The sequence below is a fragment of the Cupriavidus sp. U2 genome (genome assembly GCF_009663685.2).
GTDB classification, from domain to species: Bacteria; Pseudomonadota; Gammaproteobacteria; order Burkholderiales; family Burkholderiaceae; genus Cupriavidus; species Cupriavidus necator_C.
In genome coordinates, this window is sequence record NZ_RCOG02000012.1 from 170,188 (window position 1) to 226,684 (window position 56,497).

The 56,497-nt window shown below is 67.4% G+C and carries 50 protein-coding genes (2 of these 50 running past the window's edge); 23 read left to right on the forward strand and 27 right to left on the reverse strand.

The window, feature by feature from the left end:
- Positions 1–117, forward strand: partial view of a PglL family O-oligosaccharyltransferase gene (locus D9X30_RS11000; protein ID WP_153946609.1) — the 3' portion only. The gene continues 1,722 nt to the left of window position 1, outside the view; only the last 117 of its 1,839 coding nucleotides appear in the window; its start codon lies beyond the left edge, outside the window; it ends in the stop codon at positions 115–117.
- Between the two features lie 8 nt (positions 118–125).
- On the opposite strand, the gene D9X30_RS11005 is transcribed toward D9X30_RS11000, so the two are convergent.
- The 3 genes from D9X30_RS11005 to moaC all read right to left on the reverse strand — a co-directional run bounded on the left by D9X30_RS11005 (position 126) and on the right by moaC (position 1,800).
- Entirely contained in the window at positions 126–650 is a 525-nt protein-coding gene (locus tag D9X30_RS11005; RefSeq protein ID WP_153946610.1) for a glycine zipper family protein, read from the reverse strand.
- Positions 647–1,111, reverse strand: coding sequence for a hypothetical protein (locus D9X30_RS11010; RefSeq protein WP_153946611.1), 465 nt, complete (start codon positions 1,109–1,111; stop codon positions 647–649). The genes D9X30_RS11005 and D9X30_RS11010 overlap by 4 nt, the downstream gene beginning before the upstream one ends.
- A 212-nt stretch (positions 1,112–1,323) precedes the next feature.
- The gene (moaC, locus tag D9X30_RS11015; protein ID WP_153946612.1) at positions 1,324–1,800 is read right to left on the reverse strand and encodes a cyclic pyranopterin monophosphate synthase MoaC; all 477 of its coding nucleotides are present in this window, start codon (positions 1,798–1,800) and stop codon (positions 1,324–1,326) included.
- Positions 1,801–1,901: 101 nt separating this feature from the next.
- On the opposite strand from moaC, the gene D9X30_RS11020 reads away from it, so the two are divergent.
- The gene (locus D9X30_RS11020) at positions 1,902–3,812 is read left to right on the forward strand and encodes a beta-barrel assembly-enhancing protease (protein WP_153946613.1); all 1,911 of its coding nucleotides are present in this window, start codon (positions 1,902–1,904) and stop codon (positions 3,810–3,812) included.
- 57 nt (positions 3,813–3,869) lie between these two features.
- Here the strand turns inward: D9X30_RS11020 and D9X30_RS11025 are convergent, their stop codons facing one another.
- The 5 genes from D9X30_RS11025 to D9X30_RS11045 all read right to left on the reverse strand — a co-directional run bounded on the left by D9X30_RS11025 (position 3,870) and on the right by D9X30_RS11045 (position 7,279).
- Positions 3,870–4,439 carry a DUF2946 family protein gene (locus D9X30_RS11025; RefSeq protein ID WP_153946614.1) on the reverse strand — a complete coding sequence of 190 codons (570 nt, stop codon included), beginning with the start codon at positions 4,437–4,439 and terminating at the stop codon, positions 3,870–3,872.
- A gap of 10 nt (positions 4,440–4,449) precedes the next feature.
- Positions 4,450–5,466, reverse strand: a complete 1,017-nt coding sequence (locus D9X30_RS11030; protein ID WP_153946615.1) for a YheT family hydrolase — start codon at positions 5,464–5,466, stop codon at positions 4,450–4,452.
- A gap of 14 nt (positions 5,467–5,480) precedes the next feature.
- Positions 5,481–5,921 (reverse strand): YybH family protein, encoded by a 441-nt coding sequence (locus D9X30_RS11035; RefSeq protein ID WP_153946616.1) that lies wholly within the window; start codon positions 5,919–5,921, stop codon positions 5,481–5,483.
- A gap of 10 nt (positions 5,922–5,931) precedes the next feature.
- Positions 5,932–6,954: a lipopolysaccharide heptosyltransferase II gene (gene waaF, locus D9X30_RS11040; RefSeq protein WP_153946617.1), complete on the reverse strand. Its 1,023-nt coding sequence runs from the start codon at positions 6,952–6,954 to the stop codon at positions 5,932–5,934.
- Between the two features lie 130 nt (positions 6,955–7,084).
- Positions 7,085–7,279 carry a zinc-finger domain-containing protein gene (locus D9X30_RS11045; RefSeq protein WP_029051276.1) on the reverse strand — a complete coding sequence of 65 codons (195 nt, stop codon included), beginning with the start codon at positions 7,277–7,279 and terminating at the stop codon, positions 7,085–7,087.
- A 242-nt stretch (positions 7,280–7,521) separates the two neighbouring features.
- Here D9X30_RS11045 and D9X30_RS11050 point away from each other — a divergent pair, with 242 nt between their 5' ends.
- From D9X30_RS11050 to D9X30_RS11070, 5 genes are all read left to right on the forward strand, one after another.
- Positions 7,522–10,452: a DEAD/DEAH box helicase gene (locus tag D9X30_RS11050; RefSeq protein ID WP_249640940.1), complete on the forward strand. Its 2,931-nt coding sequence runs from the start codon at positions 7,522–7,524 to the stop codon at positions 10,450–10,452.
- Between the two features lie 403 nt (positions 10,453–10,855).
- Positions 10,856–12,343 carry an amidase gene (locus D9X30_RS11055; RefSeq protein WP_153946812.1) on the forward strand — a complete coding sequence of 496 codons (1,488 nt, stop codon included), beginning with the start codon at positions 10,856–10,858 and terminating at the stop codon, positions 12,341–12,343.
- A 58-nt stretch (positions 12,344–12,401) separates the two neighbouring features.
- Complete coding sequence (locus D9X30_RS11060) at positions 12,402–13,733, forward strand: MFS transporter (RefSeq protein WP_153946619.1); 1,332 nt, start codon at positions 12,402–12,404, stop codon at positions 13,731–13,733.
- 241 nt (positions 13,734–13,974) lie between these two features.
- Complete coding sequence (locus D9X30_RS11065) at positions 13,975–14,772, forward strand: AzlC family ABC transporter permease (RefSeq protein WP_153946620.1); 798 nt, start codon at positions 13,975–13,977, stop codon at positions 14,770–14,772.
- Positions 14,769–15,092 carry an AzlD domain-containing protein gene (locus D9X30_RS11070; RefSeq protein WP_092595218.1) on the forward strand — a complete coding sequence of 108 codons (324 nt, stop codon included), beginning with the start codon at positions 14,769–14,771 and terminating at the stop codon, positions 15,090–15,092. The genes D9X30_RS11065 and D9X30_RS11070 overlap by 4 nt, the downstream gene beginning before the upstream one ends.
- On the opposite strand, the gene D9X30_RS11075 is transcribed toward D9X30_RS11070, so the two are convergent.
- Together D9X30_RS11075 and D9X30_RS11080 are read right to left on the reverse strand one after the other, a co-directional pair.
- Positions 15,089–16,246, reverse strand: coding sequence for a helix-turn-helix transcriptional regulator (locus D9X30_RS11075; protein WP_153946621.1), 1,158 nt, complete (start codon positions 16,244–16,246; stop codon positions 15,089–15,091). The two genes, D9X30_RS11070 and D9X30_RS11075, sit on opposite strands and share 4 nt — an antisense overlap.
- A gap of 142 nt (positions 16,247–16,388) precedes the next feature.
- Positions 16,389–17,498, reverse strand: coding sequence for a helix-turn-helix transcriptional regulator (locus D9X30_RS11080; protein WP_153946622.1), 1,110 nt, complete (start codon positions 17,496–17,498; stop codon positions 16,389–16,391).
- A 370-nt stretch (positions 17,499–17,868) separates the two neighbouring features.
- Here D9X30_RS11080 and D9X30_RS11085 point away from each other — a divergent pair, with 370 nt between their 5' ends.
- The 7 genes from D9X30_RS11085 (at position 17,869) to D9X30_RS11115 (ending at position 25,594) form a co-directional block, all read left to right on the forward strand.
- Positions 17,869–19,065, forward strand: coding sequence for a phosphoglycerate kinase (locus D9X30_RS11085; RefSeq protein ID WP_153946623.1), 1,197 nt, complete (start codon positions 17,869–17,871; stop codon positions 19,063–19,065).
- A gap of 103 nt (positions 19,066–19,168) precedes the next feature.
- Positions 19,169–20,614, forward strand: coding sequence for a pyruvate kinase (gene pyk / locus D9X30_RS11090; protein ID WP_153946624.1), 1,446 nt, complete (start codon positions 19,169–19,171; stop codon positions 20,612–20,614).
- 112 nt (positions 20,615–20,726) lie between these two features.
- Positions 20,727–21,791 carry a class II fructose-bisphosphate aldolase gene (gene fba, locus D9X30_RS11095; protein ID WP_153946625.1) on the forward strand — a complete coding sequence of 355 codons (1,065 nt, stop codon included), beginning with the start codon at positions 20,727–20,729 and terminating at the stop codon, positions 21,789–21,791.
- Between the two features lie 107 nt (positions 21,792–21,898).
- Positions 21,899–22,807 carry a phosphoribosylaminoimidazolesuccinocarboxamide synthase gene (locus tag D9X30_RS11100; RefSeq protein ID WP_153946626.1) on the forward strand — a complete coding sequence of 303 codons (909 nt, stop codon included), beginning with the start codon at positions 21,899–21,901 and terminating at the stop codon, positions 22,805–22,807.
- Between the two features lie 18 nt (positions 22,808–22,825).
- Entirely contained in the window at positions 22,826–23,323 is a 498-nt protein-coding gene (purE, locus tag D9X30_RS11105; RefSeq protein WP_153946627.1) for a 5-(carboxyamino)imidazole ribonucleotide mutase, read from the forward strand.
- 27 nt (positions 23,324–23,350) lie between these two features.
- Positions 23,351–24,595 (forward strand): 5-(carboxyamino)imidazole ribonucleotide synthase, encoded by a 1,245-nt coding sequence (locus D9X30_RS11110; RefSeq protein ID WP_153946628.1) that lies wholly within the window; start codon positions 23,351–23,353, stop codon positions 24,593–24,595.
- A gap of 6 nt (positions 24,596–24,601) precedes the next feature.
- Positions 24,602–25,594 carry an L-threonylcarbamoyladenylate synthase gene (locus D9X30_RS11115; RefSeq protein ID WP_153946629.1) on the forward strand — a complete coding sequence of 331 codons (993 nt, stop codon included), beginning with the start codon at positions 24,602–24,604 and terminating at the stop codon, positions 25,592–25,594.
- Positions 25,595–25,798: 204 nt separating this feature from the next.
- Here the strand turns inward: D9X30_RS11115 and dacB are convergent, their stop codons facing one another.
- Positions 25,799–27,388, reverse strand: coding sequence for a D-alanyl-D-alanine carboxypeptidase/D-alanyl-D-alanine endopeptidase (gene dacB / locus D9X30_RS11120; protein ID WP_153946630.1), 1,590 nt, complete (start codon positions 27,386–27,388; stop codon positions 25,799–25,801).
- Between the two features lie 93 nt (positions 27,389–27,481).
- Positions 27,482–27,931, reverse strand: a complete 450-nt coding sequence (locus D9X30_RS11125) for a PACE efflux transporter (RefSeq protein ID WP_153946631.1) — start codon at positions 27,929–27,931, stop codon at positions 27,482–27,484.
- Between the two features lie 121 nt (positions 27,932–28,052).
- Between D9X30_RS11125 and D9X30_RS11130 the strand changes: the two genes are divergently transcribed.
- Complete coding sequence (locus D9X30_RS11130; RefSeq protein WP_153946632.1) at positions 28,053–28,952, forward strand: LysR family transcriptional regulator; 900 nt, start codon at positions 28,053–28,055, stop codon at positions 28,950–28,952.
- Positions 28,953–29,089: 137 nt separating this feature from the next.
- Positions 29,090–30,247 (forward strand): hypothetical protein, encoded by a 1,158-nt coding sequence (locus D9X30_RS11135; protein WP_153946633.1) that lies wholly within the window; start codon positions 29,090–29,092, stop codon positions 30,245–30,247.
- Positions 30,248–30,719: 472 nt separating this feature from the next.
- On the opposite strand, the gene D9X30_RS11140 is transcribed toward D9X30_RS11135, so the two are convergent.
- The 4 genes from D9X30_RS11140 to D9X30_RS11155 are packed head-to-tail and all read right to left on the reverse strand — an operon-like array spanning position 30,720 to position 40,245.
- A complete protein-coding gene (locus tag D9X30_RS11140) occupies positions 30,720–32,204 on the reverse strand; it encodes an efflux transporter outer membrane subunit (protein ID WP_153946634.1) in 1,485 nt (494 codons plus the stop codon).
- Between the two features lie 14 nt (positions 32,205–32,218).
- Positions 32,219–35,515 carry an efflux RND transporter permease subunit gene (locus D9X30_RS11145; RefSeq protein ID WP_153946635.1) on the reverse strand — a complete coding sequence of 1,099 codons (3,297 nt, stop codon included), beginning with the start codon at positions 35,513–35,515 and terminating at the stop codon, positions 32,219–32,221.
- Positions 35,515–38,694 (reverse strand): MdtB/MuxB family multidrug efflux RND transporter permease subunit, encoded by a 3,180-nt coding sequence (locus D9X30_RS11150; protein ID WP_153946636.1) that lies wholly within the window; start codon positions 38,692–38,694, stop codon positions 35,515–35,517. Before D9X30_RS11150 ends, D9X30_RS11145 begins: the two co-directional genes overlap by 1 nt.
- 21 nt (positions 38,695–38,715) lie before the next feature.
- Positions 38,716–40,245, reverse strand: coding sequence for an MdtA/MuxA family multidrug efflux RND transporter periplasmic adaptor subunit (locus D9X30_RS11155; RefSeq protein ID WP_153946637.1), 1,530 nt, complete (start codon positions 40,243–40,245; stop codon positions 38,716–38,718).
- 308 nt (positions 40,246–40,553) lie between these two features.
- Between D9X30_RS11155 and D9X30_RS11160 the strand changes: the two genes are divergently transcribed.
- A complete protein-coding gene (locus tag D9X30_RS11160) occupies positions 40,554–41,288 on the forward strand; it encodes a response regulator (protein WP_066739401.1) in 735 nt (244 codons plus the stop codon).
- 36 nt (positions 41,289–41,324) lie between these two features.
- Entirely contained in the window at positions 41,325–42,608 is a 1,284-nt protein-coding gene (locus D9X30_RS11165; RefSeq protein ID WP_153946638.1) for an ATP-binding protein, read from the forward strand.
- A gap of 6 nt (positions 42,609–42,614) precedes the next feature.
- On the opposite strand, the gene plsY is transcribed toward D9X30_RS11165, so the two are convergent.
- From plsY to D9X30_RS11195, 6 genes are all read right to left on the reverse strand, one after another.
- Entirely contained in the window at positions 42,615–43,223 is a 609-nt protein-coding gene (gene plsY, locus D9X30_RS11170; RefSeq protein ID WP_153946639.1) for a glycerol-3-phosphate 1-O-acyltransferase PlsY, read from the reverse strand.
- Between the two features lie 115 nt (positions 43,224–43,338).
- Complete coding sequence (locus D9X30_RS11175) at positions 43,339–43,830, reverse strand: aminoacyl-tRNA deacylase (RefSeq protein ID WP_153946640.1); 492 nt, start codon at positions 43,828–43,830, stop codon at positions 43,339–43,341.
- A gap of 22 nt (positions 43,831–43,852) precedes the next feature.
- The gene (gene xerD / locus D9X30_RS11180; RefSeq protein WP_153946641.1) at positions 43,853–44,761 is read right to left on the reverse strand and encodes a site-specific tyrosine recombinase XerD; all 909 of its coding nucleotides are present in this window, start codon (positions 44,759–44,761) and stop codon (positions 43,853–43,855) included.
- On the reverse strand, positions 44,758–45,237 hold the full coding sequence (locus D9X30_RS11185) for a methylated-DNA--[protein]-cysteine S-methyltransferase (protein ID WP_153946642.1): 480 nt from the start codon (positions 45,235–45,237) through the stop codon (positions 44,758–44,760). The genes xerD and D9X30_RS11185 overlap by 4 nt, the downstream gene beginning before the upstream one ends.
- Before the next feature lie 268 nt (positions 45,238–45,505).
- Entirely contained in the window at positions 45,506–46,495 is a 990-nt protein-coding gene (locus D9X30_RS11190) for a tripartite tricarboxylate transporter substrate binding protein BugE (protein ID WP_153946643.1), read from the reverse strand.
- A 105-nt stretch (positions 46,496–46,600) separates the two neighbouring features.
- A complete protein-coding gene (locus D9X30_RS11195) occupies positions 46,601–47,218 on the reverse strand; it encodes a chalcone isomerase family protein (protein WP_153946644.1) in 618 nt (205 codons plus the stop codon).
- Between the two features lie 153 nt (positions 47,219–47,371).
- On the opposite strand from D9X30_RS11195, the gene D9X30_RS11200 reads away from it, so the two are divergent.
- Entirely contained in the window at positions 47,372–48,265 is an 894-nt protein-coding gene (locus tag D9X30_RS11200; protein ID WP_153946645.1) for an AEC family transporter, read from the forward strand.
- Positions 48,266–48,311: 46 nt separating this feature from the next.
- Here the strand turns inward: D9X30_RS11200 and queG are convergent, their stop codons facing one another.
- Positions 48,312–49,505, reverse strand: a complete 1,194-nt coding sequence (queG, locus tag D9X30_RS11205) for a tRNA epoxyqueuosine(34) reductase QueG (protein WP_502799627.1) — start codon at positions 49,503–49,505, stop codon at positions 48,312–48,314.
- 16 nt (positions 49,506–49,521) lie between these two features.
- On the opposite strand from queG, the gene tsaE reads away from it, so the two are divergent.
- A complete protein-coding gene (gene tsaE / locus D9X30_RS11210) occupies positions 49,522–50,055 on the forward strand; it encodes a tRNA (adenosine(37)-N6)-threonylcarbamoyltransferase complex ATPase subunit type 1 TsaE (RefSeq protein ID WP_153946646.1) in 534 nt (177 codons plus the stop codon).
- Positions 50,049–51,560, forward strand: a complete 1,512-nt coding sequence (locus tag D9X30_RS11215) for an N-acetylmuramoyl-L-alanine amidase (RefSeq protein ID WP_153946647.1) — start codon at positions 50,049–50,051, stop codon at positions 51,558–51,560. Before tsaE ends, D9X30_RS11215 begins: the two co-directional genes overlap by 7 nt.
- 67 nt (positions 51,561–51,627) lie before the next feature.
- Here D9X30_RS11215 and D9X30_RS11220 read toward each other — a convergent pair whose 3' ends face one another.
- Positions 51,628–52,653 (reverse strand): bile acid:sodium symporter family protein, encoded by a 1,026-nt coding sequence (locus tag D9X30_RS11220; RefSeq protein ID WP_153946648.1) that lies wholly within the window; start codon positions 52,651–52,653, stop codon positions 51,628–51,630.
- A 94-nt stretch (positions 52,654–52,747) separates the two neighbouring features.
- Between D9X30_RS11220 and D9X30_RS11225 the strand changes: the two genes are divergently transcribed.
- The gene (locus tag D9X30_RS11225; RefSeq protein WP_153946649.1) at positions 52,748–53,653 is read left to right on the forward strand and encodes a LysR family transcriptional regulator; all 906 of its coding nucleotides are present in this window, start codon (positions 52,748–52,750) and stop codon (positions 53,651–53,653) included.
- Between the two features lie 36 nt (positions 53,654–53,689).
- On the opposite strand, the gene D9X30_RS11230 is transcribed toward D9X30_RS11225, so the two are convergent.
- Positions 53,690–54,460, reverse strand: a complete 771-nt coding sequence (locus D9X30_RS11230; protein ID WP_153946650.1) for a class I SAM-dependent methyltransferase — start codon at positions 54,458–54,460, stop codon at positions 53,690–53,692.
- Positions 54,461–54,592: 132 nt separating this feature from the next.
- On the opposite strand from D9X30_RS11230, the gene D9X30_RS11235 reads away from it, so the two are divergent.
- Positions 54,593–55,387 (forward strand): helix-turn-helix transcriptional regulator, encoded by a 795-nt coding sequence (locus D9X30_RS11235; RefSeq protein WP_153946651.1) that lies wholly within the window; start codon positions 54,593–54,595, stop codon positions 55,385–55,387.
- 12 nt (positions 55,388–55,399) lie between these two features.
- Here D9X30_RS11235 and D9X30_RS11240 read toward each other — a convergent pair whose 3' ends face one another.
- Positions 55,400–56,158 carry a 3-hydroxyacyl-CoA dehydrogenase gene (locus tag D9X30_RS11240; protein WP_153946652.1) on the reverse strand — a complete coding sequence of 253 codons (759 nt, stop codon included), beginning with the start codon at positions 56,156–56,158 and terminating at the stop codon, positions 55,400–55,402.
- 190 nt (positions 56,159–56,348) lie between these two features.
- Positions 56,349–56,497, reverse strand: partial view of an adenylate kinase gene (adk, locus tag D9X30_RS11245; protein WP_153946653.1) — the 3' portion only. It continues 517 nt past the right edge of the window; the window shows 149 of its 666 coding nt (coding positions 518–666); the start codon falls outside the window, past its right edge; the stop codon is at positions 56,349–56,351.

Genomic DNA, 56,497 nt, shown 5'->3' on the forward strand with positions numbered 1-56,497 from the left:
GCACTGGGCGCCGATCGCCGGCCGCGCGAATTCTGCGCGTGGGTCCGCCTGCGTGCCCAGCGCGGTCAGCACCGGGCGACGCAGGACAAGACACAGGACACGAAACAGGACAACTAAGGCAGGAATCAGCGTACGTAGCCCGGCGGAGGCGGGGGCGGATAGTACGGCTGGTAGTTGGACGGCGGCATCGCGGCGCGCGCCGGCGGCTGTGCCGTCACCATTTGTCCATAGACCGGCACGCGATTGCCGCTGGCGTACATGCACTGGACATAGGCAGCGTCATAGGCGCGCTGCGAGCCGTATCCGGCGTTGTACGAATTGCCGGCCCCCACTGCGGAGCCGGTCAGCAAGCCGACACCGGCACCCACGGCGGCGCCCTCGCCGCCACCAAACGCCGCACCTGCCGCCGCGCCCAGCGCCGTGCCCACCACGGCGCTGCCCACGGCGGCTGTGTTGGCGTTCTGCTGCGGCGTGGTGCCGCCCACCTGCCCGAAAGCGAACTGCCGGCAGTTGTAGTCGTCGCCGCGGAACTGGTCGAACGTCTTGTTGGTGCCCGGCAGCGCCATCACGCTCGGGCCTGACGGCATCACCGCGCAGGCGCCGAGGCCCAGCGACGCGGCCATCAGCAGACTTAGCGAACGCAATCTCATGAGGTGGCTCCAGGAGCAGGGACGGGGGCAGCGGACGACGGCGCATGGGGCTGCTCGCGCTGCCAGCCGCCCGGGCATTCCTTCACATACGGGAAATAGCCTTCGGGCCGGGCGCAGTGATACCACCACGCGTTCGGCGACGACCCATCGGTGATGGTGGGATTGCCGTCGCTGCCCTGTTCGATGTATTGCGGCGGTTCCGCCGGAGGCGCCGCCACGACGGCAGGCGCAGGATAGTAACCAGGGTAGTAGCCCGGTGCGTAATACGGTCCATACGGATACCAGCCGGGGCTCCATCCCGGCCCCCATCCCCAGCCCGGGCCCACGTAGACACCTACGCCCACGCGTCCATGCCCGTGGCCGCCACGGTAATACCCATGGGCCAGCGACGTGGTGCTGTACCCTGCCGCGCCCATCGCGGCCAATGCCAGAACGATCTGGCAGAGCTTGCGCCCGTTCATGATGTGTACCTCGAGTTCCTGCCTGTGCTTAACGTCCGAACCTGGCGCCCGGACGACTGGCGGCAACCGCCATGTCTTGCATTGAATATCAATTTGCCGCCGGCAGGGGCATTTCGGCGCATCCGGAAATGTGGCGTTACCTTTATTACGGGCGGGACGAAGTCAGCGAACGCAGCGGCACGGGCGCACGACCAAGGCGCGACACCGCCGACTTATGCGGCCACCCAATCCCCCGACTTCCCGCCGTGCTTTTCCAGCAACTTGACGTTGCCCATCACCATGCCCCGGTCCACTGCCTTGCACATGTCGTAGATGGTGAGTAGCGCCACCTGCACGCCGGTCAGGGCTTCCATTTCCACGCCGGTCTGGCCGTGTGTTTCGGTGCGCACCACGCAGGCAATGGTGGAGCTGGGTTCGTCGAGCGCGAAATCGACGGCCACGCGGGTCAGGCCGATGGGGTGGCACAGCGGAATCAGGTCGGCCGTACGCTTGGTGGCCATGATGGCCGCCACGCGGGCAATGCCGAGCACGTCGCCTTTTTTGGCCGTGCCGTCGCGGACCAGCGCGAACGTTTCGGGCAGCATCGTGATCGTGCCGGTGGCCACGGCCACGCGATGCGTGCTGGTCTTGTTGCCGACGTCGACCATGTGGGCCTGGCCGGCGGTGTCGAAGTGGGTGAGCTGACTCATGGGCGGCGAAGGAAGATAAGCGAAAAGGTGGGCGGGCAGCCTGATCGCACCGGGCCGGAACGTGGCGCAACATAACGGCGGCCCGCGCTGGGGCCAGCCCGATGGGAACGGCTTGCAGAGGCCGCTATCATAGCAACATGCCCAAGACTTCATGGCCTCGCCGCCTGCCCGTCCGGTCGAGTGCCCGCGCCCCGGCGCCCACCTTGCCTGCCGTCCGTGCGTCACATCTGACGCGCGCCGTCGCGGCCGCGCTCGTGCTGACCATGGCGGCCCCGGCATGGCCGCAGGGCACGTCGGCGACGGCCCCTGCCGCGACGACGGCGCAGCCGGGGCGGACCAGCGCCGCGGCGGCCGCCAATGCCAAGCTGGCCACGGCAACACCAGGGGTGTCCGCGTCCCCGGCCACGGCAATGCCATCCGCAGCGGCCCCGGCGCCGGTCCCCACGCTGAACGGCGCGGTCAGCGACCAGGTCTATGACAACCTCAACCGCAGCGTTCGCGCCGGCCAGAAGTCGGAATTCGGCCTGCGCAGCGGCAACACGGTGGTGGAAAGCGCCGGCATCCAGTTGCCGGACCTGGGCGATCCGTCCACGGCGTCGCTGTCGCCGGACATGGAAAAGCGGCTGGGCGACCGCATCATGCGCAGCATCCGGCGCGATCCGGACTATGTGTCGGATGCCTTGCTGAACGATTACCTGAACGCGCTCGGCTACCGTCTGGTGCAGGCCGCGCGGCGCATGAACATCGCCGGCTCGAACGGCGCCGGCACCTTTGCCACCGGGTTCGAACTGTTCGGCGTGCGCGACCGGTCGATCAACGCGTTTGCCATGCCGGGCGGCTATATCGGCGTGCACACGGGGTTGCTGGTGCAGTCCGATACGGAATCCGAACTGGCGTCGGTGCTGGGCCATGAAATCGGCCACGTCATGCAGCGGCATATCGCCCGCGGCATCACCAGCCAGGACCAGTCGATGTGGATTGCGCTGGCGTCGATGGTGCTGGCCGGCCTGGCCGCCACCAAGAGCGGCGACGCGGCGGCGGCCCTGGCCATGGGCGGGCAGGGCGCGGCCATCGCCAACCAGCTGTCGTTTTCGCGGGGCGCCGAGCGCGAGGCTGATCGCGTGGGCTTCCAGATCATGACCGCAGCCGGCTTCGACCCGCAGGGCATGCCCGATTTCTTCCAGCGCCTGCAGCGCGTGATGGGGATTTCGGACAATTCCGTGCCCGCCTACGTGCGTACCCACCCGCTGACTTCCGAGCGTATCGCCGACATGCAGGATCGCGTGCGGCACGTGGCCGCGCACAAGGTTGGCAATACCCCAGACTATGAATTCGCCCGCGTGCGCGCGGCCGTGTTGCAGTCGCCCACGCCGAACGACCTGCGCAACCTGCTGGCCTCGTTCCAGGCCCAGGTGTCCAAGGCCGCCCCTGTCCGGCTGCCGGCGGTGTATTACGGCATCGCGTTCGCCAACCAGCAGCTGGGCCGTTTTGTCGAGGCCGACAAGGCGCTGGCCGAGGCACGTCGCCTCTACGGCACGATTCCGGGCGCCACGTCGGGCACGCCGATGCTGGATGTGATGGCGGTGGAACTGGCGCGCAGCGAAGGCCGCGCGCAGGACGCGCTCACGCAGGCCGCCGCCACGCTGAAGGCCTTCCCGCTCTCGCACGCGGCCGCGCTGACCTATGCCGACACGCTGCTGGCCACCAACCGGCTGAACGACGCGGTAACCTTCCTGCGCGCACGCACGCGCGAGGAAACGGGCCGGTCGGAATGGTGGGAATTGCTGGCGCGCGCCTATGCCGCGCAGGGCAAGCGGCTGCAGCAGCATCAGGCACTGGCCGAGAAATATGCGATGGACGGCTCGTACCAGGCGGCCATCGAACAGCTGCAGATTGCGCGCAAGGCCGGGGACGGCGATTTCTATACGCTGTCGGAAGTCGACGCGCGCCTGCACCAGCTGCAGCTTCAGTTCAAGGAAGACCGGCAGGACAACAAGGGCATGCCGAACTAGCGCCCCGGGGGCGGGGACCGACCCCGCCTTGTTCTGCCCTGTTGCGCCTTGTTGCGCTTACTCCGCCGCCGGCGTCCGCACGAAGCCGAACCGCTTCGGCACCTCCGCTTCCACGATCGGCTCGATGTCGAGATGGCGCCCGGCGTGGTGAAAAACACCCAGTACCGCGGCGCATGCGTCGCCATGCCAGTCGCTGGCCGTGCTGAAGGCGTCCAGATCATGGTCGTGCAGCAGCACCGCCTGCTCGCCCTCGACCCCTTCCACGGTACCGGACAGCACGACGTTGCCGTGCTCGTCGGCAAAGCACGCGGCCGGCGTGAACGCCCGGCCGGTGGTCGTGGCCAGCGCGCCGTTGTGCAGGCGCCCGATCCATGGCGCATACGCCAGCGACACGAACACGCGCTGCGGGCCGTTCTGGAAATACCAGGCGCCGCGCCCATCGTGCGTGTAGTTGCGTTCGATAAAGCCGATCAGCGCCTCATGGCGGATCGGGTCGCCGGACAGGCCGTGCTGCTGCGCGAATTCGTTGCGCATGCGCCATTGGCCGCGCCGGTCCAGCGCCAGCCAGCCGAAGCAGTTCGGCACGTTCGGCCAGCGCGCCATGGCTTGCTTGACCACTTCATCCATGGTGTCTCCTTTATTTGCCAATGCCGTCGAAGAAGCCCAGGATCCGCTCGGGCAGCCATTCGATATGGCCGGCTCGGGGCAGCAGCGGCAGTTGGCCCAGCAGGCCGCCGCGCGGCGTCATGAAGCCGACGTGGCCGCCGTATTCGGGCTGCTCCAGCAGCACGTCCGCGCTGACATCGGCGGGGCCGGGCAGGTGGCGGGCGGGCAGGAACGGGTCGTTCCGGGCATTGAGCACCAGCGTTGGAATGCGGATCTCGCCCAGGATGGGTTTGCTGGCGGCGCGGGCCCAGTAGTCTTCGGTATCGCGAAAGCCGTGCAGCGGCGCGGTCACCACATTGTCGAACGCGTACAGGTCGCGGCTGCGCAGCATGGCTTCGCGGTCGAACAGGCCCGGGAACTGGTCGAGCTTGGCCAGCGACTTGCGCTTGAGCGTCTGCAGGAACATGCGCGTGTAGAGCATGTTGAAGCCGCTGGAGAGCGCGGCGCCGCCGGCTGCCAGATCCAGCGGCGCCGAGATGGCCGCCGCGCCGCGCAGGAAGCCGGCTTCGCTGCCATCCTCGCCCAGGAAGCGCAGCAGCGCGTTGCCGCCCAGCGAGATGCCCACCGCCAGCATCGGCCGGCCGGACCCGGCGGCCTGCTGCTGGTCGCGCAGCCGGTGCAGTACCCAGCGGATCTCGGCCGAATCGCCCGAATGATAGAAGCGCGGCGCCTGGTTCAGTTCACCCGAGCAGCCCCGGAAATGCGGAATCACGCCTTGCCAGCCACGGTCCTGCAGCGCCGTCATCAGCGTCTGGGCGTAGTGGCTGCTGGAGTCGCCCTCGAGGCCGTGGAACATCACTACCAGCGGCGCACCGGGCACCGTGGGGTGGGTGGTCCAGTCGAGGTCGATGAAGTCGCCGTCCGGCGTGGCCCAGCGTTCGCGGCGGAACGCGATGCGGCGGTGCCGTGTGAAGCGGGCCGGCAGGATGGTCTGGGCGTGGCCGCCGCGCAGCCACCACGGTGTCTGGAACGTGTCGCCGAACAGCATGGCCCACGCAGCCGTCAATGCAGGGCCTGCCCCGGTGCGGTGGCCACGGCGGCCACCTGCACGGCGTTGGCCGGGCTGCAGTGGATATGGGCCAGGCGCCAGCCTTCGTGGTTCTGCATCAGCACATAGGTGGTGTGGACGAACAGGTCGGCTTCCACACGGCCTTCGCCAAAGCGCAGCGCCTCGGTAACGTCGAAGATCGACACGCCCAGCGACGCATGGCTGCTGGTCTCGATGGCGTCGATCAGCACGGGCTGCTCTTCCAGCAATTGCGCAAAGGCCTGGCGCAGGTTCTCATGACCGATCAGGCGCTGGCCGTCGGGCATGACGCAGGTGACCGAATCCTCGTCCAGCCACAGGCGCAGCGCGCCATCGGCATCGCGCAGCTTCATGGCTTCACGGAAGGCCTCGACGATGTCTTCGGCGGAATCGAACAGACGGGCGAAACGGGGCATGTTGATTGGGTCAGGGACGGTGCAGGAGCTTGCGCAACTCGACGAACACCATTTCGGGTTCGATTTCCTTCAGGCAGCGCAGGTGGCCCAGCGGGCACTCGCGCTTGAAGCAGGGGCTGCACTCAAGTTGCAGCCACATGATACTCGCTGCCTGTGACAGTGGGGGCGTATGGCGCGGGTCGCTGGAGCCGTAGACGGCCACCTGGGGCCGGTTCAGCGCGGCGGTCACATGCATCAGGCCCGAGTCGTTGCAGACCGCCGCCTCGGAGAGCGCCAGCAGGTCCACCGCGTCGTCCAGGGATGTCTGGCCGCACAGGTTGCGCACGAACGGCGCGCCTTGCACGATCTCTTCGGCAATCTCGGCATCCTTGCCGGACCCCAGCGTGACGATCTGTGCATACGGATAGGACCGGCGCAGCATCTGCGCCAGCGCCGCGAAGTGCGCGGCAGGCCATCGTTTGGCCGGGCCGTATTCCGCACCGGGGCAGAACGCGATCACGCGCGTGCCCGGCGCGATGCCGAAGCGCGCGGCCGTGGTGGCCATGCGCGCCGGGTCCACCTTGAGGCGCGGATCGGGAATCGATTCGGGCAGTCGCGCGCCGGGCTTGAGCGCCAGGCGGGCGTAGTGCTCCACCATCGGCGGACGCTTGTCGCGCGGCGGGTTGGCATGGCGCACGTTGAGCATGCCGAAGCGCGCTTCGCCACGATAGCCGACGCGCAGCGGGATGCCGGCCAGGAACGGAATCAGCGACGACTTCAGCGAATTCGGCAGCACGTAGGCCACGTCGTAGCCCTCGTGCTTGAGCTGCTGCGCGAACATCAGCCGCGCGCTGAGCTGCAGCTTGCCGTGCGCCAGATCGCTCGGGAACACCTTGCTGATCTCGGGCATGCGCGCCAGCACCGGGGCTACCCATTTGGGTGCCAGGGCGTCGATGACCAGGCGTGGATGGCGTGCCTTGAGCAGCGCGAACAGCGGTTGCGCCATCAGCGCGTCGCCAATCCAGTTAGGGGCGATGACTAGGGCTTTTTTCATGTCTGTAGGTATTGCCTGGCCCTTTGTTGCGTGGCCCTGTTTTGCTTGCCCGGGCATGTCAACGCCCCGGGGCGCTGGGCGGCCCGGGGCGTCAGGTCGAAACGGCAGGAAATGGCGTGGGCCGGGCAGGTCAGTGGTGACCCTTCAGCACGGTGCCGGGCTTGAGCTTGTACACGGTGCCGCAGTACGGGCACTTCACTTCGCCGGTGTCCACCACGTCCAGGAAGACGCGCGGGTGGTAGTTCCAGGCGGGGGTGTTGCCGGTGGGGCAATGCAGCGGAATGTCTTCTGCGCCGATTTCGACGACGGTTGCGGTTTGCGTCATGGTCTTGCGGTTGTGTTGCAGGGATGGATGCGGACTGTTGCGGATGGCACCGGATCAGACCGGCGTCAGCCACTTCCTGTACTTCTCGTCGGTACCGCCCGCGGCCGAGCCGCACGCGTGGCACAGACAACAGCCGTAAAGGCGCCATTGTAAGCCGGGGGGCCTTGCGTGCCAACGCGGCGCGGCACACGCAGCGTTCTACAATCGCACCTTCGATCCGACCAGCGCGCCGCCCGCTACCCGTGTCCCAGCCCGATCCCACCTCCCACGAACCTGACGATCCCGCCAGCGGCGACCGCTGGCAGGACGCGCTGGGCGCGCTGGCGGCACTGGCCGGTGGTGAACCGGCCCCGGACGCGTCCGGCACGGGCCGCCGCCTGCTGTGGGCGCTGACGCTCGATGCGGACGGCGAGATCGGCACCATCGAGCCGATGGAGCAAAGCTGGGGCGCGCGTGGCTGGACGCGCCCGCGCCCCGTGACGCTGGCGCGCGTGGCCGACGACGACTCCCTCCCGCCCTGGGATGCCCGCGTGGCGCGCGCCATCCGGCGCGACAGTTCACGCAACCGCCGTCTGGTGCTGGACCGCGCCGCGGCCATCATGGCGATGGTCGGTCATCCTGCCGTGGTGCTGGCGCACGCGCCTACCGTGCCGATGGAGGTGCTTGAGGCGGCACCCGCGCTGGAGGCCGTGCGCGAAGGCGACCGCTTTGCGCTGCGCATCGTGCCGCCCATGCGTGCGCCGAAGTCGATGGAGGATTTCCTGCCGGCCGCCGCGAAGCAGGAAGCCGAAGCCCTGCGCCAGGTGACGGTGCTGCAGGACGGCGCGCGCCGCCTGCGCGTGATCCGCTTTACCCCGGCCCAGCAGGAGGCGGCCAGGCTGATCGCCGGGGGGCTGACCGTGCCGGCCACCGCGCAGGCGCGGCTGGACAGCACGTTGCGCGCGCTGGCCGGCCACTTCCAGATCCACGCCGACAGTTCGGGCCAGGCGCGCGAACGCGACCCCGAATCGCGGCTGCGGGCCGAAGTGGCGCCGGTCGGGCGCGGCATCAGCCTGCGCCTGGTGGTGACGCCGCTCGGGCCCCTTGGCCCGCGCATGGCCCCAGCGCATGGCCGCGCGCAGCTCATGGCGACGATTGGGGGCGACACGCTGGTCACCCATCGCGACCTGGCCGCCGAGCAGGCCCATGTGGCCGAGGTGTTCGATGCGCTGCCGTTCCTGGTGCAGCAGGCGCCCGCCGGCGGCGAGCATAGCTGGACGCTGGACGACCCCGAAGACGCGCTGACCGTGATCGAGACCCTGCCGGGCCTGACCGGCGTGATTGACCTCGAATGGCCGCGCGGCCGTGCACTGCGCGTGCTGTCCGCCGATCTGCCGCAACTGGCGGTCAGCGTGGAAACCGGCAGCGAATGGTTCAAGCTGGTGGGCGAACTGCACGTGGCCGAAGGCCTGGTGCTGTCGCTGGAAAAGCTCGTGGCCTGGGCCCATGGCCATGCGGGCCGCTTTATCGCGATGGACCACGGCTTGTACGTCGCGTTGACCCGCCAGCTGCGCGAGCGCCTGCGCGACCTGGCCGCCGTGGGCGACGGCGTGCGCGATGGCATCCGCGTGCCGCTGGTGGCCACGCCGTGGCTCGACGACGTGCTGGCCGGCGTGGGCATCGATCCCGACGCGCACTTCCGCACGCGCGTGAAGCGGCTGCACACCGCGCGCGCGTCCGATGCGCCGGTACCCGCCACGCTGGCGGCCGACCTGCGCGCGTACCAGGTGGAGGGCTATCGCTGGATGATGTCGCTGGCCGAGGCCGGTTTCGGTGCCTGTCTGGCGGACGACATGGGCCTGGGCAAGACGCTGCAGGCGCTGGCCGTGCTGCTGGCCCGCGCGGCGGGCGGCCCGGCGCTGGTGGCGGCCCCCACGTCGGTCTGCGGCAACTGGGCGGCCGAGGCGCGACGCTTTGCGCCGGCGCTGCGGGTGCATGTCTACGCCGAAGGCGACCGGTCGGCCATCGTCGAACAGGCCGGCGCGCACGATCTGGTGATCGTCTCGTACAACCTGCTGCAACAGTCGCGCCGCGCGTTCTGCGAGCGGTCCTGGCACACCGTGGTGGCCGACGAGGCACAGTCGTTCAAGAATCCGTCGTCGCGACGCGCGCAGGCCATGTTCGCGCTGCAGGCCGACGCCCGTATCGCGCTGTCCGGCACACCCGTGGAAAACCGCCTGGCGGAACTGTGGGCCGTGATGCGCTTCTGCAATCCTGGCCTGCTCGGGTCGCTGGCGCGCTTCAACGAGCACTTCGCGAATCCGATCGAGCGCAACGGCGCCCGCGACCCGCGCGCCCGCTTGCGCCGGATGATCGCGCCATTCGTCTTGCGCCGGACCAAGGCGCAAGTTCTGGACGAACTGCCATCCCGCACGGAGCTGGTGATCCGTGTGGCCCCTGAACCGGCCGAGGCCGCGCACTACGAGGCGCTGCGCCGCCAGGCGCTGTCCGAGGCCGAACGCGCGCTGTTCCGGCCGAAGAAGGACCACAAGGCGCGCGCCACGCTGCCCGAGCCGCAGGCGCGCATCCACGTGCTGGCGCAACTGATGCGCATGCGCCGCGCGGCCTGCGATCCGCGCCTGGTCACGCCCGAGACCGGCCATCCCGGCGCGAAGGTGCGCGCCTTCGCCGAGCTGGCGGCCACGCTGGCGGCCAATGGCCACAAGACGCTGGTGTTCAGCCAGTTCGTCGACTTCCTGCAGTTGCTGCGCCAGCCGCTGGACGAGGCCGGGCTGGCCTGCCAGTACCTGGACGGCGCCACGCCCGCCGCCGAACGCACCCGACGCGTAGCGGCCTTCCAGGCCGGCGAGGGCGATGTGTTCCTGATCAGCCTGAAGGCCGGTGGCTTTGGGTTGAACCTGACCGCGGCCGATTACGTCGTGATCGCGGACCCGTGGTGGAACCCCGCCGCCGAAGACCAGGCGATGGGCCGCGCGCACCGCATCGGCCAGCAGCGGCCGGTCACGGTCTACCGCCTGATCACGGCCGGCACGATCGAGGAGCGCATCGTCGACCTGCACCAGGGCAAGCGCGCCCTGGCCGAAGGGGTGCTTGACGCGTCCGCCGATGAAGCCACCGGCCGCGACGTGCCGCTGCCCGATATCGACGAACTGGTGGGCTTGCTGCGGCGCTGAGCTGTCTGCCTGCCGCCGGTTTTTCGCCCTCATGGCGGAGATCCAGATCTGACCGCCTGCACCAAACGGTATACAAATTGTTCCCGTGTTTGGTGCGGATGCACATTCGCAGGTCTTTCTCGCACGGCCCGCTTTCACGGCGCGGCAGCTGTGTGATACGCCCACCTTTTCCCAAAATCCGCATTTACAGGCGGGAGAGGGGAATTCATGGCGGTCCCGCGTCCTTGCTGCGGTGCATCGGGCCTTGGCATAAATACTGCCTTGAGATTCTGCGAATGCGGAATATAGTATACCGAATCGTCGAAATTCGACGCCCAGCTTCCGACACGCCCCCACAGGTTCGGCCAACCTTTTGCGCCGCGCCCACGACAACAACGGAGCCACTGTGACCCTGCCTGACCCCATGCCGGCCGATCCGTCCCGGCCAGATGTCCGCTGGATGCCCGCCCACGTTGCGGCCGCGCAATTGGCACGCGGCGAGACCACGGCGCTGGCGCTGGTCGATGCGTGCCAGGCGGCCTGGGACGCCCATCACGGTCAGGTCAATGCGATCGTGCTGGCCGATTTCGAGGCGGCCCGCGAGGCGGCCATGCAAAGCGATACGCGCCGGCAGGCGGGTCGTTCGCGCGGGCCGCTCGACGGCGTGCCGTTCTCGATCAAGGAATCGTTCGATGTGGCCGGCTGGCCCACCACGTGCGGCGTGCCGGCGCGCGCCACGCATCGGGCGGGGGCCGACGCCGTGGTGGTCGAGCGCCTGCGCGCGCACGGCGCCGTGTTGCTGGGCAAGACCAACGTGCCGCTGGGCCTGCGCGACTGGCAGAGCTACAACGCGGTCTACGGCACCACCCGTAATCCGCACGACCTGTCGCGCACGCCGGGCGGGTCGTCGGGCGGTAGCGCGGCGGCGGTCTGCGCCGGCATGAGTTTCTTCGATATCGGCTCGGACATCGGCTCGTCGCTGCGCAATCCGGCGCATTACTGCGGCGTGTTTTCGCACAAAAGCAGCCACGGCATCGTGCCGCTGCGCGGCCATGGCAATGCGCGGGCCGGATTTGCCGCGCAGGACATCAACGTGGCCGGCCCCGTGGCCCGCAGCGCGCGCGACCTGGAACTGGTGCTGCGCGCCATCGTCGGGCCTGATGCCGCCGACGCCCCGGCATGGCGGCTCGACCTGCCGCCGTGCGACCACACCCGTCTGTCCGATTTCCGCGTGGCCGTGCTGCCGACCCATCCGTTGGCCGAGGTCGATGACACCGTCAGCAGCGCCATCGAGCAGCTGGGGCACCAGTTGGCGGCAGCGGGCGCGCAGGTGGCCTGGAATGTCCGACCCGACTTCGATGCCGCGCAACTGTGGCGCATCTACGTGCTGCTGTTGCGCGCCACCACGTCGCTGCATATGGATGACGCCGCATTTGCCGATGCGCTGGCACGTGCCGGCGACCCCAACGGCGACGACGCCGACTACGCGTCGCTGCAGTTCACCGGTGCCGCACTGAGCCATCGACACTGGCTGCTGATGCAGCATGCGCGCGAGACCTTTGCCCGTGCCTGGAACCGCTTCTTCGGCGATTTCGACGTATTGCTATGCCCGGCCGCGTCCACCACGGCCTTTCCACTCGACGAGGATGGGGAGCCGTGGCAACGCACGATCACGGTCAATGGCCAGCCGTGGCCGCTGACGTCGCAGCTGTTCTGGGCCGGCCATTCGGGGCTGTGCGGTCTGCCCTCGACGGTGGCGCCGATCGGCCCGGCGCGCGACGGCTTGCCGGTGGGCGTGCAGATCGTGGCGCGCCGCTACGGCGATCTCACATCGTTGCGCCTCGCGCAGTTGCTGGAAGACGCCGGCCATGGCTTCCGGCCGCCGCGCATCGCCGGATCGCCAAATCGCTAAATCACCAACAAGTTACGACATCGCAACATCGCAACATCGCTAAAAGGGGAGGGCGATCATGCTGGACTGGTTCAAGGAGTTGTCGCGCGCCGAGCGCAAGGGGTTCTACGGGGCGTTCCTGGGACATGCGGTCGATGTGTTCGACTTCATGATCTATTCGTTCCTGATATCGACGCTGCTGGCGCAATGGGGCATGAGCAAGTCGATGGCCGGTGCCATCGTCACGTGGACGCTGGTGTCGTCGCTGGTGGGCGCCGTCGGCGCGGGGCTGCTGGCCGACCGCTTTGGGCGCGTGCGCGTGCTGCGCTGGACGATCCTGGTGTTCGCGGTGTCCTGCTTCCTGTGCGGCATCGCCAATTCGCCAGAACAGCTGATGGTCTTCCGCATGCTGCAGGGCCTGGGCTTTGGCGGGGAATCGTCGCTGTGCATGGTGCTGGTGACCGAGCTGATCCGCAATCCGGCGCATCGCGGCAAATATTCGGGCTTCACGGCCAGCAGCTATTCGTTCGGCTGGGGCGGCGCGGCCATCGCCTATGCCATCACGTTCAACCTGTTCGAGCCCGAAACGGCGTGGCGGGTCTGCTTCTTCCTGGGCATCCTGCCCGCGCTGGTGGTGGTCTACCTGCGCCGCAACCTGGACGAGCCCGAAGTCTTCCTGAAGAGCCGGGCCGAGCGCGGCAGGGTCTCGGCCACTGCCGACCTGGCGCGCGTGTTCCGCAGGCCGCTGCTGAAGAAGACGCTGCTGTGCAGCCTGCTGTCGGGCGGCATGCTCGGTGCCTACTACGCGATTGCCACGTGGCTGCCAACGTTCCTGAAGACCGAGCGCGGCCTGTCGGTATTCGGGACCAGTTCCTATCTGGCCGTGACGATCCTGGGCTCGCTGGTCGGCTACGTGGCCGGCGCCTATGCCACCGATCGCTGGGGCCGGCGCCTGACCTACATCGCCTTTGCGGCGGGCGCCTTCGTGATGGCCATGATCTATATGGTGATTCCGGTATCGAACACGTCGATGCTGTTCCTGGGCTTTCCGCTCGGGGTGCTGATGCAGGGCGTGTTCTCGGGCATCGGCGCCACGATCTCGGAGTCGTACCCGAGCAGCGTGCGGGCCACCGGCTACGGCGTGGCGTACAACCTGGGCCGCGTGATCGGATCGTTTTTCCCGCTGGCCGTGGGCTGGCTCAACAGCGGTCGCACGTCGCTGGCGCTGGCCATCGCCATGGTGGCCGGCGTCGGCTACGCGCTGGTGATGGTATCGGCGGCGTTGCTGCCCGAAACGTCGGGCATCGACCTGGGACAGGCCGGCGGCGGCGACCACGACGATGCCGCCGAGCCCGTGGGCGCCACCGCGGCGCCGCTGGCGCCTGCCGCGCCGGCCAGCAAGCCGGCCTGAACCGAACGGGATTCGCCAGCGAGGTGCGGAAGGAGGCGGCCGGATCGCCATGTGACGGCGGCGCTTTGGCCTCGAAACAACAGTCGCCCCGTGCGTAATTAAGCCGCTGCTTACCAGCGGCGCCGGCGGCCCTATAATGGCTGTTCCGCCATCGGCCACGCGTTTCGCGCGTGGCCGATGGTCCTTCCTGACGGCAATGCCGCACAAGACGGCCTGCCGTACCGTCTCTTCTCATCTCGCCATGACACCCCGACAGTCGTCCCCGGTGTGGTTGCGCCTCTGGCATCGTTTTGCCGAGGTGGAGCGCAACGCCTTTCTCGACGGCGCGCGATTTTTCGCGCCCTCGCTGCCCGCGGTATTTTCGTGGGGCCTGGTCACCGGGGTGGCCATGAGCAAATCGGCGCTGACGGTGCCCGAGGCCATCGGCATGTCGCTGCTGGTCTATGCCGGGTCCGCGCAACTGGCCGTGCTGCCGCTGTTCGCGGCGGGCATGCCGATCTGGACGGTCTGGCTCACGGCCGCCGTCGTCAACCTGCGTTTCGTGATCTTCAGCGCCGCGCTGCAGCCGCATTTCAACTATCTGCCGGGCTGGCGCCGTACGCTGCTGGGCTTCTTCAACGGCGACCTGCACTTTGTCTACTTCATGCAGCGGTACGCCGAGCCGGGCTACGCGCCGGGCAAGGAGGGGTATTTCTGGGGCATGGCGCTGATCAACTGCGCCACGTGGCAGGTGTCGTCGATCATCGGCATCGTGCTGGCCAGCCTGTTCCCGGACAGCTGGGGCCTGGCGCTGGCCGGCACGCTGGCGCTGATCCCGGTGATGATCGCGACGATCAACTCGCGCTCGACGCTGATGGCCGTGGTGGTGGCGGCGGTGGTGGCGCTGTTGTGCTTCGACCTGCCGTACCGTCTGGCCCTGGTGATTGCCGTGGTGGCCGCGATTGCCGCCGGCATGGCCAGCGACGAGATGGCGGCGCGCGCCACGCTGCGCGGTATCCGCGCCCGCAAGGGCCGCCAGCCGACCGGAGACCAGGCATGAGCCATCTCGATACCTGGATCGCCATCCTCGGCATGACCGTGGTGACCGTGTTCTCGCGGGCGCTGTTCCTGATGGCGGGCGAGCGCGTCACGGTGCCCGACCGCATCCAGCGGGCGCTGCGCTATGCGCCGGCCGCCGCGCTGGCGGCGATCATCCTGCCCGATCTGCTGACCTTCGAAGGCCATTTCACGATCGGCCCCGGCAACGACAAGCTCATGGCGGGCATTGCCGCCACGGTCTGCTATGTGCTGACCAAACGCATGGTCGGGATGATCGTGGTGGGCATGGCGGTGTACACCGCCCTGCGGCTGCTGGGCTAGACAGGCTGGGCTTCCCGATGGGCCGGCTCGGCCAGGATGCTGCCCAGGCGGGTGAGCAGGTGGGCCAGCTGGGCCTGGGTGCTGGTCCCGGTCTTGGTGAAGATGGCCTTGAGCTGCGAACGCCCGGTCTCGCGCTTGATCCCCAGCTGGATGCAGGCATCGGGCAGGCCGATACCGGTGGTCAGCAGCATCGCCAGCCGGTTTTCGGCCGGCGTCAGGCCGTAGAGATCGCGCAGCACGGCCGGCACCGCACGCGGCGGGTCATTCGTCTCGTGGATGGCCACCAGGATTGGCTGCCCTTCCCATTCCGACGACAGGTAGAGCGCCGGCGTCAGCGCCACGGCCACGATCTGTGCCCCGCGGCCATCGGCGCCGGTGGCGTGGATGGCCTGCGCCGGCTGCAGCGTGTTGGGGTCGCACAGCGCACGCACGACATCGGCAAACGGCCGCGACAGGCGCCAGCCATTGCCGTTGCCATGGATGCCGGCGTGAGGGTCGGCGGCCTCGCCGGACTGCAGCCGGCGCGTCCAGGGCTGCCCGGCGGCATTGGCCAGCAGGACCTTGCCCGATTCCGAAAAGACGACCACCCCGAAAGGCGGCCGGTCGAGGAGGTCGGCGGAAACGTGGCCGCGCGCCGCGACGGCATGCGTGCGGTCGCGCAGGGCCATGGCTTCGCGCAGGTGCGGAATGGCCCAATCCAGCGCGCGCGCGTCGGTCTCCGCATAGCCGTCCTCGCTGGCCGGGCGCTGGAGCACCAGGTAGATCTCATGTGCCGGTCGGCGGTCGACCAGGCAGGCCATGACCGATGTCAGCGCCACGTCGTCGAACGGTTCGCTGCGAAAGGTCTGGTGCTGGGCCGTGGCGCCGGCGGTGTCGCGCTGGTCGATATACCAGCCGCCCACCGCCATGGACCCCGACGCCGGCATGCCGCCGTGCAGCCGGTAGGGTGGCGGCAGGATGGCCAGGTTGCCGGGGGCACGGTTGACCAGGTGGCGAACCTGCACGGTCTGCTGCGCGGTATCCAGCACGAGCAGCGATGCCTGGAGGCTGCCGCTTTGTTCGCACAGTGCGTGCAGACTGCGTTGCCACGCAAGGGGGTCGAAGACGCCCATATAGAGACCGCGAATGGTCTCGTGCATGTCAGATGCGTTCATTACGTTACTTCCTTTGTCCTGTTCGCCAGTCAGCCCGCGCGCGAAGGGTGTGGCAGCGCATCGCGGCCCTGCAAAAGGGGCGACGTGGTCAGGCGTGCCAGGAACTGCGTCGCGGTGACTGCGGCGGAGCGCGGGAGGGGCGTCAGCCTCCGTCCAGCGTGGCCGCCAGCTTCGTCAGCAGGTGGGTGAACTGCGCCTGGCTCGTGCAGCCGGTCTTGAGGAAGACGGCCTTGAGCTGGGTGCGCGCGGTCTCGTGGCGAATGCGCATGTTCTGCGCCGCCTCGGGCAAGCCTTCGCCCGTGGCCAGCCGCGATGCAAGCCGCGTTTCGGCCGGGGTCAGGCCGTAGAGATTGCGCAGCACGGTGTCGAGCAGGACGGACGGCGCGCCCGCCTCGTGCACCACCACCATCGCCGCCGGCTGCTGCCACTGCGACGCAAACGCGTGCGTGGGCGGCAACGGCAGGACAAGCACTTCGGCATGGTTGCCGTGATCGTCGCTGGCCCGTGCGGCTTGCGCGGCTAGCGGATTGCCGGGGTCGCAGGCCGCCTGCACCATCTCGGCAAACGGCCGCGACAGGTGCCAGGCTGTGGTCTTGCCCGCTGGATCGAGGCGACGCGCCCAGCGTTCGCCAGCGGTGTTGGCCAGCAGCAGGTTCCGGTCCGGCGTGTAGACGCCCACGGCGAAGGCCAGCCGTTCGAGCAGGCGGGCCGAGATCGACGCCATGGTCGACAGCGCCAGCGTGCGGTCGCGCATGGCAATGGCGCTACGCATGTGCGGGACGACCCAGTCGAGCCGGCGCGTGTCCTCGCCCGAGAAGGCGTCCTGCGACAGCGCGCGCTGCATCGAGAAGTACACCTCGTAATGCGGCTGCCGTTCCACCAGGCAGGCCACGTACGAGCGCAGTTCGAACCGGTTAAAGAAATCGCGATAGAACGGATGGCGCGCCATGGCCTGCGGGCCAAGGTCGCGCGCGTCGATGTACCACGCGCCCGGCACCAGCCGGGGCGCGAAGGCCTTGGCCGGATCGATGGCCTGGAAATCGTTCTCATAGGTGGTGAACAGCTCCGCCACCGGGTTGACCACTTCGTTGACGGTCACCTGGTCGCGCACCGTGTCCCACACCATCATCGACGCATGCGCCGTGTCGGCAATCTCGGTCAGCGTCCGCAGGCTTTGCTGCCACGCGGCGGGATCGAGGACGCCTTCATACAACCCGCGAATCGCGCCATGAATGGCGGCGGCTTGTTCCATCTGACTACCCCCTTGCATTCGCCAACATCGGTTCCTTTCCGCGTGTCCGTTGTGCACGTCCGCGGAAATGGCGGAGCCAGTCTTTGCCGGCTGTTATCTGGTGTCATGATGTACTAAAACTATCAAAAACAGTTCGAGTGTCTGACTATGCATACGTTTAGTACATTTAAGGCGTACATTACCGCATACGGGCCAGAAGTTGTTAAGACAACATCCCCTCCTTAAGTAGGGTCTTTGTCGGCCTGCCATGTGATGCCCCAGCGGTACGCCCGCGGCAAGGCGCAAATCCGTCACGGCGATCAGGTAAAATGGCGGTTTTCCAGACTTCTGTGGACGGTTGTATGCCGTCCCCGTCCCCGCTCTTATCGCCATGACCTCTGTCCTGCGTCTTACCGATCTCATTTCCCAAGGCAAACTCACCGGCAAGCGTGTGTTTATCCGCGCCGACCTGAACGTGCCGCAAGACGACGCAGGCAACATCACCGAGGACACGCGCATCCGCGCGTCGGTGCCCGCCATTCAGGCCTGCCTGGAAGCCGGCGCTGCCGTGATGGTGACGTCACATCTTGGCCGCCCGACCGAGGGTGAGTTCAAGCCCGAGGATTCGCTGGCCCCGATCGCCACGCGCCTGTCGGAACTGCTCGGCAAGCCGGTGAAGCTGGTGCAGAACTGGGTCGATGGCGTGGAAGTGGCGCCCGGCCGGGTGGTCCTGCTGGAAAACTGCCGCGTCAACAAGGGCGAGAAGAAGAACAGCGACGAACTGGCCCAGAAGATGGCCCGGCTGTGCGACGTCTACGTCAATGACGCCTTCGGCACCGCGCACCGCGCCGAAGCCACCACCCACGGTATCGCCAAATTCGCCCCGATCGCCTGCGCCGGCCCGCTGCTGGCCGCCGAGATCGACGCGCTGGGCCGCGCGCTGGGCCAGCCGGCCCGTCCGCTGGTGGCCATCGTGGCCGGTTCGAAGGTATCGACCAAGCTGACCATCCTGAAGGCGCTGGCCGACAAGGTGGACGGTCTGGTGGTCGGTGGCGGCATCGCCAACACGTTCATGCTGGCCGCCGGCCTGAAGATCGGCAAGTCGCTGGCCGAACCCGACCTGGTGGGCGACGCCCGCGCCATCATCGACATCATGGCCGCGCGCGGCGCATCGGTGCCGATTCCGGTGGACGTGGTCTGCGCCAAGGAATTCAGCGCCACGGCCGCCGCCACGGTCAAGGACGTCAAGGACGTGGCCGATGACGACATGATCCTGGACATCGGTCCGAAGACTGCGGCCATGCTGGCCGACCAGCTCAAGGCCGCCGGCACCATCGTCTGGAACGGCCCGGTCGGTGTGTTCGAGTTCGACCAGTTCGGCAACGGCACCAAGGTGCTGGCCGACGCCATCGCATCGTCGAAGGCGTTCTCGATCGCCGGTGGCGGCGACACGCTGGCCGCCATCGCCAAGTACGGCATCGCCGACCGCATCGGCTACATCTCCACCGGCGGCGGTGCTTTCCTGGAGTTCCTGGAAGGCAAGAAGCTGCCCGCGTTCGAAGTGCTGGAACAACGCGCTGCCGGCTGAAGCCCGTGCGGGCTGCCGGCGCGAGCCGGCCGGCCCATAGCCACTTGCCAGTTGCCAGCTGCCCCCAAAGCCCCCCGCCAGCTAACCCCAGGAAACCGCCCGCATGACCCGTTCCACCAAGATCGTCGCCACGATTGGCCCCGCGTCCAGTTCGCTGGAAGTGCTGACCCGCATGATCGGGGCCGGTGTCGATGTGGTGCGCCTGAACTTCTCGCACGGCACGGCGCAGGACCATATCGACCGCGCCGCGCTGGTGCGTGAAGCCGCCACGGCCTGCGGGCGCGAGGTGGCCATCATGGCCGACCTGCAGGGCCCCAAGATCCGCGTGGGCAGGTTCGAGAACGGCAAGGTCACACTGAAGGCCGGCGACCCGTTCGTGCTGGACTCGAACTGCGAGACCGGCAACCAGGACCGCGTGGGGCTGGACTACAAGGACCTGCCGCGCGACGTGGGCCCGGGCGACGTGCTGCTGCTCAACGACGGCCTGATCGTGCTGGTGGTGGACCGCGTGATCGGTACCGAGATCTTCACCACGGTGCGCGTTGGCGGCGACCTGTCGAACAACAAGGGCATCAACCGCCAGGGCGGCGGGCTGTCGGCGCCGGCGCTGACCGCCAAGGACATGGAGGACATCAAGACCGCCATGGCCCTGCACGCCGACTACGTGGCCGTGAGCTTCCCGAAAAACGCCACCGACATGGAAATGGCGCGCCAGCTGGCCAACGTGGCCGGCCAGCCGCACAACCACAAGGCGCGCATGATCGCCAAGATCGAGCGCGCCGAGGCCATCCGCCCGGGCGTGCTCGAGGAAATCCTTAACGCTTCGGACGGCATCATGGTGGCCCGTGGCGACCTGGCCGTGGAAGTGGGCAACGCGGCGGTGCCGGCGCTGCAGAAGCGCATGATCCGCCTGGCTCGCGAGGCCAACAAGCTGACCATCACGGCCACCCAGATGATGGAGAGCATGATCGTCAACCCGGTGCCGACGCGCGCCGAGGTGTCGGACGTGGCCAACGCCGTGCTGGACGGCACCGACGCCGTGATGACGTCGGCAGAGACCGCCGCCGGGCGCTATCCGGTGGAAACGGTCGAGGCCATGGCCGCGATCTGCCTGGAGGCCGAAAAGTCCGAGGTCGTGCAGCTCGACACCGATTTCCTGAACCAGACGTTCTCGCGCATCGACCAGTCGATTGCCATGGGTGCGCTGTTCACGGCCTATCATCTAGGCGTGAAGGCCATTGCCGCGCTGACCGATTCGGGTGCCACCGCTTTGTGGATGAGCCGTCACCGCATTCATGTACCGATCTATGCCATGACGCCCAATCTGGCGTCGCAGCGCAAGATGCAGCTGTACCGCAATGTGGTGCCGCTGCCGCTGCAGTCGAGCACCGACCGGGACGAGGCGCTGGAACAGGCCGAGGAGCTGCTGCTGGCGCAGGGTGCCGTGCAGCATGGCGATTTCATTGTGCTGACGATCGGCGAGCCAATGGGCCAGGCCGGCGGCACGAACACGCTGAAGATCGTGAGGGTCGGCAGCAAGTTCAAGTAAAGATGACGTCCGATGTGGTGCGCTGCACGGACGGCGCACCGCGGATGCGCGAACCTGCCCGGCGCAGCATCGAAAAAATACCAGATACCGTTTTTTTATTCAGGAGTTAGACATGCCACTCGTATCCATGCGCCAGCTGCTGGACCATGCCGCCGAGAACAACTACGGTCTGCCGGCCTTCAACGTGAACAACCTCGAACAGGTGCAGGCCATCATGCAGGCCGCCGACGAGGTCAACGCCCCGGTGATCATGCAGGCCTCGGCAGGCGCGCGCAAATACGCTGGCGAGCACTTCCTGCGTCACCTGATCGAAGCCGCCGTGGAAGCCTATCCGCACATCCCCGTGGTGATGCACCAGGATCACGGCCAGTCGCCGGCGATCTGCAAGGCCGCCATCGACCTGAACTTCTCGTCGGTGATGATGGACGGCTCGCTGAAGGAAGACGGCAAGACCCCGGCGGACTACGAATACAACGTCGACGTGACCCGCAAGGTCGTGCAGATGGCCCACGCGCTGGGCGTGACCGTGGAAGGCGAACTGGGCTGTCTGGGCTCGCTGGAAACCGGTGAGGCCGGCGAGGAAGACGGCATCGGCGCCGAAGGCAAGCTCGACCACTCGATGCTGCTGACCGATCCGGAGCAGGCCGCCGACTTCGTCAAGGCCACCCAGCTGGACGCGCTGGCCATCGCCATCGGCACCTCGCACGGCGCCTACAAGTTCACGCGCAAGCCCACGGGCGACATCCTGGCCATCGGCCGCATCAAGGAAATCCACGCCCGCATTCCGAACACGCACCTGGTGATGCACGGTTCGTCGTCGGTGCCGCAGGAACTGCTGGCCGAGATCCGCCAGTTCGGTGGCGACATGAAGGAAACGTACGGCGTGCCGGTGGAAGAGATCCAGGAAGCCATCAAGTACGGCGTGCGCAAGATCAACATCGACACCGACATCCGCCTGGCGATGACCGGCGCGATCCGCCGCTTCTTCGCGGAAAACCCGAGCAAGTTCGACCCGCGCGAATACCTGAAGCCGGCCCGCGAAGCCGCCAAGCAGGTGTGCAAGGCGCGCTACATCGCCTTCGGTTGCGAAGGCCAGGCCAGCAAGATCAAGGCCGTGTCGCTGGCCGATATCGCCAGCCAGTACGCGTCGGGCAAGCTCGCCCAGGTCGTGCAGTAAATCGTTTCACCGCCCCGCCCGCCCGGCGCGCGGGGCGTTCGTACTTCATGGGGCTTCGACAACCGCACGAAGCCCCGCTTGTTTTCAGCCGCAGCCGCTTTCACACCATGTCTGACGCCCTCTACGAATCCTCTATCCAGTCCCTGCCGCTGCTCGGCCACGGCAAGGTCCGCGACAACTACGCCGTCGGCGACGACAAGCTGCTGATCGTGACGACCGATCGCCTGTCGGCCTTCGACGTGATCATGGGCGAGCCGATTCCGGCCAAGGGTCGCGTGCTGAACCAGATGGCCAACTTCTGGTTCCGGAAGCTCGCGCACATCGTGCCGAACCACGAGACGGGCGTGACGGCGGAAAGCGTGGTGGCGCCCGACGAAGTGGCGCAGGTCAAGGGCCGCGCCGTGGTGGTCAAGCGCCTGAAGCCGATCCTGGTGGAAGCGGTGGTGCGCGGCTACCTGGCAGGCAGCGGCTGGAAGGATTACCAGGCTACCGGCAAGGTGTGCGGCATCGCACTGCCGGCCGGCCTGCAGAACGCGCAGAAGCTGCCCGAGCCGATCTTCACCCCGGCGGCCAAGGCCGAGATGGGCGAGCACGACGAGAACATCTCGTTCGACGAGGTGGTGCAGCGCATCGGCCGCGAACTGGCCGAAAAGATGCGCGACATCTCGATCCGCCTGTACAAGGAAGCGTCTGAGTACGCGGCCACGCGCGGCATCATCATCGCCGACACCAAGTTCGAGTTCGGCCTGGACGAAAACGGCACGCTGACGCTGATGGACGAGGTGCTGACCGCCGATTCGTCGCGCTTCTGGCCGGCCGATTCCTATCAGGTGGGCACCAATCCGCCGTCGTTCGACAAGCAGTTCGTGCGCGACTGGCTGGAAGCCGTGCGCATCGACGGCAAGCCGTGGCCGAAGACCGCGCCGGCGCCGAAGCTGCCCGATGACGTGGTGCAGAAGACCGCCGACAAGTACAAGGAAGCACTGACCCGCCTGACCGGCGAGCAGCTGCAGTAAGGCGCAAGGGACAAGAACATGAGCAATGCAGCAAAGCCGGTGGTGGGCGTGGTGATGGGCAGCAGTTCCGACTGGGACGTGATGCAGCACGCCGTGGCCATGCTCAAGGATTTCAACGTGGCGTTCGAGGCGCAGGTCGTGTCGGCGCACCGCATGGCCGACGACATGTTCCGCTACGCCGAGTCGGCGCGCAGCCGCGGCATCCGCGCGATCATCGCCGGCGCCGGCGGTGCCGCGCACCTGCCGGGCATGATCGCCGCCAAGACGATCGTGCCGGTGTTCGGCGTGCCCGTGCCGTCGAAGTACCTGCGCGGCGAGGATTCGCTGCTGTCGATCGTACAGATGCCCAAGGGCGTGCCCGTGGCCACCTTCGCGATCGGCGAAGCCGGTGCCGCCAACGCGGCGCTGCATGCGATCGCCACGCTGGCCACCACCGACGATGCGCTGGCCAGCGCACTGGAAGCGTTCCGCGCCAGGCAGACCGAAGCCGCGCGCGCGATGACCCTGCCTGTCTAAGTTTCAGCCGTAACAAAAGCCCGAGCCATGCCGACCGATATCCATCCTTACCTGTCCGAAGCCCATACGCCGGAGTCGCGCGCCGAATTTGGCGTGGACGCCCCCGGCGCGCCCATCCTGCCCGGCGCGTGGCTGGGCATGCTCGGCGGCGGCCAGCTGGGCCGCATGTTCACGCACGCGGCGCAGTCGATGGGCTATCGCGTCTGCGTGCTCGATCCCGACCAGGACAGCCCGGCCGGCAACGTGGCCGACCGCCATATCTGCGCAACCTACACCGATGACGCCGCGCTGGCCGAGCTGGCCAGCCTGTGCCAGGCCGTGAGTACCGAGTTCGAGAACGTGCCGTCGATCTCGCTGGACCGCCTGGAGCAGGCGGGCGTGTTCGTGGCGCCGCGCGGCTACTGCGTGTCGATTGCGCAGAACCGTATCGGCGAGAAGAAATTCTTTGCCTCGTGCGCCGAGCGTACGGGCGTGCCGCCGGCCCCGCACTGGGTGATCCAGCACGACGCCGACGTGGACAACGTGCCCGACAACGTGCTGCCCGGCATCCTCAAGACGGCACGCATGGGCTACGACGGCAAGGGCCAGGCCCGCGTGAAGACCCGCGAGGACGTGCGCGCCGCCTGGAAGGCCATGCAGCATGTGCCGTGCGTGCTGGAGCAGATGCTGCCGCTGGCCTACGAGGTCTCCGTGCTGGCGGCCCGCGGGGCCGACGGCACCACGGCCACCTGGCCGCTGGCCGAGAACGTGCATCGCGACGGCATCCTGTTTTCCACGACGATGCCGTCGATGAGCGTGTCCGACGACATCGCCAAGCGTGCCCGCGCCGCCGCCGCCACCATCACCTCGGAAATGGGTTACGTCGGCGTGCTGTGCATCGAGTTCTTCGTGCTGACCGACGGCACGCTGGTGGCCAACGAGATGGCCCCGCGCCCGCACAATTCCGGTCATATCACGATGGATGTCTGCGAGACGAGCCAGTTCGAGCAGCAGGTGCGCGCCATGGCCCGCCTGCCGCTGGGCAGCACGCGCCAGCATTCGGCCGGCAAGATGCTGAACCTGCTGGGCGACTGCTGGTTCGAGTTCGGCCTGGAGCGCACGCCCGCCTGGGACGAGGTGCTGGTGCAGCCCGGCGCCAAGCTGCATCTGTATGGCAAGAACGACGCGCGCCCGTCGCGCAAGATGGGCCACGTGAACTGCGTGGGCGACCGGGCGGAGGCCGCGGCCGCCGCGTTCGACGCCGCCGCCACCGCCCTGCATATCCCGCTCTGAGATTCGATGTCTTCACGCATGCCCACGGCCGCCGAGCTTGACGAGGCAGTTCGCCTGCTCGAAGCGGGCCAGCTCGTGGCGTTTCCGACCGAGACCGTCTACGGCCTTGGCGCCGACGCCGAGAACCCCGAGGCCGTGGCGCGCATCTTCGCCGCCAAGGGCCGCCCGTCGAACCATCCGGTTATCGTGCACGTGGTGGATGGTGGCGACGTCAGCTACTGGACCGACGAGGTGCCCGAGGCCGCGCGGAAGCTGATCGACGCCTTCTGGCCCGGTCCCCTGACGATCATCCTGAAGCGCGCCGCGCATATTCCGGCCGCCGTGGCGGGCGGGCAGGACAGCATCGGCCTGCGCTGCCCGTCGCACCCCGTGGCCCAGGCGCTGCTGTCGCGTTTCAGGCGCGGCCGGGGCGGCATTGCCGCGCCGTCGGCCAACAAGTTCGGCCAGGTCAGCCCGACCACGGCCGAGCACGTGCGCGACGAATTCGGCGGCACGGTCTACGTGCTGGAAGGCGACGGCGTGGATGTCGGCATCGAATCGTCGATCGTTGACCTGTCGCGTCTGGATACGCTGGGCCCCGTGCTGCTGCGCCCCGGCGCGATCACGGCGGCAATGATGGCCGACGTGCTGGGCACGCTGCCGCTGCCGCCCGATGCCGCCGCGCCACGTGCATCGGGCACGCTCAAGGCTCACTACGCGCCGCGCACCGCGCTAACGCTGGCGCAGGCCGAGGCCCTGCCGCAACTGCTGCATGGCTTGCCCGAAGGTGGACGGCTGGCGTTTGTCGGCAAGGCGTCCGCCAGCGCCGATCCGCGCTGCGTGTTCGTGGCTGCACCGGCCACGCCCGACGCCTATGCCCAGGCGCTGTACGGCCTGCTGCGCAAGCTCGACAAGGAAGGCTATCAGCGGCTGGTGTTCGAGCCGGTGCCCGATTCGCACGAGTGGGACGGTGTGCGCGACCGCCTGGGCCGCGCCGCGGCGGCGTTCGAGGACAGCTGACATCTGGACGCTGACCCTCCCCCGGCCCCTCTCCCGCAGGGCGGGAGAGGGCAGCAGACCGGCGGTGTTTGTATTTTCTCTTCGCAAACGCAAGCAGCCGGGCGCTCATGATGCCCCCTGGTTTTCTCCGCTCTCCTCCGCCCGCGGGAGCGGGGCGGGGGAGAGGGCAGGCGTGTCAAATCCTCGCCACGCCCGAATCCAGCCTCAAGGCGCGCCCTTGTAAACCCACTGCATCAGCGCATCGTGTGCTTCCTGGGCACCCGAGGCGTTGGGGTGGTTGATATAGGCCACCACCACGTAGCGTTCGCCATTGAGCGCATCGACATAGCCGGCCAACGCGCGCACATCGGCCAGCGTGCCGGTCTTCAGGTAGGCGTTGCCTGCCGCATTGGCGCGTGTCAGGCGGTTGCGCAGCGTGCCGTCCACGCCGAGGATCGGCAGCGAATCGATCAGCACCGGCCCCACGTTGCTGGCCAGCGCCTGCTGCAGCAGGCGGGCCATGTCGTAGGCGCTGATACGCTCGTCGCGCGACAGTCCGGAGCCGTTTTCCAGCACCAGGTTCGGCATGTCCAGGCCCTGCCTTGTCAGCCACTGGTGGATCACGCGCGACGACTTGTCGGTGCTGGCCGGTCCCTTGCGATCCATTTCCGCGCCAATCGTCAGGAACAGCTGGCGGGCCATCACGTTGTTCGAGAACTTGTTGATGTCGCGCACGATATCGCCCAGCGGCTGGCCGTAGTGGCGCGCCAGCAGGAAGGCGTTGCGCGGCACCGGGCCGCTGCGCAGGCCGGGCGGGCGCGCGAAGCGGCCGCCGGCGTTCTGCCATTCGGCGACGAAGCCGCCCCAGATGAAGTCGCTGTGGCTCAGCGTGGCCAGGTTGACGATGTGCTCGCCGCAATCGGCCGAGTAGCTGCCATCGAACGATGCCACGACCGTGCCGTCCGGCTGGGGCATGATGCTGGGCGTGGCGCGCGACTTCCAGTCGCCGCAGCGGCCGTTGGCCAGCGTCATCCGGTTGTCCACGCGCAACTGCGCCAGCGCGGGCGTGACGGCCACGTCCACGGTGCGGTTGGCGGCGTCCGGGGTGATCGTGAACGACAGCGTCTTGAATGCGTAGAGCAGCGCGTCCGGATTCACGTTATAGGCGCGCTGCGTCTCGCCGTCGATGGTGTAGCTGCCGTCCATGCCATCGGCAAAGAAGCTGCGATCGAGCACCACGTCGCCGTTGATGGTGGTGGCGCCAGCGGAACGGGCCGTGGCCACCAGCTTGGCCATTTCCTCGGGCACGAGCTTGGGGTCGCCCCGGCCGCGCAGATAGACGTTGCCGTTGATCGTGCCGTCGGGGCCGGGCTGGTTGTCGGCATAGAGCGATGTCAGCCAGCGGAAATCGGGCCCCAGCAGCTGCAGGCCGGCGAAGGTGGTGACCACCTTCATCGTCGAGGCCGGATTCATTGGCGTCTCGGCGTTCCAGCTCACGCGCGCCTGCGGGGCGCCCACCTTGACCACGTAGAAGCTGGCGGCGGACAGCGGCACATGGGCGCGGCGCAGCGCGGCGGTCACGGTGGCCGGCAGGCCGCTGCGCGCGGCGGCGGGATCGGCGGGTTCGGCCTTGGCACGGGCGGCACCGGCTGTCGCGGCGACGGCCGTGGCGGCAGTGGCGGCGCGGGCGGCCTTGGCATTCTTGACGGGTTTGGCCTGGGCTGCGGACAGACCGAGGATGAGCAGCGTGGCCGCGACGATGGCGGGCGACAGGCTGCGGCGGAGCAGGGGCGGGCGGATGGGCATGGCCAGCATGTTAACGCATGGCCCACGCGTGCCGGGAGACGTCATGCGGCCGTTTCAGGCCGCATTTCGTGAGCGAGGTCGGCTACGCGGCGCTCGGTCCGCTTAGTTGGCCGACTGACAATCGGATGCCGACGGCGTGGCATTCGGAATCGGGAAGATGGCGTCGTAGGCCCAGTTGTAGAAGAACGCGTAGACCATGTAATAGCCGGCCACGGCAATGTCCATGATGAAGGCTTCCACCAGGCCGATCTTCAGGTACCACGCCACCGAAGGCAGGAACACGATCAGCAGGCCGCCCTCGAAGAGGATCGCGTGCAGCACGCGGATCGGCGTCGATTTCTTGAGCTGGCCCGTGAAGCGCAGCATCGCGCGGTCGAACAGGATGTTGTAGATGTAGTTCCACGTGGCGGCGATCAGGGCCGCCACCGCGCCAACGATGCCCATCTGGTGCAACTCGTACCCGAACACCAGGCTGGCCAGCGGCGCGAATGCGATCAGACCGATCACCTCGAAACCGACGGTGTGACGAATACGGTCTGCAGTGGTACGCATGAGGCTCTCCAATTTCATCGAATTTCAACAATAGACGGCATTCTATCGGCGCGACAGCTGATCGCAAGTTAGATACCATCTGAAAACCCGATAGATCGCGGCGGGACGCGCCGCATATTCCATGTCTCTCTCCTTCGATCAGCTCCAGGCGTTCGCGGCCGCCGCGGAGACCGGATCGTTCTCTGCCGCCGCCCGCCAGCTTGGCAAGGCCCAGTCGGTCATCAGCGCCGCCGTGGCCAATCTGGAAGTCGACCTCGACGCCACGCTGTTCGACCGCAGCGCCCGCTACCCGGTGCTGACACCGGCCGGCGAACGGCTGCTGCTGGAAGCGCGCGTGATCCTGGAACGCTGCGAGCATTTCCGTGGCGTGGCCAAGAGCCTGGGCGAGGGGGTGGAGTCGCGCCTCACGCTGGCCGTGGATGAGCTGTATCCCGAGGAAACGCTGGGCGAACTGCTGACCGAGTTTTCCGAGCGATTCCCGTCGGTCGAACTCGAAATCCTGTTCCCGCTGATGGAGGACGTCAGCCGCCTGGTGCTGAGCCAGTGCGCGGACCTGGGCATCATGTGGCGCCAGGAAATCCTGCCGCCGGAACTGGGCTTTCACGCGCTCGGCTGGGTGCCGATGCCCATCATCTGCGCACCCGACCACCCGCTGGCCGCCCAGCCGCGCGTGGATTTCGAGGAACTGAAACGCTACCGCCAACTGATGGTGGCCACGCGCAGCGACAGCGAGGAAAAGAAGCGCCTGCGCGTGGCCGCCGAAGTCTGGTGGGTGGAAAGCCAGTGGGTCATCGTCGAACTGGTCAAGCGCCGCCTGGGCTGGGCGTTCGTGCCCTGGCACGTCGCCGCCAACTCGCCGGCGGCAGCCGGGCTGGTGTCGCCGCAACTGACATTCCAGGACCAGGACTGGCCCGTCGCCATGGAAATCGTCTGGCACAAGCAGCGACCACTGGGCAAGGCCGCCACGTGGCTGAAGGAACGGGTCAGCCAGCAGGCGTTGCCGGTGCCGGAGGGGCGGTAGATGGGCGCCGGAGAAACGCATTGCCGATCACGCCATATTTGACAATTCGCATGAGACGCTGCATTTGGATGGTCTACGGCAGACGGAAGGTCGCCGCATCGATATAGATACTTGCATTTCAACGCAAGGAGGTAACGATGCGGGTATCTATCTTGTCGTACATGCGCGCGGCCATGCTGGCGGCGATGTTGATGCTGGTAGTGGGGTCGGCATTCGCCACGCCGCCAGCCTTTGTCTATCGCGGTTCGAATGTGCCGCCGGAACAGGTGTTCCACAATGGCTTCCCAAGCCCGGGAACCAACAACGACGTGTACGAGCACGTGGGCGGCAGCTCATGCATGGAGAGGACAACCTCGTTCGTTCCGACATCGGCGCAGGAATCCGTTGCGCATCAGTTTGCCAGCCGATGGCTGGTGGGGCGCGGCAGCCGCAGTTATGTGTATCGCATCCGGGCCACGGCAAGGTTCTATAGCGCCTATGCGTCGTTGCGGGACGCGTACACGCGACTGGGCAACGTGATTTTCCGGACCACCGCCGAGCGTTTCCGGCACGAGGACGAATGGATGGCCTACAGCGGCGTGCCGAACAACCTGGTGGAATCCGTCCAGATATTCGAGCGCAATGCCGACACGGGCCAAATGGAGGTCGTCGCCGAGCAGCGGAATCCGGCTTACGTCCCGGGGAACACAGTGGCGAACCAGCATCCGTTCTTGATTCGCAGGGCCCCGACCAGTACGGTGCAGCTTGTAACCCCGGCGTTGCCCGGCACATCGGGCGCGCTTGCCTCGGTCTGTTCGCTCTGCAACATCACCGAGGAAGAAGAGGAGGATCGCCGCCGCAAGCGGTCGGTGGACGCTTCCACCCAGGCCAAGGCCTGCAATTACTTTTCGATTCGCGAGGACGACTCGCCGGCGGCGGTTGTCGATCCGATCACCGGCGAGGAAGTCAAGCGTTACGTGCCATGGCAGACGCGCGTGCAGCGCAATGGCTATTCCAGCATCGAGACGCCTCTGGGGTGTCAGACGGTGACGGGCGCCGCTCCGCTGGCCGATCTGGTCGCCGTCAAGTGTGATGGCCTGCGCAATGTCAGAAGATTCCGGGTTTCCATCGGGGCAGGAGGTAAGGCCAACACATGGGTGGACAAAAGCGCTTCGACGATGGTGTCGAGGGCGAATGGTGGGGCCGCAAGAGTTCGGAGATTCCGGTCGTCAATACGGGTTACACGCTGGCCGACTACGGCTATTCGATCTATGACGTCTTCAGCAATACCACCGGCAACTGGTGGTCGGGGCTGACGGTACGGCCCTTTTACCCCGATCTGCCGTACACCGAATCGGGCGTGTGTGCCTATGACGCGGCCGGACACAAGACCTTGCTGCTGTGTCTGCCGCCGAGCGGCATTGTTGCCCGGCTGGAAGGCCGCAGCAACAATGCGATCAGCTCCATCGAGGCGCCTCCCGATCATGCCTACAAGATCTGCGAAGACGCCGGCTTTGCCGGGCGATGCCATATCCTGAGAGGCGACGCGAGTCAGACAGATTTGAGCCGATTGCGGATGAACGACAATATCTCGAGCATCCGGGCCTGCTACAAGCCCGTCCCGAACAGCTGGCAGCCTGCCCCGAACAATCGCGGCCTGATCGGCACGGTCTATTACCAGGTCGAGGCAACGTCCGGGCTGCGCGAGTACTACCAGCTCAACAAGAGCAGCTATGGCCCGATGCCGGCCAACCAGCGCAGCAACGCCGACTGGACCTACCTCCCGGACTACGACGAGTGCTGATCCGGGGCGGACGCCGATGACGGCGGCGCGGGCTGTTGCTGCGCCGCCTCGGCGTCATACCCATGCCATCCGCCTCCCAGCGCCTTGATCAGCGTGATGGCGGCCGTGTACTGGCGATCCATGATGCGCAGCGTCGTGGTTTCGGCGGTGTAGGCCGCCGTCTGGGCGGTCAGCACGTCGAGCAGGGCGGCGGTGCCGGCCTTGTAGCGGTTGTTGACCAGCGACAGCGCCTCACGCGCGGAGCGCAGGGCGTCGCCCTGGACCACGGCTTCCTGCTCAAGCATGCGTGCCGAGGCCAGGTTGTCCTCGACTTCCTGGAAGGCGTTCAGCACGGTCTGGCGATAGTTGGCCACGGTCTGGTCGTAGGCGGCCACGGCCTGCGCCTTGGCGGCACTGCGCAGGCCGCCGTCGAACACCGTGCCGGCCAGGCCGGCGCCGACCGACCACACGCGGTCGGGTAGCGACAGCCAGCGCGCCAGCGTGCTGGCCGTGAGGCCGCCCGTGGCCGACAGCGACAGGGTGGGATAGTAGGCCGCCTGCGCCACGCCGATATCGGCATTGGCCGCCGCCATGCGGCGTTCGACAGCGGCGATGTCGGGGCGGCGTTCCAGCATTTGCGAAGGCACGGCCACTGGCACCACGGGCACCGGTGTCTGCAAATCGGCCGGCGCGATGTTCAGTTCCGAAGGCGGCCGTCCAACCAGAATGGCGATGGCGTGTTCGAGCTGCGCGCGGCTGATCTGGATATCGAGCTGCTGGGCCTGGGCCGACTTGAGTTGTGTTTCCGACTGCAGCACGTCAGAGCGTTGCGCGGTGCCGGCCTTGTACTGGTTCTGCACCAGTTGCAGCGACCTGGCGTAGTCGGCCACGGTGCGATCGAGCAGCGCGCGCTGGGCGTCGGCCACGCGCAGCGAGAAGTAGCTCTGCGCCAGCGTGGCCTGCGTGGACAGCAGCGTCGATGCCAGGTCGGCCTGGCTGGCCTGCGCGCCCGCTTCGGCGCTTTCGACCTGGCGGCGGATGCGGCCCCAGATATCGATTTCCCAGCTGGCCGACAGCGTGGCGTTCTGGCCGTCGACAACATGTCCGGCCGCGCTGGACTTGCCGCGCGATACGCCGACATTGGCGCCAACCGTCGGGAAGTAGCCGGCGCGTGCGGCCGCCAGCGATGCGGTGGCCTGGCGATAGATCGCCTCGGCCGCCTTGATGTTCTGGTTCGACACCTGCACCTGCGATATCAGGTCGTCCAGCGTGGGGTCGTTGAACACGCGCCACCAGTCGGGGCGGCCGGCGGCGTCCTGCGGCTCGGCGGTCTTCCAGTCGCCGGTCCAGGCGGGCATGGCGTCGCTGGCTTCCTTGAAGGCCTTGGGTATGGGCGCGTCGGGGCGCTTGTAGTCGGGGCCGACCGCGCAGCCGGCCAGCAGGGCACAGGCCAGGGCCACCACCGAAAGAGAATAGGAGCGTTGGAACATGGCGGATGCGTTCTTCAGTGTTCGAGTTGCGGCGCGGTGCCGCGTTGCTGCCGGCGTGCGCGCCAGGCATTGACCTTCAGGCGCCAGCGGTCGAGCGTCAGGTAGACCACCGGCGTCGTGTACAGCGTCAGCAACTGGCTGACCACCAGGCCGCCGACGATCGAGATACCCAGCGGCGCGCGCAGTTCGGCGCCATCGCCGCGGCCCAGCGCCAGCGGCACCGCGCCCAGCAGCGCGGCGGCCGTGGTCATCATGATCGGCCGGAAACGGAGCAGGCAGGCGCGGTAGATGGCGTCGCGCGGGCTCAGGCCGTCGCGCCGTTCGGCGTCGATGGCGAAGTCGATCATCATGATGGCGTTCTTCTTGACGATGCCGATCAGCAGGATCACGCCGATCAGCGCGATGATGCTGAACTCGGTCTTGAACAGCAGCAGCGCCAGCAGCGCGCCCACGCCCGCCGACGGCAGCGTCGACAGGATCGTCAGCGGGTGAACGTAGCTTTCGTACAGTATGCCCAGCACGATGTAGATCGTGATGATGGCGGCCAGGATCAGCAGCGGCTGGCTCTTGAGCGAATCCTGGAATGCCTTGGCGCCCCCCGCGAAGTTGGCCTGCAGCGTCTCGGGTGCGCCGATCTGCGCCATGGCCAGCTTGATGGCGTCGGTGGCCTGCGACAGCGAATAGCCCTCGGCCAGGTTGAACGAGATGGTGGACGCGGCAAACTGGCCCTGGTGATTCACGCCCAGCGGCGTGCTGGTGGGCGTCACGCGCGCGAAGGCCGATAGCGGCACGCGCTTGCCGCCGCCTGTGACCACGTAAATGTCCTGCAGCGCATGCGGGCCCTGCAGGTATTCCGGGCTCAGCTCCATGACCACGCGGTACTGGTTCAGCGGGTGATAGATCGTCGACACCAGCCGCTGGCCGAATGCGTCGTTCAGGATGGCATCGACCTGCTGGGCCGTGACGCCGAGCTTCGATGCCGTATCGCGGTCGATGATGACCGACGTTTGCAGGCCCTTGTCGTTGGTGTCGGTGTCCACGTCCTCAAGGCCCTTGATGTTCGAAATCGCCGCGCGCACCTTGGGTTCCCATGAGCGCAACACATCGAGGTCATCGGACTGCAGCGTGAACTGGTAGGCCGAACTGCTCTGGCGCCCGCCGATGCGGATGTCCTGCACCGGCGTCAGGAACAGGCTCGCGCCGGGCTCCCTGGCCAGCTTGCCGCGCAGCCGCGCCACGATCTGGTCGGCCGTCTCCTTGCGCTCGGACAGCGGCTTGAGCGTGACAAAAATCTGGCCCGTGTTGCGCTGCGACCCGCCCGTGAAGCCCGTCACGTTGACCACGGCCGGGTCCGACTGGACGATCTTGATGAAGTTGTCGAGCTTGGTGCGCATCAGCTGGAACGACGTGGCCTGGTCCGCACGGATAAAGCCGATCAGCCGCCCGGTGTCCTGCTGGGGGAAAAAGCCCTTGGGCACGATCACGTACAGGTAGACGTTCAGCGCAATGGTCAGCAGCAGCACGATCCAGACCACCGGGCCATGGCGCAGCGCCACGCCCAGCGTGCGCGCATAGCCGTTCTGCAGGCGCACGAACAGGTGTTCCGTGGCCCGGTGAAAGCGCCCCTGCGTCTCTTCATGCACCGGGCGCAGCAGCCGGGCGCACATCATCGGCGTGGTGGTCAGCGAAACCACCAGCGACACCAGGATGGCCACCGACAGCGTGATCGCGAATTCCTGGAACAGCCGGCCCACGATGCCACCCATCAGCAGCAGCGGAATGAACACCGCGATCAGCGACAGGCTCATCGACAGCACCGTGAACCCCACTTCGCGCGCACCGCGCAGCGCGGCGGCCAACGGCTTCATGCCTTCCTCGATGTGCCGCGAGATGTTCTCCAGCACCACGATGGCGTCATCGACCACGAAGCCCGTGGCGATCGTCAGCGCCATCAGCGACAGGTTGTTCAGCGAGAACCCGGCGAGGTACATGATCGTGAACGTGCCCACGAGCGACACCGGCACGGCCACGCTCGGGATCAGCGTGGCGCGCACGTTACGCAGGAACACGAACACCACCATGATGACCAGCGCCACCGAGATCATCAGCGTGTGCTCCACCTCGCGCAGCGACGCGCGGATGGTGGGCGTGCGGTCCATCATCACGTCCAGCGAGATCGTGGCCGGCACCATCTTGCGCAGCTGCGGCAGCACGTCGTTGACGCGGTCCACGGTCTCGATGATGTTGGCGCCCGGCGAGCGGTTCAGCACCAGCAGCACCGACGGCTGGCCGTTGGCCGAGCCCGCGTTGCGGATGTCCTGCACCGAATCCACCACATTGGCCACGTCCTGCAGCCGCACCGGCACCGCAAACGAGTTCGGGCCGCCGCTGTTGACGTTGCCGCCCGTGGCACCCGTGCTGATGGTGGTGGTGCCGCTGCTGGTGGTGATCGTGGTGGTGGTGACGCCGTTGACGGTCTTGGTGCTGACGTTGCCGCCCGCGGCCGCGTTGGCCGTACTGGCGATCAGCGCGCCGGCCGATGTCGACGAATAGGTGCCCGGCGTGGCGTAGCGGATGATCAGCGGCATGTAATCCTTGGCCGCCATCGCCTGGTCGTTGGCATAGACCTGCCATGCCGTGTCGGGGTTGTCCAGGATGCCCAGCGGCCGGTTCGCGTTGGTGGCGCTGATCGTGTTGCGCACGTCCTCCAGCGAAATGCCGTAGTGGTTCAGCGCGGTCGGATTCAGTTCCACCCGCACTGCCGGCAGCGACGAGCCGCCGATCGTCACCTGGCCCACGCCTTCCACCTGCGACAGCTTCTGGGCCAGGATCGTCGACGCCGCGTCGTACAGCTGGCCGCGCGTCATCGTCGGCGACGTCAGCGCGATGATCATGATCGGCGCGTCGGCCGGGTTCACCTTGCGGTAGGTGGGGTTGTTCGGCAGGCTGGTGGGCAGCGTGGCGCGGGATGCATTGATGGCCGCCTGGACGTCGCGGGCGGCCCCATCGATGTCGCGCGACAGGTCGAACTGCAGCGTCACGCGCGTGGAGCCCAGCGAACTGCTCGACGTGATCTCGGTCACGCCCGCGATGGCGCCCAGCGCCCGCTCCAGCGGCGTGGCCACGGTGGCGGCCATGGTCTCGGGGCTGGCGCCGGGCAGCGACGCCGAGACCGAGATGGTGGGAAAGTCCACCTGCGGCAGCGGCGACACCGGCAGCAGCCGGAACGCCGCAATGCCGGCCAGCAGGATGCCGATGGTCAGCAGCGCGGTCGCTACCGGGCGGTGGATGAAGGTGGCCGAGAGGTTCATCAGGCGTTCGGCTCCTGCGGACGCGGCGTCACGCGGTGGCCGCCGTGGCTGCCATCGTCGCCGTCGTTGCGGTCATCGTCGCCGCCGTTCGGATTGCCGAACCTGCGGACGCGCCAGTCCTTGAGGCGGTATGCCACGCGGTCGAACGCCAGGTAGATCACCGGCGTGGTGAACAGCGTCAGCACCTGGCTGACCAGCAGGCCGCCCACCATCGTGATACCCAGCGGCCGGCGCAGTTCCGAGCCGATGCCGGAGCCCAGCATCATCGGCAGCGCCGCCAGCAGCGCGGCCATGGTGGTCATCAGGATGGGCCGGAACCGCAGCAGGCAGGCCTGGAAGATGGCGTCGTACGGCTTCATGCCATGCTCGCGTTCGGCTTCGAGCGCGAAGTCGATCATCATGATCGCGTTCTTCTTGACGATGCCGATCAGCAGGATGATGCCGATGATCGCGATGATGCCCAGGTCCTGCTGGAAGACCAGCAGCGCCAGCAGCGCGCCGACACCCGCCGACGGCAGCGTGGAAAGGATCGTCACCGGGTGGATGGTGCTCTCGTACAGCACGCCCAGCACGATGTACATGGTGATCACGGCGGCCAGGATCAGCCACAGCGTGTTCGACAGCGATGCCCGGAAGGCCAGCGCGGCGCCCTGGAATTCGGTGGACATCGAGATCGGCAGGCCGATTTCCTGTTCCACCCTGGTGATCTTGTCGACGGCGGCACCCAGCGATTCGCCCGGCGCCAGGTTGAACGAGATCGTGGCCGCCGGGAACTGCCCCTGGTGGTTGATCACAAGCGGGCCGGTGCGTTCGGAAATCCGCGCGATCGAGCCCAGCGGCACCTGGCCGCCCGACGACGACGGCAGCCGCAGTTCGGCCAGCGATGCGGGGCTGGTGCGGAATTCCGGCATGGTTTCCAGCACCACGCGGTACTGGCTGGACTGGGTGAAGATGGTCGAGATCAGGCGCTGGCCGAACGCGCTGTACAGCGCGCTGTCGATCACCGCCGTGGTGATGCCGAAACGGGCGGCGGCGTCGCGGTCGATCTCCACGAAGGCGCGCAGGCCGTTGTTCTGCTGGTCGCTGGCCACGTCGCGCAGTTCGGGCTCGCGCTGCAGCCGTTCGACCAGCTTCGGCACCCATTCGGCCAGCACGGTCGGGTCGGGATCTTCCACCGTGAACTGGTACTGGGTGCGCGCCACGCGGTCTTCGATCGTCAGGTCCTGCACGGGCTGCATGTAGAGCGACACGCCGCCGAGCTTGTGCACCGCCTCCTGCAGGCGGTCGGTCACCACGGCCATCGAATCGCGCTCGCCCTTGGGCTTGAGGTTGATCAGCATGCGCCCGGCGTTGATGGTCTGGTTGGTGCCATCCACGCCGATGAACGACGACACGCTGGCCACCGCCGGGTCTGCCAGGATCACCTTCTGCACGGCTTCCTGCTTGCGTCCCATCGACTGGAACGAACTGGTCTGCGCGGCCTCGGTGATGGCCTGGATCACGCCGGTGTCCTGTACCGGGAAGAAGCCCTTGGGCACCAGCAGATAGAGCAGGCCGGTCAGCACCAGCGTGCCGACGGCCACGACCAGCGTGGCGGTCTGGCGCGCCAGCACCCATTCCAGCGCCCGGCCGTAGCGGTCGATCACATTGTCGAAGAAGCGGCCCGTGGCCACGTGGAAGCGCGACTGTTCGCTCTCCGGCACATGGCGCAGCAGGCGGGCGCACATCATCGGCGTCAGCGTCAGCGACACCACGGCCGAGATCAGGATCGACACCGCCAGCGTGATCGCGAACTCGCGGAACAGCCGTCCGACCACATCGCCCATGAACAGCAGCGGAATCAGCACGGCCACCAGCGAGAACGTCAGCGAGATGATCGTGAAGCCGATCTGCCTGGACCCCTTCAGCGCGGCCTCCATCGGGGAATCGCCTTCCTCGATGTAGCGCATGATGTTCTCGATCATCACGATGGCGTCGTCCACCACGAAGCCCGTGGCGATGGTCAGCGCCATCAGCGTGAGGTTGTTGATCGAGAAGCCGGCCAGGTACATCACGCCGAACGTGCCCACCAGCGACAGCGGCACGGCCACGCCCGGGATGATCGTGGCCGACAGGTTGCGCAGGAAGACGAAGATCACCATCACCACCAGCGCGATGGCCAGCAGCAACTCGAACTCCACGTCCTTGACCGAGGCGCGGATCGTGGTGGTGCGGTCAGTCAGCACCTGCGCATGGACGGAGGCCGGCAGCGCCGACTGCAGCTGCGGCAGCAGCGTCTTGATGCGGTCCACCACCTCGATCACGTTGGCGCCCGGCTGACGCTGGATATTGACCACGATGGCCGGCTTGGCATTGGCCCACGCGGCCAGTCGGCTGTTCTCGGGGCCGTCGATGATGTCGGCCACGTCGGTGATGCGGATCGGCGCGCCGTTCTGGTAGCCGATGATGATCTGCCGGTACTCGTCGGCCGACTTGAGCTGGTCGTTGGCGTCGATGGTCGATGCGCGCGACGGGCCGTCGAAGCTGCCCTTGGCACCGTTGACGTTGGCGCTGCCGATGGCGGTGCGCAGGTCGTCGATCGACATGCCGAGGTTGGCCAGTGCGGTCGGGTTGGCCTGGATGCGCACGGCGGGGCGCTGGCCGCCGCTGATGGTGACCAGGCCCACGCCCTGGATCTGCGAGATCTTGGCGGCCACGCGGGTGTCGACCATGTCCTGCAGCTTGGGCAGCGGCAGGGTGTCGGACGTCATCGCCAGCGTCATGATCGGCGCGTCGGCCGGATTGACCTTGCTGTAGACCGGCGGCATCGGCAGGTCGGCGGGCAGCAGGTTGCCGCCGGCGTTGATGGCGGCCTGCACCTCCTGCTCGGCCACGTCCAGCGACAGCGTCAGCTCGAACTGCAGCGTGATGACCGACGCGCCGCCCGATGACGACGACGACATCTGCTTGAGGCCCGGCATCTGGCCGAACTGGCGCTCCAGCGGCGCCGTGACCGACGAGGTCATCACGTCGGGACTGGCGCCGGGGTACAGCGTGGTGACCTGGATGGTCGGGTAATCGACCTCGGGCAGGGCGGAGAGCGGCAGCAGCTTGAATGCGACCAGCCCCGACAGCAGGATGGCCAGCATCAGCAGGGCCGTGGCCACCGGCCGCTCGATAAAGATGCGTGAAGGATTCATGCCGCTTCCCTGTCTCTTCTCTTACTGCTGCGGCCGCTGGCCCACGCTGGCGCCCGGGTTCGCCGGCGTGCTGGTGGCCGGATTCGGGCTGCTGTCCGCGTCGCGCATGCGACGGCGTTCGACTGGTGCGCCAGCCGCTGCCGAAGCGCCCGCCCCGTCGCTGGCCGCGCCCGGTGCCGCATGGGTGCCGCTTGCGCCGCCATGCGCGCCGCTGGCGCCGCCCCAGTTGCCACGGCGGCCACGCGCGCGCGGGGCGCTCGACGGCTGCAGCTGCGCGGCGCGCGCGGCCGGGTCCACCGCTTCCACGACCATGCCTTCCTTGAGGCGGTCCGCGCCGTCCACCACCACGCGCTGGCCGGGCTCCACGCCCTTGAGCACGGCGGTGCGGGCGCCATCGCTCGGGCCCAGCGTCACCACCTGAACCTTCACGGTGTTGTCGTCGCCCACCACATAGACAAAGGTGCCTTGCTGGCCACGCTGGATGGCGGCCACCGGGATCACCGTGGCGTCTTCCATGGTATCCACGCGGGTGCGCACGTTCACGAACTGGTTCGGGAACAGCATGCCGTCGGTGTTCTGGAAGATGGCCTTGAGCTTGACCGTGCCGGTAGTGGTGTCGATCTGGTTGTCGGTGGTCAGCAGCGAACCCTCGGCCAGCTGGTTGCGCATCTGGCGGTCCCACGCCTGCACCTGGAGCTTCTCGCCGGCGTTCAGCTTCCTGAGCACGGCGGGCAGGTTGTCCTCGGGAATCGTATACAGCACGGTGATCGGCTGGATCTGCGTGATCAGGGCGATGCCATTGGTGTCGCCGGTGCTGACGATGTTGCCGGGGTCCACCTGGCGCAGGCCGATGCGGCCCGAGGTGGGCGCCACGATGCGCGTGTAGCCCAGGTTCAGCCGCGCGTTGTCGACGTTGCCCTGGTCGGTCTTGACCACGCCTTCGTACTGGCGCACCAGCGCGTCCTGCGTGTCCACCTGCTGCTTCGAGATCGAATCCTGCGCCAGCAGCGTCCTGTAGCGTTGCTGGTCCAGCCGGGCGTTCTGCAGCAGCGCCTGGTCACGGGCCAGCTGGCCCACGGCCTGGTCCAGCGCGGCCTGGAACGGGCGCGGATCGATTTCGGCCAGCACGTCGCCGGCCTTGACCATCTGGCCTTCCTTGAACAACACCTTCAGCAACGGGCCGGACACCTGCGCGCGCACGGTGACGTTGGCCACCGGCGTCACGTTGCCCAGGCCATTGAGCACCACATCCATGTTGCGCTTGCTGACCGTATTGACCACCACGGGCGAGCGTGGCATGGCGTTCGGCCCGCCCTGGCCGCCGGCCCCGCCCGCCCCGCGTCGGCCTGCCCCCATGCCTGCCGCCCCGCTGGCGGCGCCCGGTGTGCCGGCCGCTGCCTCCTGCGCCGCCTTGCGGTGGCTGTGCCAGTACCAGCCGGCGCCCGCCAGCACGACCATGACGGCGACGGCAATCCAGGTGCGGCGGCGCAGACGGACCGGGCCGCGCGGCGGGGTGGGGGGAATAGGTTGACCTTGTTCTGGGTGGGACATGAACGGAATCCTGGGAACCGGCACGACATAAAAGGCGCGCGTGCCAAACGGTATTCGCACAGCGACTGTGACGGCGAAGTGGCAGCAGTATGCCGCATCGGGAGGGCAAGGCGACCCGCCGTCAGGTGGGATGGCGCCCGGCGGGGCGCGTCATGGATGCAAGCATAATGTGCAGCCGTGATCCCACGTATTTCGCGGTTTCCCGCTTTTATTACAGCGGGTTACGGGCGGCCTGGGTGTAACGTCCAGAAACAAAACCGTCCCGGGCATTTGCAAGGTTGCATGCCCGTCCTGACTATCATGTGCCTATGCGTACAAACCAGCCCACACAGATTCTCGTCGTCGACGACGATCCCGAATTGCGCGACCTGCTGCGCGAATACCTGACCTCGCAAGGCTTTGCGGTGTCGGTGCTGCACGATGGCGATGGCCTGCAGGCCCGGCTGGAGCGCGAGCGCCCGGCGCTGATCGTGCTGGACCTGATGATGCCCAAGGTTGATGGCCTGACCGCCCTGCGCAACCTGCGGGCCAAGAACGACGACATCCCCGTGATCCTGCTGACCGCGCGCAGCGACGAAATCGACCGCATCGTCGGGCTGGAGATCGGCGCCGACGACTACCTGGGCAAGCCGTTCTCGCCGCGCGAGCTGCTGGCCCGCATCAACGCCGTGCTGCGCCGCAAGCTGGCCCGCCCGGCCGCGGCGCCGGAAGACCGCGAATCGATCGCCTTCGGCCCGTTCCGGGTGAATTTCCGCCAGCGTTCGCTGGAACGCAGCGGCCAGGCCGTGTCGATCAGCGATACCGAGTTCGCGCTGCTGAAGCTGTTGCTGATGCATCCGCTGGAAGTGCTGTCGCGCGAGCGTATCGTCGAACTGATGTATGGCACCGCCAACGGCATCAGCGACCGGGGCATCGACGTCCAGATCTGGCGCCTGCGCCGGCTGCTCGATGAAGACGCGCAGCGCCCGCGCTATATCCAGACCGTACGTGGCCGGGGCTACACCTTTGTGCCTGACGAAGCCGAGGACAGCGTTCCGCAATAGGGCTCCCGTAATGGAGCCTCCGCATGAAGCCAAGGCATGAAGCTAAGAATCGACACCCTGTTCGGCCGCATGGCGCTGCTGATCGCCGCCGTGCTGATGATCAGCCATTTCTCGTGGCTTGCCATCCTGCGCATGGATCGGCGCCAGCAGCAGATCGACTATTCGGTCGAGCAGATGCTGTTCCAGCTGGACAGCATCCAGCGCGCCCTCGACGCCAGGCCGCCCGTGCCGCTGCCGAGCCTGGTCGAAGTGGCCGATACCGCCGCGGCGGACGAGCACGCCGGCCGCCCGCAAGGGGGGCGGCCGCGCCGCCTGGTGGACCAGTTCACGCGCCGCCTGCCGCCGGGCTCCGAAGTGCGGCTGGAGGACGAACTGTCCACCCCCCGGCTCTGGATCAAGCTGCCCAACCGCAACCGCTGGATCGCCATGCCGATCCTGTTCGTGCATAACCCGCCGCCTGACAACCGGCTGATCCCGGGCGTGGTGCTGGTGGTAGGGGTGGCCATCGTCTTCGCGCTGTTCGTGGCGTGGCAAATCCAGCGGCCGGTGCGCGATATGGCCGAAGCGGCCGAAAAGCTGTCGCGCCAGCAGGCTGTGCCGCCGCTGCGCGAGCGCGGGCCGCACGAGTTGCGCCAGCTGATCGTGCGTTTCAATCGCATGGTGGCCGACCTGTTCCGTATCGACCAGGAGCGCAACACGATGCTGGCCGGCATCGCGCACGACCTGAAGACGCCGCTGGCGCGGCTGCGCCTGCGGGCCGAGATGCTGTCGGACCCCAAGGCGGCGGCCGGTGTGACGCGCGACGTGGACTCGATGTCGGCCATCGTGGAGCAGTTCCTGACCTTTGCGCAGAGCAGCGAACCGACGGCCCGGCCGGTGCCGGTGGACAAGCGCATTGGAGAACTGGCGGCGTCGCTGCAGGAGCAGGACAGGCAGGTGGTGCTGGAACTGACCGCCGGCGACGGCTTCCGCATGATCGCCACCCAGCTGGACCGCATCATCGGCAATCTGGTGGACAACGCGTACGCCTACGGGGCCCCGCCGGTCTATGTGGCGACGTCGCGCACCGCCGAGGGATGGTGCCTGACCGTGGAAGACCAGGGGCCGGGCATCCCGGCCGACGCCATCGAGCGCGTGACCATGCCGTTCGTGCGGCTGGATCCGGCACGCGGCGGCAATGCGCATTCCGGGCTGGGCCTGGCCATTGTCGATCGGCTGGTCAGGCAGGGCGGGGGCAGACTGACGATCAGCAACCGCGACGAAGGCGGCTTGCGCGTGGAGATGGTGTTCCCGTTCACGGCGATGGCGCAGGCGGCCTGATCGCGCTCAGACCTTCTTCTTTTCCCCGATCCGGCTTTCCTTGCCGGCCAGCAGTTTGGCGATATTGCTACGGTGGCGGGCAATCAGCAGGATGCCGATGACCAGCACGGCGCCGGCAATGATATCCACGCCAAACATCAGCACGTAGAAGAACGGCGCGAAGATCGCGGCCACCAGGGCGGCCAGCGACGAATAGCGGAAGAAGAACGCGATGATGAGCCAGCTGGCCAGCGTGCCGGCGCCCAGCAGCGGGTCGATCGCGAACAGGATGCCGGCCGCGGTGGCCACGCCCTTGCCGCCCGCGAAGCGGTGGAATACCGGGAACAGGTGGCCCAGGAACACGGCCAGCGCGGCCAGCGCGATGCCGGTATCGTCCACGCCGTAGCCGGGGCCCAGGTGCTTGACCAGCATGATCGCCACATAGCCCTTCAGGCCATCGCCGATCAGCGTCAGGATCGCGGCCTTCTTGTTGCCGGTGCGCAGCACGTTGGTGGCGCCGGGGTTGCCGGAGCCGTAGCTGTGCGGATCGGGCAGGCCCATGACCTTGCTGACCACCACGGCGAACGACACCGATCCGATCAGGTAGGCGATGACGGCAAATATCAGGTTGACCATTGTGTGGGAATAAAGACAAGGAATTTCAGGCTGGCGCGATTGTAGCGCGGCACGGCGCCGACGCACGCCGTGGTTTCCCCGGCTTCCGACAATTCGGCGGGCGGCCTGATCGCCATCAGTCGGGCAACGCGCAAGCCACCGGCCTGGCGTCCAGCAGATCGGTCAGCACGCCCGGGGCGATGCTGATCAGGTAGCCGCGCCGTCCGCCGTTGATATAGACGGTGTCCAGCGCCAGCACAGTGCCTTCCACGTAGACCGGCATGCGCTTCTTCGTGCCGAACGGCGATGTGCCGCCCACCATGTAGCCGCTGTGGCGCTGGGCCACCTCGGGCTTGCACGGCTGCACGCTCTTGGCGCCGATCTGCCGCGCCAGGTTCTTGGTCGATACCGAGCAGTCGCCATGCATCAGCACGATCATCGGCCTGGCGGCCTCGTCCTCCATCACCAGCGTCTTCACCACATTGTGCTCGGGCACGCCAAGCTGGCGCGACGATTCGCCGGTGCCGCCGTGGTCGACATAGTCGTAGGTATGCTCGCCGAACGCCACACCCTGCTTGCGCAGCATCTGCGTGGCCGGTGTCTCGGAGACGTGTTTCTGCTTGCTCATGGAACGGAATGTCAGCGCCGGCTCAGCCGCGCGGATGGTGATGCTGGTGCAGCTCGCGCAGGCGCTCGCGCGCCACGTGCGTGTAGATCTGCGTGGTGGAGATATCGGCATGGCCCAGCAGCAGCTGCACCACGCGCAGGTCGGCCCCGTGGTTCAGCAGATGCGTGGCAAAGGCATGCCGCAACGTATGCGGCGACAGCGGGGCATGGATGCCGGCCTCGCGCGCATGCTTCTTGATCAGGTGCCAGAACGTCTGGCGCGTCATGCCTTCGCCGCGCTGGGTGACGAACAGTGCGTCGCAGGCGCGGCCGGCCAGCAGCGCGGGCCGGCTTTCGGCCAGGTAGCGGCGCAGCCAGTCGCCGGCCTGGGCGCCAAACGGCACCAGCCGTTCCTTGTTGCCCTTGCCGCCCACCACGCGTGCCACGCCCTCGTTGAGCCCGATCTCGATCGTCTTCATGTTCGTCAGCTCGGACACGCGCAGCCCGCTGGCATACATCAGTTCGAGCATGGTGCGGTCGCGCAGGCCCAGCGGGGTGTCCTCGTCGGGGGCTTCCAGCAGCGCCTCGACCTGGCCTTCGGACAGCGTCTTCGGAAAGCGCGGCGGCTGCTTGGCCGGGCGCAGCAGCAGGCAGGGATCGGCGTTGATCATGTGCTCGCGCAGCGCCCACTGGTAGAAGCGGCGGAACACCGTCAGGCGGCGGTTGGCGGACGACGCGCGGGTTGCGGTGTGGCGTGCCGCGAAGTAGGCGGACAGCGCCGTGTCGTCCGCGGCCAGCAGCGTGCAGGTGTCGCTTTCGTGCAGCCAGCGCGCCAGCAGCGCCAGATCGCGCCGATAGGCGTCGATGGTGTTCTTCGACAGCCCGTCTTCGAGCCACAGCGCATCGCAGAAGCGGTCGACCAGCGCCAGGTCTTCGGCCAGCCCCGCGCTCATAGGAGCATCGCCCTTTCATGGCGCAGCAGCCATCGCTTGACGCCCAGGTGGAAGCCCTCCTCGCCGTGATGGGCGAAGCCACCGAGCCCGTTGGCCGCCACCACGCGGTGGCACGGGATCACGATCGGAAACCAGTTCTGCCCGCACGCCTGGCCCACCGCGCGCGGCATGCTCTGCAGCGATCTGGCGATGGTGCCGTAGGTGGTCAGCCCGCCGCGCGGCACGGCGCGGATGGCATCCCAGACCTTGCGCTGGAAGTCGGTGCCGCGCGTGGCCAGCGGCAGGTCGAAGACCATGTCGGGGTTGTCGTAGTAGGCCGCGAGCTGCTCGGCCACGCGCTGCGTCAATGCGCTGGTTGGCGCAACTTCGGCAAAGCTGTCGGGCAGGTAGACGAGCTCGTGAACCTGCGCGCCATCGATACGTACGCCGACCTTGCCGAATGGCGCGGGCAGGACGGCATCGAAGGGATGTGGCATGGGGGATGGCGGTTGAGAGGGCTAGGCCGGATTCTATGCCTATTTGCGTTGCACACCCCTGGTTTTCTCCCTCTCCCGCGCAGGAGAGGGCGCGGGAGAGGCCAAGGCGCGTCAAGCACCTTCCACGCCAGAACCCGCACCACAAAAAAGAAGGACCACGCGAAGTGGTCCTTGACGAAAATTGCCGGGAAATCAGGCGCTTTACCCTCTCCCCCGACCCCTCTCCCGCAAGCGGGAGAGAGGAGTACACCAGGGCCTGTCAAACGGCTTACTGCTCCAGCTTGATGTTCTGAACCTTCACCAGGTTCTTCATCTTGTCGAATTCCTTCTTGATTTCGGCGGCGTGCTGGGCCGGCGTGTTGCCCGACGGCTCGGCGCCGGCGGCTTGCAGGCGATCCACGAAGCCCTTGTCCTGCAGCGCCTTGACCACCGCGCCGTTGAGCTTGGCGATGATGTCGTCAGGCGTGCCGGCCGGGGCCACCAGGCCGTACCAGGCCGGATCGTTCGGCTCCTTCAGGCCCATTTCGCCGAAGGTCGGCACGTTGGGCAGGCCTTCCACGCGCTTGTTCCAGGCCACCACGATCGGGCGCAGCTTGCCGGCCTTGATGTAGGGCATCGACGAGGGCAGGTTGTCCACCATGATCGGCACCTGGCCGGCCAGCACGTCGTTCAGCGCCGGGCCCGCGCCACGGTACGGAATGTGCACCATGAACGTCTTGGTGGACACCTTGAACTGCTCGCCCAGCATGTGGCCAAAGCCGCAGGTGCCGGACGACGCATACGAATACTTGCCCGGGTTGGCCTTCAGCACGGCCAGGAATTCCTTGTAGTCCTTGGCCGGGAAGTTCGGGTTCACCGCGATCACGTTGGCCACGTTGGCCACGTTGGCGATGGGCTTGAAGTCCTTGATCGGGTCGTACGACAGCTTCGGGTTGCAAGCCGGGTTCACGGCCATCGTCGACACCGTGGAGATGCCGATCGTGTAGCCGTCCGGGGCCGACTTGGCGATGGCGTCGGCGCCGATCGAGCCGCCGCCACCGGCGCGGTTTTCCACCACCACCGGCTGACCCAGGATACGGCTCATCTGGTCGGCCACGCCGCGGCCCACGATGTCGGTCGTGCCGCCCGGCGCGAACGGAATGATCAGGCGGATCGGCTTGGTCGGATAGTTGCTCTGTGCTTGTGCTACGGATGCCACGGAGCCGGCGGCCATGAAGACCGTCGAAGCCAGGATCAGTGCTTTCTTGTGAGCTTGCATTGAGGAGAGTCTCCCGTCGTTGAAGCCGGGCGGATCGCGCCCGGGGAGGTCATGAAACACCGGCGTGCCGCCGCGGTTGCAGCGTTGCGCCGGCGTGCTTCGGAATCAGCCGCCCAGCAGGCCGCGCTTCAGGTTGCGGTCCACCGGGTGTTCGCCCAGGAAGATGCGCAGCACCGCCTGGTAGAAGTCTTCGCCCGGAATGGCCTGGCCACGCGGAATGCCGTTCAGCGTCACGGCGGTTCCGCCATTGGGCGTGAAGTCGAAATTGATGATGTCGCCGCGCTGGGCCGTGCCCAGCTGACTCATCGTGCGTTCCAACTGCGTCACGCGCTCGGACAGCAGTTGCATCTGCAGCGCCGAGTGGTTCTCGCGCAGCCCCTCGTTGAGGGCTTTGACGAACTGCGCCGATTCCACCTCGCGCAGCGGGCGGATCTGCAGCCGCTTCGGGCCCGGCGAGCCCAGCACCACGGTGGCGTTGCGGGCCCGCTCGGGCAGGTACAGCCCGGCCGCGTAGCCCTTGATCACGAATACCTGCCGCAGGCCCGTGCCGTTGAGCGACAACTGCCGGCCGCCCAGGCGTGCCATGTCGTCGAATCGCACGCCGTCAATCTCCATGGCCGATACCGACGGCAACAGCAGGCCGAGCGCCAGCGTCGCGCACAGCGAAACGGCAAGGCGGCGGGCAGGCGTGGCTCGGCGGAACGAAGACGGCGTGGACTTCATGGTGCGGCAGGCGGCGGCAAAGCCGCGGGCAAGGCAGATTCAGCGTGCCATGTTCGTGGAATTCTGAAAAAATACCCATCCGGATCTGCCCTAGGCTTCACTTTTCGCGAAGCCGGCCGTCGGGCACCACGATAACGACAAAGCATTCGAGACATGTCTGCCGCCCTGCTGCTGGTGCCGGACTTCAGCCTGATCCTCATCGGCTGGCTGCTGGTTCGATTTACCCCCTTTGACCGCGCGTTCTGGGCCAGCGTGGAACGCCTGGTCTATTTCGTGCTGTTCCCTGCGCTGCTGTTGCAATCCACCAACAGTGCGAAGTTCGACGTCTCGTCGACCTCGGCCATGCTTGGCCTGGCGCTGGCCACGATGGTCTTCGGCATGGCCACCGGCTATCTGGTGCGCTACGTGCTGCGGCCCGCCCCGATCGACTTCGCGTCGGGCTTCCAGACCGCTTTCCGCTTCAATTCCTATATCGGGCTGGCCCTGGCGGCGCGGCTCGGTGGCGGAGAAGGGCTGGCGCTGATGGCGTTGGTGGTCGGCGTGACGGTGCCGCTGTGCAACGTGGCGGCGGTCTGGGCGCTGGCGCGGCATGGCGAATCGACGCTGCTGCGCGAACTGGCGCGCAATCCGCTGATCCTGGCCACGGCCATCGGCCTGGCCACCAACCTGCTGGGCCTGCATCCGCCCGAGGTGATCGGCATGACGCTGGGCCGCCTGGGTTCGGCATCGACCGCGCTGGGCCTGATGACCGTGGGCGCCGGCCTGCAGATGAGCGGTGCCACCGGCACGGCCGGCCCGATGGCCTGGTGGAGCGGCGTGAAGCTGCTGGCCATGCCGTGCTTTGCGTGGCTGGTCGGCAAGTACCTGCCGCTGACCGCGCTGCAGTACCAGATCGTGGTCATCTATGCGTCGCTGCCGACGGCGTCCAGCGCCTATATCCTGGCCGTGCGCATGGGCGGCAACGGGCCGATGGTGGCCGCCACCATTTCCGCCATGACGGTGGCGGCGGTGGTGACCACGCCGGTCTGGCTGTCGCTGGTCAGCTAGGTCTCGGGCTTCAGGCCGCTCCGACCGTTCAGGCCGTTCGGACGGTTCAGCCGGCGGTGTCCTGGGCCAGAGCCCAGTCGATGTGCTCGCGCACGAGCGGCGTGGCGGTGTCGCGCCGGGCCAGCAGCGCGGCGCGAATGCGCTGGGCCAGGGCGGGATCGCTGGCCGATGCCACGCGCAGGCTGTTGCCGAGCCCCACCGCCAGGTTGCGCAGCCAGCGTTCATGGCCGATGCGGCGGATCGGGCTGCCTTCGAGCCGCTGGTTGAATTCGGCTTCGGTCCAGCCGAACAGGTCGGCCATGTCGGGGGCGTCGAAGCCGTTGCGCACGTCGAAATCGGGCAGCGTGGCACGGTGCGCGAACTTGTTCCACGGACAGGCCAGCTGGCAGTCGTCGCAGCCGTACACCCGGTTGCCCATTGGCGCGCGCAATGGCTCGGGAATCGCGCCCTTGTGCTCGATCGTCAGGTAAGAAATACAACGGCGCGCATCGAGCCGGAACGGCTCCAGGATGGCCCCGGTGGGACAGATGTCGATGCAGCGGCGGCAATTGCCGCAATGGGGCGCTTCTGCCGGGTCCGCCGGCAGCGGGATATCGACCAGGATCTCGCCCAGGAAGAACATCGACCCGCCGTCGCGGTCCAGCAGCAGCGTGTGCTTGCCGCGCCAGCCCAGGCCGCCCTGGCTGGCCAGCGCCACTTCCATGACCGGGGCCGAATCGGTGAACACGCGGTAGCCGAACGGGCCGATGGCCGTCTCGATGCGCGCCGCCAGCTGCTGCAGCCGGTTGCGCAGCACCTTGTGATAGTCGCGGCCGCGCGCATAGAGCGAGATCACGGCGGTGGCGGGATCGTCGAGCCGCGCCAGTTCGTGGCGGCGCCAGTCGTCGGGTCCCCGCGCCGGCAGGTAGGGCATGCGGGCGACGATGGCGCGCACCGTGCCGGGCACCAGTTCATGCGGCCGGGCGCGCTTTGCGCCGTGGTTGGCCATATAATCCATGTCGCCGTGGTAGCCCGCCTGCAACCACGCCAGCAGGCCCGCCTCGGCGTGCCGCAGATCGACATCGGCGATACGGATTTCGTCGAATCCGAGCGCGCGGCCCCAGCCGCGCAGGGACGCCGCCAGCGATGCCAGGTCCACGTCCGTAGTGACGGAGGCGGAATCTGGGTGCGCCGGAGCGGAATCTTCTGCGGGATGCGCGCGTTGCGCGGGGGTCGGGGCGGGCACTGCACGGTCGATCATCCCTGAATTGTACGCAATGCCCCTGCTCGAAGAACGCATCCTGCCGCTGCCCGACGAAATCGCCACCGAACGGTTTGGCGCGGCGCTGGCCGGCGCGGTGCGCCACATGCCGCCGCGCACGGTGCATGTCCAGCTGTCCGGAGACCTTGGCGCGGGCAAGACCACGCTGTCGCGCGCCGTGCTGCGTGCGCTGGGGCACGCGGGCAAGGTCCGCAGCCCCACCTACACGTTGTGCGAGCCCTACGACGTGCAGCGCGCCGATGGCTCGCCGCTGACCGTCTACCACTTCGACCTGTACCGCTTTGCCGATCCCGAGGAATGGATCGACGCCGGTTTTCGCGACTGTTTCGCCGAGCCGGCGTTCAACCTGGTGGAGTGGCCGGAGAAAGCCGGACGCCTGCTTGGGGAACCCGATCTGCACGTGTTGCTCCAATCGGACAACCGCGTGCCACAAATTGCCGTTAATGGGAATGAAGATGGCGCGGATCGCCGCATGGCAACGCTGCGCGCCTATACTCCCACTGGACTTACCCTGCTGAACGCATGCTGATCAAGCGACTTGCCACCGACCGACCCGATGGACCCGACGGACTGCTCCAGGCCCGCCGCAAATGGATGGCGCAGGCCCTGAAGGCCGGCGCCGGGACGGTGGTGCTGTCGCTGTGCGGCCCGCAGATCGCCTTTGGCGCCGGCATCGTGGCCGTGCGTGTCTGGCCCGCCGAGGATTACACCCGCGTCACGATCGAATCGGACGAGAAGCTCGTGGCCGTTCACCAGATGATCCGCAACCCGGACCGCCTGGTGGTGGACATCGATGGCCTGGACCTCTCGCCCACGCTGCGCGAGCTGGTGGCCAAGATCACGCCGAACGACCCCTATATCCAGTCGGTACGGGTGGGCCAGAACCGGCCGCGCGTGGTGCGGATGGTGTTCGACCTGAAGGAAGACGTGTCTCCGCAGGTGTTCACGCTGCTGCCGATTGCCGAGTACAAGAACCGGCTAGTGTTTGATTTGTATCCGGTCAATCCGCCCGATCCGCTCTGGAAGCTCGTGCGCGACACCGAAGACAAGCAGCGCCGTTTTGCCTCGACCACACCGCCCGCGGGCAGTGACGCCACGGTTGCCGGCGCGCCCGCGGGGGCCGAGGAAGACGCCATCGGGGCCATCGTTCGCAAGTTCGAGGACCGCGGCCAGCTGCCGCCGGCCACCACGGCACCGCCGCCCGCCATCGCCGCCGTGAAGCCGAAGCCGTCGGCGCCGTCCACGGTGGACAAGCCGGCCGCGCCGCCCGTGCCGCCGCCGATCGCGCAGACCAATGTGCCGCCGCCAAGCCAGTTCAAGATGCGCCGGCTGCTGACCGTGGCGCTGGACCCCGGCCACGGCGGCGAAGATCCCGGCGCCATTGGCGCCGCCGGGTCGCGCGAGAAGGACGTGGTGCTGCAGATCGCCTCGCGCCTGCGCAAGAAGATCGATTCGGAGCCCAATATGCGCGCCATGATGACGCGCGATTCGGACTTCTTCGTGCCGCTGAACGTGCGCGTGCAGAAGGCGCGCCGCGTGCAGGCCGACCTGTTCGTGTCGATCCACGCGGATGCGTTCGTGTCGCCGGAAGCGCGCGGCGCGTCGGTGTTCGCGCTGTCCGAGCGCGGCGCGTCGAGTTCGGCCGCGCGCTGGCTGGCCAACAAGGAAAACAATGCCGACCTGATCGGCGGCACCAACATGGGCAACAAGGACGCCCAGGTGTCGCGCGTGCTGCTGGACCTGTCCACCACGGCGCAGATCAACGACAGCATGCAGGTGGGCAAGTCGGTGCTGCAGGAAATCGGCGGCATCAACCGGCTGCACAAGGGCAGCGTCGAGCAGGCCGGGTTTGCCGTGCTGAAGGCGCCCGATATCCCGTCGATCCTGATCGAGACCGCGTTCATTTCCAATCCGGAAGAGGAGCGCAAGCTCAACGACGACGCACACCAGGAGCAACTGGCCAACGCGATTCTGCGCGGTATCAAGGCGTACTTCGCCAAGAACCCGCCGCTGTCGAGGAATCCGTCGGTGTAAGACACCGAATCTCAACAAAAAGCGGCGCCGAAGCGCCGTTTTTTTTGTTGGACTGGACGAACTGCGATCAGGCGCGCACCGCGTTGCGGGCTTCCTTGACTTCGTCGCGGCTGGCATAGCGCGCGGCGATGACCGAGCAGACGATCAGTTGCAGCTGGTGGTAGACCATCAGCGGCAGCACCAGCAGGCCCAGCGCCGGATGGCCGGCAAACAGGATCTTGGCCATCGGGATGCCGTTGGCCAGGCTCTTCTTCGAGCCGCAGAACACGGCCGTGATTTCGTCCTCGACCGAGAAGCCCAGACGACGCGCGGTGAACGTGGTGGTGCCCAGGATCACGAACAGCATCACGGCGGCGATGCCCATCACCGCGCCAATGGTCTGCCAGGAGTACTGGTGCCACAGGCCGGCGGCGGTGGCATCGCAGAACGACGAATATACGATCAGCACGATCACGCCACGGTCGATCTTGTTGGTGATCTGCTTCTTCCTGGCCAGCCAGTTGCCGATCAGCGGGCGGAATGCCTGGCCCAGTGCAAACGGCAGCAGCAATTGCAGCGCCACGCCCGTCAGCGCGCGGCCCAGCGGCATCGAGGCACCACTGGCGCTGATCACGAGGCCCATCAGCAGCGGGGTCAGCGCCATGCCGATCAGGCCCGAGATGGTGGCGTTGAAGATGGCGCCCGGCACATTGCCGCGCGCCATCGACGTCATGGCCACCGACGACGATACCGTGGACGGCAGCGCGCACAGGTAGAACACACCAAGCAGCAGTTCGGCCGGCAGCGTGTTGCGCAGCGACAGCATCAGCAGTACACCCACGATCGGGAACACGATGTACGTGAACGACTGCACGAAGACGTGCAGGCGCCAGTGCTTGGCCCCGGCCACGAGCTTGTCGCGCGACAATGCAGCGCCGTGCAGGAAAAATACCAGCGCGACACCCAGGCTGGTGACGATGCCGAGATGCAGCGGGCCGTTGCCCGCGCCAATCTCCGGCGCCACCAGCGCAATGCCGATCGCGCACAGCATGATGAGAACGAACCCGTCAATCAGGTCGTAGATCTTTTTGAAAGGGGCGAGAAGGGTAGCCATTGGGGATAGTGCGTAAGGGTTTCCGCTTGGTATTGGACGCTTGTCTTGCTTAGAATGCAAATTCATTTATCGTATTTATTCATTTTTTAGTTGCATGAATTACACACTCCGGCAGTTACGGGTCTTTCTTGCGGTGGCCGCGCACGGCAGTTTCAGCCGGGCGGCGGATGCCGTGGGCCTTACCCAGCCGGCCGTCAGCCGAGGTGTGGCCGAACTGGAAGAGGCGCTTGGCGTCCGTTTGCTGGACCGCACCACGCGTGAAGTGGTGCTGACTGACGCCGGCACCGCGTTGGTCCCGGCATTGGAGCGACTTTTGGGCCAGCTCGACGACACACTCGAAGAAACCCGGCAGTTAGGGGAGCGCTATCGGGGGAGGGTGGTGATAGCCAGCGCGCCGACCATCTCGGCGCGGCTGATGCCGATGTATGTGGCGGCCTGCGCCAGCCGGTACCCCGAGATCCGGTTGTTTGTACGCGACAACGTGCAGGCCGACGGGCTCGAACAGATCCGCGCCGGGGCGGTGGACTTCGGCGTGCTGATCGATCCGCTGGCACGGGAAGGGCTGACGATTGCGCCCCTGGCCACCGATCCGTTCTGCTTCGTATGCCGGCGCGACCACCCGTTGGCCAGCGCCGATTCCGTGCCCTGGAGCGCCCTGCATGGCGAGCGACTGGTGCTGCTGGACTTTGCGTCGGGCAGCCGGCCGCTGATCGACCGCATTCTGGCGCGCCACGGTGTGGCGCCTCAGGTGGTACAGGAGCTGGGCCACTCGGCCAGCGTGTTCGGGATGGTGGAGGCCGGGATCGGCGCCTCGGTGCTGCCGTCGTTCTCGCTGCCATTGCCGGCGGCGTCGCCGCTGGTGTCCCGGCCGCTGACCCCGCGCGAGGAACGCCGCATCGTCATGGTGCGGCGCGAAGACAGATCGCTGTCACCGGCCGCCGCCGCGGTCTGGGAAATGGTCCAGACCCTGCCGATCCCGGCCGAAGTGGTGACTGACTAAGTCACCCGGGCGCCATCGTTGCGAAGCTGCCGCGCATCAGCGCGCCGGCACGGCCGTGACCAGCGCGGCCTCCAGCGCGAAGCTGCCATCGGCCTGCACGCGGTAGCGGTCGCGCACTTCGGCAGGGGCCTTGTCCCACAGGTGGCGGATGGCGGCCTGTGCTACCTCGGGCGTGCGCATGCGCGCCACCCAGCTCTCGAATTCGATCTCGATGCGCCACACCGGCGACACCTCTACCTCGAATCCCGCCTGCCCGAACAGGCGCGCCCAGCCCACCGGCGTGTAATCGCGGATATGCGACGGATCGCGCAGCAGTTCCACCGATTGCAGCCAGGTATCGCAGAGCGGGTCTTCGGCGCCGACGATATCGATCAGCACCACCTTGCCGTTGGGCTTGAGCACGCGGCGGATTTCGCGCAGCGCGGCCGGCACGTCGCGCCAGTGATGCGCGCTCATGCGGGAGACGACGGCGCAGAAGCTGGCATCGTCAAACGGCAGCCGTTCGGCGGCGCCTTGCCGGGTGGTGATATTGGACAGGCCACGGTCCCGGGCGGCGCCGGCCACGACCTCGAGCATTTCGGCCGACAGGTCGTAAGCCACCACTTCGTTGGCAACCGTTGCGGCGGCAAAGCTGGCATGGCCGGCGCCGCAGCCCAGGTCGAGCACGCGGCTGTGCGCCACGGGCTTCAGGTGTGCCAGCGCCTGCCTGAGTTGTTCCAGATCCGCGCCCTGGGCGTGGACGGTGCTGGTGAGATACGCACTGGCGGTGGCGCCGAACTGGGCGGCGACGAGTTCCTGCTGTTGCATGAGGGGTGCCTCGTTCTTTTTGGAAGGATGAAAGGAAGGGGGGATTGCCCGGGCCCGGAGGTTCACGTACTGTAGACGCCGTGTTTTCCCGGTACAAGTCACTCTTTTATCCTGGTATAAGCGCCACCAGCCATGTCCGTCGAGCCCCTTCCCGCCCCCTCACGCGAATCCGAACTGGGTGCTTTCCTGCGCAATCATCGCGAGCGGCTGAACCCGGCCGAGGTCGGCCTGCCACTTGGCCGGCGGCGCCGCACGCCAGGTCTGCGCCGCGAGGAGGTGGCGCAACTGGCCGGGCTCAGCGCCACCTGGGTCACGTGGCTGGAGCAGGGGCGTCCGGTGGCGATGTCGGTGCGTGCGCTGGAAAGCCTGGCGCAGGCCCTGCGCCTGTCGCGCGCGGAACGCGCCTATCTGTTTGCGCTGGCCGGCAAGCCCGAGCCCCGGCACGACGCCGAGCCGATGGTCCCTCCGGCGCTGCTGGCCAGTGTGCAGGCGATTGCGGCACCGGCTTATCTGCTCGATCGGCAGTGGACGGCCCTGGCCTGGAACGATGCGGCGGCCGATCTGTTCGTGGGATGGCTCGACGACGCCAGCACCGAGCGCAATCTGTTGCGGGCCATGTTCCTGTCGCCCGGCCTGCAGACGCTGGTGGAAGACTGGCCGCACCGGGCGGCGCGGCTGGTGGCGGAATTTCGCGTGCACAGCCTGCGCCATGCGGAAGACCCGCCCACGCGCGGGCTGGTGGAGCAGCTGATGGCGGACAGTCCGGCATTCGCCAACGCCTGGCGGTCGCAGGATGTCGAGGAACGGCAGGGCGGCCGGCGCGGCTTTCATCATCCCGCGCGCGGCCTGATCTATCTGGAGCAGCTGACGCTGGTGCCGCCGGCCGTGCCGGGCTTGCTGCTGGCGATGCTGCTGCCGCCGGCGTAGGCGAGGGCTGCCTTACTTCGGCTGCATGCGGATCGCGCCGTCCAGGCGGATCACTTCGCCGTTCATCATCGTGTTGCCGATAATGGCCTGCGCCAGCTTTGCGAACTCCGCCGGACGGCCCAGGCGGGGCGGGAACGGCACCATCTTGCCCAGCGCGTCCTGCACTTCGGGCGGCATGCCCAGCAACATCGGCGTTTCGAACAGGCCCGGCGCGATGGTCATGCAGCGCACACCGTCGCGGGCCAGATCGCGGGCGATGGCCAGTGTCATGCCCACCACGCCGCCCTTGGACGCCGCATAGGCCGCCTGGCCGATCTGGCCATCGAAGGCCGCCACCGACGCCGTATTGATGATCACGCCGCGCTCGCCTTCGGCATCGGGCGTGTTTTCCACCATCGCCGCCGCCGCCAACCGGATCATGTTGAACGTGCCGATCAGGTTCACGCGGATGGTCTTCTCGAACGCGTCGAGCGGATGCGGGCCATTCTTGCCCACGGTCTTGGCGGCCACCGCAATGCCGGCGCAGTTGACCAGGCCAGACAGCCGGCCAAGCTTGCGCGCCGCGTCAACCACGGCCTGGCCATCGGCTTCCGACGTGACATCGCACTTCACGTACTGGCCGCCCAGCTCCTGGGCCAGCGCGGTGCCCGCCGCCTCGTTGAGGTCGGCGATCACGACCTTGCCGCCCGCCTGCGCCAGCATGCGCGCGGTGCCCGCGCCCAGCCCCGACGCGCCGCCGGTGACAATGAATACGTTGCCCTGGATGTCCATCGGTCTGTCTCCTTGTTTTTGAAATGCGGCGATCTGGTGCCGCAAGTTGAGTGCCGCGCATTGCTGCCGTTTACGTTAACGTAAACCGCCGCCCCACGTAAGCCCGGGTCAGCCCCAAAAACAAGAACGGCCCAGGAATGCCTGGGCCGTTTCCGGTGTCCTGCAGCGCAGGGCGGCTGACTTCAGCGGCTTACTTCAGCGCCTCGAACACGCTTGCCGTGATCTTGTCCACGTCGCCCACGCCCGAGATCTTGCGATACTGCGGCGGCGAAACCTTGGCCGAAGCGTCACCCTTGGTGGCCCAGTCCGAGTAGTAGTCCACCAGCGGGCGGGTCTGCT

Excerpts from the sequence above, each read along its gene's own strand:
- purE (WP_153946627.1), top strand. The coding sequence starts at position 22,826 with ATGAGCAATGCAGCAAAGCCGGTGGTGGGCGTGGTGATGGGCAGCAGT.
- D9X30_RS11065 (WP_153946620.1), top strand. The coding sequence starts at position 13,975 with ATGACACCCCGACAGTCGTCCCCGGTGTGGTTGCGCCTCTGGCATCGT.
- D9X30_RS11125 (WP_153946631.1), bottom strand. The coding sequence starts at position 27,931 with ATGCGTACCACTGCAGACCGTATTCGTCACACCGTCGGTTTCGAGGTG.
- D9X30_RS11010 (WP_153946611.1), bottom strand. The coding sequence starts at position 1,111 with ATGAACGGGCGCAAGCTCTGCCAGATCGTTCTGGCATTGGCCGCGATG.
- D9X30_RS11035 (WP_153946616.1), bottom strand. The coding sequence starts at position 5,921 with ATGCCCCGTTTCGCCCGTCTGTTCGATTCCGCCGAAGACATCGTCGAG.
- dacB (WP_153946630.1), bottom strand. The coding sequence starts at position 27,388 with ATGCTGGCCATGCCCATCCGCCCGCCCCTGCTCCGCCGCAGCCTGTCG.
- D9X30_RS11215 (WP_153946647.1), top strand. The coding sequence starts at position 50,049 with ATGCTGATCAAGCGACTTGCCACCGACCGACCCGATGGACCCGACGGA.
- D9X30_RS11005 (WP_153946610.1), bottom strand. The coding sequence starts at position 650 with ATGAGATTGCGTTCGCTAAGTCTGCTGATGGCCGCGTCGCTGGGCCTC.
- D9X30_RS11085 (WP_153946623.1), top strand. The coding sequence starts at position 17,869 with ATGACCTCTGTCCTGCGTCTTACCGATCTCATTTCCCAAGGCAAACTC.
- D9X30_RS11225 (WP_153946649.1), top strand. The coding sequence starts at position 52,748 with ATGAATTACACACTCCGGCAGTTACGGGTCTTTCTTGCGGTGGCCGCG.
- D9X30_RS11220 (WP_153946648.1), bottom strand. The coding sequence starts at position 52,653 with ATGGCTACCCTTCTCGCCCCTTTCAAAAAGATCTACGACCTGATTGAC.
- D9X30_RS11075 (WP_153946621.1), bottom strand. The coding sequence starts at position 16,246 with ATGAACGCATCTGACATGCACGAGACCATTCGCGGTCTCTATATGGGC.
- tsaE (WP_153946646.1), top strand. The coding sequence starts at position 49,522 with ATGCCCCTGCTCGAAGAACGCATCCTGCCGCTGCCCGACGAAATCGCC.
- D9X30_RS11110 (WP_153946628.1), top strand. The coding sequence starts at position 23,351 with ATGCCGACCGATATCCATCCTTACCTGTCCGAAGCCCATACGCCGGAG.
- D9X30_RS11235 (WP_153946651.1), top strand. The coding sequence starts at position 54,593 with ATGTCCGTCGAGCCCCTTCCCGCCCCCTCACGCGAATCCGAACTGGGT.
- D9X30_RS11080 (WP_153946622.1), bottom strand. The coding sequence starts at position 17,498 with ATGGAACAAGCCGCCGCCATTCATGGCGCGATTCGCGGGTTGTATGAA.
- D9X30_RS11160 (WP_066739401.1), top strand. The coding sequence starts at position 40,554 with ATGCGTACAAACCAGCCCACACAGATTCTCGTCGTCGACGACGATCCC.
- D9X30_RS11030 (WP_153946615.1), bottom strand. The coding sequence starts at position 5,466 with ATGCTGTTCGGCGACACGTTCCAGACACCGTGGTGGCTGCGCGGCGGC.
- D9X30_RS11100 (WP_153946626.1), top strand. The coding sequence starts at position 21,899 with ATGTCTGACGCCCTCTACGAATCCTCTATCCAGTCCCTGCCGCTGCTC.
- D9X30_RS11070 (WP_092595218.1), top strand. The coding sequence starts at position 14,769 with ATGAGCCATCTCGATACCTGGATCGCCATCCTCGGCATGACCGTGGTG.
- D9X30_RS11055 (WP_153946812.1), top strand. The coding sequence starts at position 10,856 with ATGCCGGCCGATCCGTCCCGGCCAGATGTCCGCTGGATGCCCGCCCAC.
- D9X30_RS11155 (WP_153946637.1), bottom strand. The coding sequence starts at position 40,245 with ATGTCCCACCCAGAACAAGGTCAACCTATTCCCCCCACCCCGCCGCGC.
- D9X30_RS11230 (WP_153946650.1), bottom strand. The coding sequence starts at position 54,460 with ATGCAACAGCAGGAACTCGTCGCCGCCCAGTTCGGCGCCACCGCCAGT.
- fba (WP_153946625.1), top strand. The coding sequence starts at position 20,727 with ATGCCACTCGTATCCATGCGCCAGCTGCTGGACCATGCCGCCGAGAAC.
- pyk (WP_153946624.1), top strand. The coding sequence starts at position 19,169 with ATGACCCGTTCCACCAAGATCGTCGCCACGATTGGCCCCGCGTCCAGT.
- plsY (WP_153946639.1), bottom strand. The coding sequence starts at position 43,223 with ATGGTCAACCTGATATTTGCCGTCATCGCCTACCTGATCGGATCGGTG.
- D9X30_RS11130 (WP_153946632.1), top strand. The coding sequence starts at position 28,053 with ATGTCTCTCTCCTTCGATCAGCTCCAGGCGTTCGCGGCCGCCGCGGAG.
- D9X30_RS11200 (WP_153946645.1), top strand. The coding sequence starts at position 47,372 with ATGTCTGCCGCCCTGCTGCTGGTGCCGGACTTCAGCCTGATCCTCATC.
- D9X30_RS11045 (WP_029051276.1), bottom strand. The coding sequence starts at position 7,279 with ATGACGCAAACCGCAACCGTCGTCGAAATCGGCGCAGAAGACATTCCG.
- xerD (WP_153946641.1), bottom strand. The coding sequence starts at position 44,761 with ATGAGCGCGGGGCTGGCCGAAGACCTGGCGCTGGTCGACCGCTTCTGC.
- D9X30_RS11025 (WP_153946614.1), bottom strand. The coding sequence starts at position 4,439 with ATGGATGAAGTGGTCAAGCAAGCCATGGCGCGCTGGCCGAACGTGCCG.
- D9X30_RS11145 (WP_153946635.1), bottom strand. The coding sequence starts at position 35,515 with ATGAACCTCTCGGCCACCTTCATCCACCGCCCGGTAGCGACCGCGCTG.
- D9X30_RS11185 (WP_153946642.1), bottom strand. The coding sequence starts at position 45,237 with ATGCCACATCCCTTCGATGCCGTCCTGCCCGCGCCATTCGGCAAGGTC.
- D9X30_RS11175 (WP_153946640.1), bottom strand. The coding sequence starts at position 43,830 with ATGAGCAAGCAGAAACACGTCTCCGAGACACCGGCCACGCAGATGCTG.
- D9X30_RS11240 (WP_153946652.1), bottom strand. The coding sequence starts at position 56,158 with ATGGACATCCAGGGCAACGTATTCATTGTCACCGGCGGCGCGTCGGGG.
- waaF (WP_153946617.1), bottom strand. The coding sequence starts at position 6,954 with ATGAAAAAAGCCCTAGTCATCGCCCCTAACTGGATTGGCGACGCGCTG.
- D9X30_RS11165 (WP_153946638.1), top strand. The coding sequence starts at position 41,325 with ATGAAGCTAAGAATCGACACCCTGTTCGGCCGCATGGCGCTGCTGATC.
- D9X30_RS11115 (WP_153946629.1), top strand. The coding sequence starts at position 24,602 with ATGTCTTCACGCATGCCCACGGCCGCCGAGCTTGACGAGGCAGTTCGC.
- D9X30_RS11150 (WP_153946636.1), bottom strand. The coding sequence starts at position 38,694 with ATGAATCCTTCACGCATCTTTATCGAGCGGCCGGTGGCCACGGCCCTG.
- D9X30_RS11060 (WP_153946619.1), top strand. The coding sequence starts at position 12,402 with ATGCTGGACTGGTTCAAGGAGTTGTCGCGCGCCGAGCGCAAGGGGTTC.
- D9X30_RS11195 (WP_153946644.1), bottom strand. The coding sequence starts at position 47,218 with ATGAAGTCCACGCCGTCTTCGTTCCGCCGAGCCACGCCTGCCCGCCGC.
- D9X30_RS11140 (WP_153946634.1), bottom strand. The coding sequence starts at position 32,204 with ATGTTCCAACGCTCCTATTCTCTTTCGGTGGTGGCCCTGGCCTGTGCC.
- queG (WP_502799627.1), bottom strand. The coding sequence starts at position 49,505 with ATGATCGACCGTGCAGTGCCCGCCCCGACCCCCGCGCAACGCGCGCAT.
- D9X30_RS11190 (WP_153946643.1), bottom strand. The coding sequence starts at position 46,495 with ATGCAAGCTCACAAGAAAGCACTGATCCTGGCTTCGACGGTCTTCATG.
- D9X30_RS11135 (WP_153946633.1), top strand. The coding sequence starts at position 29,090 with ATGCGGGTATCTATCTTGTCGTACATGCGCGCGGCCATGCTGGCGGCG.
- D9X30_RS11020 (WP_153946613.1), top strand. The coding sequence starts at position 1,902 with ATGGGAACGGCTTGCAGAGGCCGCTATCATAGCAACATGCCCAAGACT.
- moaC (WP_153946612.1), bottom strand. The coding sequence starts at position 1,800 with ATGAGTCAGCTCACCCACTTCGACACCGCCGGCCAGGCCCACATGGTC.